Origin of the sequence: Arthrobacter sp. NicSoilB8, from assembly GCF_019977355.1 — a bacterium.
GTDB lineage: Bacteria > Actinomycetota > Actinomycetes > Actinomycetales > Micrococcaceae > Arthrobacter.
This window is the reverse complement of the sequence record NZ_AP024655.1, coordinates 968,621-1,026,291: the sequence shown is the minus strand read 5'-3', so window position 1 is coordinate 1,026,291 and position 57,671 is coordinate 968,621. Positions and strand designations below refer to the sequence as shown.

Annotated in this window: 45 protein-coding genes (2 of these 45 running past the window's edge); 17 read left to right on the top strand and 28 right to left on the bottom strand. The window is 67.3% G+C overall.

Annotated features, from left to right (window positions below; translation table 11 throughout):
* Nucleotides 1-258 carry the end of an aldo/keto reductase gene (locus LDO15_RS04620; protein ID WP_223984478.1) on the top strand. Its footprint begins 717 nt before the window's first position, so the window shows 258 of its 975 coding nt (coding positions 718-975); the start codon falls outside the window, past its left edge; the stop codon is at nt 256-258.
* Nucleotides 259-348: 90 nt separating this feature from the next.
* Here LDO15_RS04620 and LDO15_RS04615 read toward each other — a convergent pair whose 3' ends face one another.
* On the bottom strand, nt 349-1,485 hold the full coding sequence (locus tag LDO15_RS04615; RefSeq protein ID WP_223984476.1) for an adenosine deaminase: 1,137 nt from the start codon (nt 1,483-1,485) through the stop codon (nt 349-351).
* A gap of 48 nt (nt 1,486-1,533) precedes the next feature.
* Here LDO15_RS04615 and LDO15_RS04610 point away from each other — a divergent pair, with 48 nt between their 5' ends.
* Both LDO15_RS04610 and LDO15_RS04605 read left to right on the top strand, forming a co-directional pair.
* A complete protein-coding gene (locus LDO15_RS04610) occupies nt 1,534-4,170 on the top strand; it encodes an excinuclease ABC subunit UvrA (RefSeq protein ID WP_223984472.1) in 2,637 nt (878 codons plus the stop codon).
* 315 nt (nt 4,171-4,485) lie between these two features.
* Entirely contained in the window at nt 4,486-5,136 is a 651-nt protein-coding gene (locus tag LDO15_RS04605; protein ID WP_223984468.1) for a transglycosylase family protein, read from the top strand.
* Between the two features lie 145 nt (nt 5,137-5,281).
* Here LDO15_RS04605 and LDO15_RS04600 read toward each other — a convergent pair whose 3' ends face one another.
* Nucleotides 5,282-5,854, bottom strand: a complete 573-nt coding sequence (locus LDO15_RS04600) for a hypothetical protein (protein WP_223984466.1) — start codon at nt 5,852-5,854, stop codon at nt 5,282-5,284.
* A 145-nt stretch (nt 5,855-5,999) separates the two neighbouring features.
* Here LDO15_RS04600 and LDO15_RS04595 point away from each other — a divergent pair, with 145 nt between their 5' ends.
* The 9 genes from LDO15_RS04595 to LDO15_RS04555 all read left to right on the top strand — a co-directional run bounded on the left by LDO15_RS04595 (nt 6,000) and on the right by LDO15_RS04555 (nt 16,685).
* On the top strand, nt 6,000-6,893 hold the full coding sequence (locus LDO15_RS04595) for an MSMEG_6728 family protein (RefSeq protein WP_223984464.1): 894 nt from the start codon (nt 6,000-6,002) through the stop codon (nt 6,891-6,893).
* Nucleotides 6,894-7,077: 184 nt separating this feature from the next.
* The gene (locus LDO15_RS04590; RefSeq protein WP_223984462.1) at nt 7,078-8,061 is read left to right on the top strand and encodes an NAD-dependent epimerase/dehydratase family protein; all 984 of its coding nucleotides are present in this window, start codon (nt 7,078-7,080) and stop codon (nt 8,059-8,061) included.
* Nucleotides 8,062-8,130: 69 nt separating this feature from the next.
* Nucleotides 8,131-8,517 (top strand): DUF1622 domain-containing protein, encoded by a 387-nt coding sequence (locus LDO15_RS04585; protein ID WP_223984460.1) that lies wholly within the window; start codon nt 8,131-8,133, stop codon nt 8,515-8,517.
* Between the two features lie 40 nt (nt 8,518-8,557).
* Nucleotides 8,558-9,346 carry an isocitrate lyase/phosphoenolpyruvate mutase family protein gene (locus tag LDO15_RS04580; RefSeq protein ID WP_223984458.1) on the top strand — a complete coding sequence of 263 codons (789 nt, stop codon included), beginning with the start codon at nt 8,558-8,560 and terminating at the stop codon, nt 9,344-9,346.
* Between the two features lie 287 nt (nt 9,347-9,633).
* Nucleotides 9,634-10,386, top strand: a complete 753-nt coding sequence (locus LDO15_RS04575) for a DUF2071 domain-containing protein (protein WP_223984457.1) — start codon at nt 9,634-9,636, stop codon at nt 10,384-10,386.
* A 120-nt stretch (nt 10,387-10,506) separates the two neighbouring features.
* Nucleotides 10,507-12,789, top strand: a complete 2,283-nt coding sequence (locus tag LDO15_RS04570) for an HNH endonuclease signature motif containing protein (RefSeq protein ID WP_223984455.1) — start codon at nt 10,507-10,509, stop codon at nt 12,787-12,789.
* A 510-nt stretch (nt 12,790-13,299) separates the two neighbouring features.
* The gene (locus LDO15_RS04565) at nt 13,300-13,842 is read left to right on the top strand and encodes a PadR family transcriptional regulator (protein ID WP_223987089.1); all 543 of its coding nucleotides are present in this window, start codon (nt 13,300-13,302) and stop codon (nt 13,840-13,842) included.
* A 5-nt stretch (nt 13,843-13,847) separates the two neighbouring features.
* The gene (locus LDO15_RS04560; RefSeq protein WP_223984453.1) at nt 13,848-15,560 is read left to right on the top strand and encodes an AarF/UbiB family protein; all 1,713 of its coding nucleotides are present in this window, start codon (nt 13,848-13,850) and stop codon (nt 15,558-15,560) included.
* Nucleotides 15,561-15,632: 72 nt separating this feature from the next.
* Nucleotides 15,633-16,685: an alpha/beta hydrolase gene (locus LDO15_RS04555; RefSeq protein ID WP_223984451.1), complete on the top strand. Its 1,053-nt coding sequence runs from the start codon at nt 15,633-15,635 to the stop codon at nt 16,683-16,685.
* Nucleotides 16,686-16,729: 44 nt separating this feature from the next.
* Here the strand turns inward: LDO15_RS04555 and LDO15_RS04550 are convergent, their stop codons facing one another.
* From LDO15_RS04550 to LDO15_RS04535, 5 genes are all read right to left on the bottom strand, one after another.
* On the bottom strand, nt 16,730-18,484 hold the full coding sequence (locus tag LDO15_RS04550) for a gamma-glutamyltransferase (RefSeq protein WP_223987087.1): 1,755 nt from the start codon (nt 18,482-18,484) through the stop codon (nt 16,730-16,732).
* A gap of 106 nt (nt 18,485-18,590) precedes the next feature.
* Nucleotides 18,591-18,719, bottom strand: a complete 129-nt coding sequence (locus LDO15_RS23355) for a hypothetical protein (protein ID WP_263428345.1) — start codon at nt 18,717-18,719, stop codon at nt 18,591-18,593.
* A 1-nt stretch (nt 18,720) separates the two neighbouring features.
* A complete protein-coding gene (locus LDO15_RS04545) occupies nt 18,721-20,115 on the bottom strand; it encodes an OFA family MFS transporter (RefSeq protein WP_223984449.1) in 1,395 nt (464 codons plus the stop codon).
* Between the two features lie 187 nt (nt 20,116-20,302).
* A complete protein-coding gene (locus LDO15_RS04540; RefSeq protein ID WP_223984447.1) occupies nt 20,303-22,750 on the bottom strand; it encodes a Tex family protein in 2,448 nt (815 codons plus the stop codon).
* A gap of 147 nt (nt 22,751-22,897) precedes the next feature.
* Entirely contained in the window at nt 22,898-23,512 is a 615-nt protein-coding gene (locus LDO15_RS04535; protein WP_223984444.1) for a heme-binding protein, read from the bottom strand.
* Between the two features lie 232 nt (nt 23,513-23,744).
* Between LDO15_RS04535 and LDO15_RS04530 the strand changes: the two genes are divergently transcribed.
* Entirely contained in the window at nt 23,745-27,362 is a 3,618-nt protein-coding gene (locus LDO15_RS04530; RefSeq protein WP_223984441.1) for a bifunctional RecB family nuclease/DEAD/DEAH box helicase, read from the top strand.
* Nucleotides 27,363-27,821: 459 nt separating this feature from the next.
* Here the strand turns inward: LDO15_RS04530 and LDO15_RS04525 are convergent, their stop codons facing one another.
* The 11 genes from LDO15_RS04525 to LDO15_RS04475 form a co-directional block, all read right to left on the bottom strand.
* Nucleotides 27,822-28,670, bottom strand: a complete 849-nt coding sequence (locus LDO15_RS04525; protein WP_223984438.1) for a triose-phosphate isomerase family protein — start codon at nt 28,668-28,670, stop codon at nt 27,822-27,824.
* Between the two features lie 63 nt (nt 28,671-28,733).
* A complete protein-coding gene (locus tag LDO15_RS04520) occupies nt 28,734-30,083 on the bottom strand; it encodes an MFS transporter (protein WP_223984435.1) in 1,350 nt (449 codons plus the stop codon).
* Nucleotides 30,084-30,325: 242 nt separating this feature from the next.
* Complete coding sequence (locus tag LDO15_RS04515) at nt 30,326-31,093, bottom strand: SDR family oxidoreductase (protein WP_223984432.1); 768 nt, start codon at nt 31,091-31,093, stop codon at nt 30,326-30,328.
* A 51-nt stretch (nt 31,094-31,144) separates the two neighbouring features.
* Nucleotides 31,145-32,059, bottom strand: coding sequence for a 3-hydroxyacyl-CoA dehydrogenase family protein (locus LDO15_RS04510; protein ID WP_263428373.1), 915 nt, complete (start codon nt 32,057-32,059; stop codon nt 31,145-31,147).
* A 134-nt stretch (nt 32,060-32,193) separates the two neighbouring features.
* Complete coding sequence (locus LDO15_RS04505) at nt 32,194-32,676, bottom strand: ribose-5-phosphate isomerase (protein WP_223984424.1); 483 nt, start codon at nt 32,674-32,676, stop codon at nt 32,194-32,196.
* Nucleotides 32,673-34,475, bottom strand: a complete 1,803-nt coding sequence (gene dhaL, locus LDO15_RS04500) for a dihydroxyacetone kinase subunit DhaL (RefSeq protein WP_223984421.1) — start codon at nt 34,473-34,475, stop codon at nt 32,673-32,675. The genes LDO15_RS04505 and dhaL overlap by 4 nt, the downstream gene beginning before the upstream one ends.
* 117 nt (nt 34,476-34,592) lie before the next feature.
* Nucleotides 34,593-35,597 (bottom strand): sugar phosphate isomerase/epimerase family protein, encoded by a 1,005-nt coding sequence (locus LDO15_RS04495; protein ID WP_223984418.1) that lies wholly within the window; start codon nt 35,595-35,597, stop codon nt 34,593-34,595.
* A gap of 159 nt (nt 35,598-35,756) precedes the next feature.
* A complete protein-coding gene (locus tag LDO15_RS04490) occupies nt 35,757-36,467 on the bottom strand; it encodes a GntR family transcriptional regulator (RefSeq protein ID WP_223984415.1) in 711 nt (236 codons plus the stop codon).
* Nucleotides 36,468-37,150: 683 nt separating this feature from the next.
* On the bottom strand, nt 37,151-38,221 hold the full coding sequence (locus LDO15_RS04485) for an alkene reductase (RefSeq protein WP_223984411.1): 1,071 nt from the start codon (nt 38,219-38,221) through the stop codon (nt 37,151-37,153).
* Between the two features lie 78 nt (nt 38,222-38,299).
* The gene (locus LDO15_RS04480) at nt 38,300-39,355 is read right to left on the bottom strand and encodes a 2,3-butanediol dehydrogenase (RefSeq protein ID WP_223984408.1); all 1,056 of its coding nucleotides are present in this window, start codon (nt 39,353-39,355) and stop codon (nt 38,300-38,302) included.
* Between the two features lie 158 nt (nt 39,356-39,513).
* Nucleotides 39,514-41,304 (bottom strand): NAD(P)/FAD-dependent oxidoreductase, encoded by a 1,791-nt coding sequence (locus tag LDO15_RS04475; RefSeq protein ID WP_223984406.1) that lies wholly within the window; start codon nt 41,302-41,304, stop codon nt 39,514-39,516.
* A gap of 205 nt (nt 41,305-41,509) precedes the next feature.
* Between LDO15_RS04475 and LDO15_RS04470 the strand changes: the two genes are divergently transcribed.
* Complete coding sequence (locus LDO15_RS04470) at nt 41,510-42,847, top strand: helix-turn-helix domain-containing protein (protein WP_223987085.1); 1,338 nt, start codon at nt 41,510-41,512, stop codon at nt 42,845-42,847.
* Nucleotides 42,848-42,866: 19 nt separating this feature from the next.
* Here the strand turns inward: LDO15_RS04470 and LDO15_RS04465 are convergent, their stop codons facing one another.
* Both LDO15_RS04465 and LDO15_RS04460 read right to left on the bottom strand, forming a co-directional pair.
* The gene (locus tag LDO15_RS04465; protein WP_223984403.1) at nt 42,867-43,388 is read right to left on the bottom strand and encodes a hypothetical protein; all 522 of its coding nucleotides are present in this window, start codon (nt 43,386-43,388) and stop codon (nt 42,867-42,869) included.
* A gap of 404 nt (nt 43,389-43,792) precedes the next feature.
* Nucleotides 43,793-44,401, bottom strand: a complete 609-nt coding sequence (locus LDO15_RS04460; protein WP_223984400.1) for a DUF6318 family protein — start codon at nt 44,399-44,401, stop codon at nt 43,793-43,795.
* Nucleotides 44,402-44,841: 440 nt separating this feature from the next.
* Between LDO15_RS04460 and LDO15_RS04455 the strand changes: the two genes are divergently transcribed.
* The 3 genes from LDO15_RS04455 to LDO15_RS04445 all read left to right on the top strand — a co-directional run bounded on the left by LDO15_RS04455 (nt 44,842) and on the right by LDO15_RS04445 (nt 46,322).
* A complete protein-coding gene (locus tag LDO15_RS04455; protein ID WP_223984399.1) occupies nt 44,842-45,276 on the top strand; it encodes a pyridoxamine 5'-phosphate oxidase family protein in 435 nt (144 codons plus the stop codon).
* 87 nt (nt 45,277-45,363) lie between these two features.
* Nucleotides 45,364-45,798: a very short patch repair endonuclease gene (locus LDO15_RS04450; protein WP_223984397.1), complete on the top strand. Its 435-nt coding sequence runs from the start codon at nt 45,364-45,366 to the stop codon at nt 45,796-45,798.
* A gap of 281 nt (nt 45,799-46,079) precedes the next feature.
* The gene (locus LDO15_RS04445; protein ID WP_223984394.1) at nt 46,080-46,322 is read left to right on the top strand and encodes a hypothetical protein; all 243 of its coding nucleotides are present in this window, start codon (nt 46,080-46,082) and stop codon (nt 46,320-46,322) included.
* Between the two features lie 29 nt (nt 46,323-46,351).
* Here LDO15_RS04445 and LDO15_RS04440 read toward each other — a convergent pair whose 3' ends face one another.
* The 8 genes from LDO15_RS04440 to LDO15_RS04405 form a co-directional block, all read right to left on the bottom strand.
* Nucleotides 46,352-47,602 carry an McrC family protein gene (locus LDO15_RS04440; protein WP_223987083.1) on the bottom strand — a complete coding sequence of 417 codons (1,251 nt, stop codon included), beginning with the start codon at nt 47,600-47,602 and terminating at the stop codon, nt 46,352-46,354.
* 160 nt (nt 47,603-47,762) lie between these two features.
* Nucleotides 47,763-49,991 carry an AAA family ATPase gene (locus LDO15_RS04435; protein WP_223984392.1) on the bottom strand — a complete coding sequence of 743 codons (2,229 nt, stop codon included), beginning with the start codon at nt 49,989-49,991 and terminating at the stop codon, nt 47,763-47,765.
* 84 nt (nt 49,992-50,075) lie between these two features.
* On the bottom strand, nt 50,076-50,354 hold the full coding sequence (locus LDO15_RS04430) for a hypothetical protein (RefSeq protein WP_223987080.1): 279 nt from the start codon (nt 50,352-50,354) through the stop codon (nt 50,076-50,078).
* Between the two features lie 74 nt (nt 50,355-50,428).
* Entirely contained in the window at nt 50,429-50,860 is a 432-nt protein-coding gene (locus LDO15_RS04425; RefSeq protein WP_223984391.1) for a thioesterase family protein, read from the bottom strand.
* A gap of 104 nt (nt 50,861-50,964) precedes the next feature.
* Nucleotides 50,965-53,040 (bottom strand): ABC transporter ATP-binding protein, encoded by a 2,076-nt coding sequence (locus LDO15_RS04420; protein ID WP_276572942.1) that lies wholly within the window; start codon nt 53,038-53,040, stop codon nt 50,965-50,967.
* Nucleotides 53,037-54,770: an ABC transporter ATP-binding protein gene (locus LDO15_RS04415; protein WP_223984388.1), complete on the bottom strand. Its 1,734-nt coding sequence runs from the start codon at nt 54,768-54,770 to the stop codon at nt 53,037-53,039. The genes LDO15_RS04420 and LDO15_RS04415 overlap by 4 nt, the downstream gene beginning before the upstream one ends.
* A gap of 363 nt (nt 54,771-55,133) precedes the next feature.
* Nucleotides 55,134-57,251, bottom strand: coding sequence for an MFS transporter (locus tag LDO15_RS04410; protein ID WP_223987073.1), 2,118 nt, complete (start codon nt 57,249-57,251; stop codon nt 55,134-55,136).
* 118 nt (nt 57,252-57,369) lie between these two features.
* Nucleotides 57,370-57,671: the 3' portion of a MarR family transcriptional regulator gene (locus LDO15_RS04405; protein ID WP_223984385.1), read on the bottom strand. Its footprint extends 184 nt past the window's final position; only the last 302 of its 486 coding nucleotides appear in the window; its start codon lies beyond the right edge, outside the window; it ends in the stop codon at nt 57,370-57,372.

Sequence of the window (57,671 nt, the reverse complement as noted above, 5' to 3'; positions counted from 1 at the left end):
CAACTCGTGGACCGGGTCAAGGAACTCGCAGACGCGAAGGGCTGTACCCCGGGGCAACTGGCGCTGGCGTGGCTGCTGGCCCAGGGCGAGCACATCGTTCCCATCCCGGGAACCAAGAAGGTCAACCGGCTGCGGGAGAACCTGGGCGCCGTCGACGTCGAACTCTCCGCCGAGGACCTGACCCGTCTGGACGAACTGGCTCCGGCCGGCGTGGCCGCCGGGGCACGGTACCCGCACATGGACTCGATCGACGTCTAAGCCCGCCCTTCGACACCCAACGCGGGGTCACTTACGGCCCATCCGGCGCCTCGGGATGGGCCGTAAGTGACCCCGCGCTGCCTGGAGGGGTTAGTGGCCTGACGCCGCAAGTTCGGCCAGCAGTTCGGCCTTGCGTTCCTCGCTCGCAAAGGAGGAACGGATCGAGTTCGCGGCCATCCGCACGCAGTCGAACTCGGACAGGCCGATCACGGATTTCAGCTGCGCGAAGTTGTCGTCCACGTAGCCACCGAAATACGCGGGATCGTCCGAGTTCACGCTGACGTTCAGGCCCGCCGCGAGCATCGCCGGCAGCGGGTGCTCGGCCAAAGTGTCGACGGCCCGGAGCCGGACGTTGGACAGCGGGCAGACGGTCAGCGGCATGAGCTCGTCCACGAGCCGTTCTACGAGCTCCGGGTCTTCCATGCACCGGATGCCGTGGTCGATTCGTTCCACCCCGAGGATGTCCAGCGCGTCGGTGATGTACGACGGCGGGCCCTCCTCGCCGGCGTGCGCGATCCGGTGCAACCCGGCGTCCTTGGCCCGGGCGAAAAGCCGCTCGAACTTGGCCGGCGGGTTGCCCACTTCCGCGGAATCGAGCCCGATGCCGGCGATCGGGGCGTCCATGGCGAGCAGTTTCTCCAGCACGTCAAGGGCGGATTCCTCGGTGAGGTCGCGCAGGAAGGCGGCGATCAGGAGGGTGGAGATGCCGAACTCGTCGTGCGAGGTGGCCAGCACCGAGGCCACACCGTTGACACACGTCTCCAGCGAGACCCCGCGGGACAGGTGCGCCTGCGGGTCCAGCATGATCTCGGCATGTTTGACCCCGGCGAGCGCCGCCCGGCCCAGGTAGGCCCGGGTCATGTCCGCGAAGTCCTGTTCGGTCTGCAGCACCGCCATGTTGGCGTAGTAGAGGTCCAGGAAGGACTGCAGGTCCGTGAACTCATACCGCGAGCGGAGCTCGTCCAGGTCCGCATAGGGCAGCCGGATCCCATTGCGTTCGGCCAGCGCGAAGATCAGTTCGGGTTCGAGGGTTCCCTCGATGTGCAGGTGCAGTTCGGCGACCGGGAGCGAGAGCACTCCCTCGGGAACCTCGGCGAATTCCGGGGCCGCGCCCGTGTCGACGCCAGGGGCCGCGCCAGTGGCAGCGCCAGTGTCAGGGCCGGTCGCGTCAGGGCCGGCTTCGGTGCGCGTGCCGGTTTCCGCGCCGCCGCCGTCGTAAGTTTTCATTCGGTAAGGATATGCCCGGCACTCCCCCGAGCGGATAGAGTCGAATCAATGCAAAGTAAACAGCTTGCTTCCGATCTGCCGCGCCCGACCGATCCGGCTCTCATTCAAGATCCAACTCCGGGCAATCCGGCCGACGGTTTTGTCCGGGTTCGCGGCGCACGGGAGAACAATCTGCGCAACGTGGATGTGGACGTGCCCCGCGACGCGATTGTGGCCTTCACGGGCGTCTCCGGCTCGGGCAAGTCATCCCTGGCGTTCGGCACCATCTATGCCGAGGCGCAGCGCCGCTACTTCGAATCCGTAGCCCCCTACGCCCGGCGTCTCATCCAACAGGGGCACAACCCCAAGGTGGAAATGATCACCGGGCTGCCTCCCGCCGTCGCGCTCCAACAGCGCCGCGGGACGCCGAGTTCGCGCTCCACGGTGGGCACCCTCACCACGCTGTCCAACTCGCTGCGCATGCTCTTCTCCCGCGCCGGCAGTTATCCGGCCGGCGCGAGCCCGCTGGATTCCGACGCGTTTTCACCGAACACGGCTGCCGGCGCCTGCCCGGAGTGCCACGGCCTCGGGATCGCGCACACCGTCACGGAATCCTCTCTGGTCCCGGACACCTCGCTCAGCATCCGCGACGGCGCGATCGCCGCGTGGCCCGGGGCGTGGCAGGGCAAGAACCTGCGCGACATCCTCACCCACCTGGGCCACGACGTCGACACCCCCTGGCGCAGGCTGCCGAAAAAGGACCGCGACTGGATCCTGTTCACCGAGGAACAGCCCGTGGTCGAAGTGACGCCCCAGCGCGACCGCGTCGCCAAGCCGTACAAGGGCCGGTTCTGGAGTGCGAAAAGCTACGTGCTGCATACCCTCGCCGATTCCAAGAGCACCACCATGCGCGACCGAGTGCTGCGCTTCATGGAAACCGGCCCGTGCCCGGTCTGCGGCGGCAGCGGCCTGACGCCGGCCGCCCTTGCCGTGAGCTTCGCCGGCCGGACCATCGCCGAACTCAACGCCGTCCCCATGTCCGAACTGGCGGACATCCTCCGCCCCACCACCGAGCTCACCGAGGCCGGGACCGCCTCGCGAAAGCAGTCCTCCGGCGAGGGCAACGAGGTGGCCGTCGCCATTACCCGCGACCTCCTGCAGCGCGTCACCGTGCTGCTGGACCTGGGGCTGGGCTACCTCGCCTTGGGCCGGTCCACCCCCACGCTCTCCCCCGGCGAAATGCAGCGGCTGCGGATCGCCACCCAGCTCCGCTCCGGACTGTTCGGCGTGATCTACGTGCTGGACGAGCCCTCCGCCGGCCTGCATCCCGCCGACGCCGAGCCCCTCCTGGCAGTCCTGGACCAGCTCAAGTCCTCGGGAAACTCGGTGTTCGTGGTGGAGCACAACATGGACATCGTCCGCCGCGCCGACTGGCTGGTGGATGTGGGCCCGCGCGCCGGTGAAGGCGGCGGCGAAGTGCTCTATAGCGGCCCCGTGGCCGGCCTGGCCGACGTGGTTGAGTCCGTCACCCGGCCGTTCCTGTTCCCGGACGAGCCGGCTGACGGCCCGGCTAATGGCCCGGGCAAAACGGACGACGACGGCGTCGCTCACCGCCGCGGCAGTTCTTCCGCGGCCGGCGGCCGCCGGGAGGCCGCGGGCTGGCTGGAACTTCGCGACATCAGCCGCCACAACCTGCGCGAACTCGACGCCGACTTCCCGCTCGGCGTGTTGACCGCGGTCACAGGAGTCTCGGGCTCCGGCAAGTCGACCCTGGTCAGCCAGGTTCTCGCCGAGGTTGTGGGCGCGCGGCTCCATCCGGAAGCCGGCGCCGGGGCGACAACCACCGCTGAGGACCTGGAACCCCAAGCGGGTGAGTCCACCGAGCCGCTGAGCGTTGGCCCCGTGTCCGGGCTGGACCAGCTAGACAGGCTGGTCAAGGTGGACCAGAAGCCGATCGGCCGCACCCCGCGCTCCAACCTGGCCACCTACACCGGGCTGTTCGACGCGGTCCGCAAGGAATTCGCGGCCACGGACGAGGCCAAGGCCCGGGGCTTCGGCGCCGGACGCTTCTCCTTCAATGTTGCCGGCGGCCGCTGCGAGACGTGCCAGGGTGAGGGCTTCGTGGCCGTGGAGCTGCTGTTCCTGCCCGGCAGCTACGGCCCGTGCCCCGAGTGCCGCGGCTCGCGCTACAACCCGGAAACCCTCGAGGTCTGCTACCGCGGCAAGAACGTGGCCGAGGTCCTGGGCATGACGGTCAATGCCGCCGCTGAGTTCCTCGAAGCGGTGCCGGCGGCAGCGCGGAGCCTTCAGACGCTGCGCGAGGTGGGCCTGGGCTATCTGCGCCTCGGCCAGCCCGCCACGGAACTCTCCGGCGGGGAGGCCCAGCGCATCAAGCTCGCCACCGAATTGCAGCGCGCCCAGCGAGGCCACTCCCTCTACCTGCTGGACGAGCCCACCACCGGGCTGCACCCCGCCGACGTCCAGCTCCTGATGGCGCAGCTGCACCGGCTCGTGGACGCGGGCAACACCGTCATTGTGGTGGAGCATGACATGGATGTGGTGGCCGCCGCGGACTGGGTGATCGATCTGGGCCCGGCCGGCGGTGATGCCGGCGGCGAGATCGTGGCGCTCGGGACGCCCGCCGACGTCGCGCGTTCCACGGCGAGCCGGACGGCGCCGTATCTGGCCACGATGCTCGCGGGCTGATTTACCCGCACACGTTCGCCCGCACACGTTCGCCGGCATCTGCGGCAAGGCGGACTGCGGCGAGCGGCCACTGCGGGGGATCGCGCCGAGATGATAACGGCAGAAATGGCAAAAATAACGTCTTGATAACGGACGGGGCCTGCCTTAATCTGGTTGCATGCCCGGCAACCGGGCACTGCATGCCCGGTGCTACCACCACCAGATACTGCCCGACCGGTAGACACCGCATATGACCTCTATTGTCAGGGGCGGGCAGTGGCGCGACAACGTCCGGGGACGGACCGAGCGCTGGTGGCCCTCAGGAGCATCTGAACCATGAAGAAATCCACCTATGGCACTGCCGCGCGCCGCGGCGCCACGCTGGCCGCTGTTTCGATGGCAGCCGTCGCACTGTCCACAGCCTCCGCAAACGCCGCCCCGGCACAGTCCCCAACGTCCGTCTGGGATTCGCTTGCCCAGTGCGAAAGCAGCGGCAATTGGGCCACCAATACTGGAAACGGCTACACGGGCGGCCTGCAATTTAGCCAAAGCACGTGGGCAGCCTATGGCGGCACGGGGTCCGCGGCGAACGCCAGCCGTGAGCAGCAGATCGCCGTCGCCGAGAAAGTGCAGGCCAGCCAGGGCTGGGGCGCGTGGCCAGCCTGCGCCGCGAAGCTGGGCCTGAGCGGGGGTGCTGTGGCTCCGCAGAGCGCAGCCAGAGCACGACAGCCCGCCGCGGTCTCCACCCAGGCCCAGGTCCCCGCCCGGACTGGAGCGCCCAAGGCGGCTGTCCCGGCACCCCGCCACGCTGCACCGGTATCAGTCAGTGGCCAGACCTACACCATCCGGAGCGGCGACACCCTGAGCACAATCGCCGAGAAGCTCAACATTGCCGGAGGCTGGCGCTCGCTGGCCGACGCGAACACGGCGACCATCAGCAACCCCCACGCGGTGTTCCCGGGCCAGGTGCTGCAGCTTCCCGGATAGGGCTCCCCGCTAACGCACCCCGCCGTTGCGGCACGGCGCCGTTACAGGTCACCGTTACAGCACGACGCCGGAGCGATCCCGCAAGGGGACGCTCCGGCGTCGTGGTACGTGAGTGAGCCGTGCTTCTCGGGTGAGCCGTGCCGGCTTAGGCGGCCTGCGGGATTTCGCGGACGATCTGGAGCTTCCAGGCGGAGTCGTCGCTCGTGTCCAGCAGGGCCACGGTGCCCATGGCCAGGTGCAGGGCCACGCGCTTCGCGGCGAGGAGTTCAAGGTAGAGGTTCTCATTCATCCGCGCCGGGGCGTCGATGACGTACTTCACGGCGTCGCGAACCTTGCGGTAGTTGGCGCTCCGCTCCCGGTGCAGGTGCAGTTCCAGCATGCGGCGCTGGCGGATGCGCGGCTCGTGCCGGTTCAGCCACGACACCGCGGCGTGGACCCCGACAACCAGCGCCAGTGAGACCGCGTAAATCCACCACCCCGTGTTCAGCAGGAAGAGGGGCAAGTTGGCGATCGCCACCACGGCGATGCAGAGGCGCAGCGCCAGTATCCGCCGCATGGTCAGCGCCACCGACGCCATCGCGGCGCGGAACCCGTGCTGCTCCTTGCGGGCTGCCACCGGGTCAAGGATGACCTCCTCCAGCACCACAATGCCGTTCGCTTCCGGGCCGAGCAGTTGTCCGTATTTGGGCACAAACGGCATAACAGGGGCTGGATTCATGGCGTGTCCTCCGGGCGGCATTGATGGGGTCCTGCTATATTACGCCCCGCCGTAACGAACTGTCTGCTTCATTCCAAAATGTGAACATCCACACGCGCGGACCTGCGCAATTGGTGGTTTCGCTGTGTGGCCTCAAACTGGAAAGATGCAGACTTTCCTCCCCTTCCCCGATTTCCAGCAGAGCGCCGCGGTTTTGGACCGCGCGCGGCTCGGCAAGCAGCGCGTTGAAGCGTTGCAGATCCTGCGTGCGCTGGTGATCCCGGAGTACGGCTGGCAGTCGCACCCGGCTATCCGGATGTGGATGGGGTACGTTCCCGCGCTGACTATGTACGGCCTCGCCATGGTGGATGAGTGGACGGCGCGCGGCGGCGAGGACACCACCCGCGAGAAGATCATGGAGTTCGCCCCGCAGGCGGCCCACCCCGGCTACGCCGCCAAGATCCCGATGCCGCCGTGGCTGGGCAATGAGGATCTCCACCTCAGCCACCGGTCCAGGCTCATCGCCAAGGACCCGCGGTTCTACTCCAAGGTCTTCCCGGGCACCGATCCCGACCTGGAGTACGTCTGGCCCGAGCCCAAGCACGAGCTTCTGCCGGAGGATCCCGCCGGCGAGCGCATGTGGGTCCTCCGCCTGCCGCTCGGCGATACCGAGCCCGAACAGCTGAAGACCGTCAGCCTGCCGCCCGTGGGACGCGCCAAGCCTGCGTCCGACGACGACTACCAGTTCGTCTACGCCGATTCCGGCTCCCGCCGCCCGAAGGTACGCAAACTGCCCCCGAAGCAGCTCGTCAAGAAGCCCACCCGCAAGCGCCAGCAGCAGGAAGAGGCGTTCACCACCCTTCCCGGCAACTCCGTGGTGGCTGTCCCGGTCAACGGCGGCACGTCCTTCGCGATCGGCAAGGTCCTGGGCCGTCCGATCACCGTGGACGGCCAGTTCGCCCGCAACTTCCAGGTCGACGAGATCGTGGACCGCTCGGCATTCGACTACCCTGCCCTGCTTCAGGACCCGCGGGCCTTCTTCCCGATCCCGGCAAGATAGCCGAACGCCGGTAGTCCAACGCCCCCGCCACGCTTCCCGCGACTCGGCGCGGGTTCCGGCGGCGTTCCGACGGCGGCCGCCGGTCCGCCGTCGTCCGTCCAAGTCTTCAACGGGTGACGAGATCTCTTGAAGATTTGCTCACGCCTGTGCGCAACGCTTCCCTGAAGGCTGGCAGACTGGCCTCATGACTGTACTTTTGGCCGGTTGCGGCGATCTGGGCACCGAGGCCGGGCTGCGTTTCGCGGCGGCAGGCCATCGTGTGGTGGGGTGGCGTCGTTCGCCTGAGAAACTGCCGGCCGCCATCGAGGGGGTCGCCGCGGACCTGAGCTCGGGCGAACTGCCGCCCATCCCGCCGGACACTACCGCCGTCGTCGTCGCGATTGCGGCGGATGCGCCCACGGAAGATGCCTACCGGGCCGCCTACGTGAACGGTCTCGCCCATGTGCTGGACGCGGTCCTGGCGTCCGGGGCCGACGTCCGCCGGATCCTCTTTGTCTCCTCGACCGCCGTTTACGGCGATGCCGGCGGGGGCTGGATTGATGAAGGCACGACGCCGGAACCCGGCGGATTCTCGGGCCGCACCATCCGCGAAGCAGAGGAACTCCTCTACAGCCGCCTGCGCGGCACCGGCATCGCCCCGGTGGTGCTGCGGCTTGGCGGGATCTACGGTCCCGGCCGGACGCGCCTGATCGACCAGGTTCGCGGAGGATCCGCGGTGATTCCGTCCGCATCGCGCTTCACCAACCGCATCCACCGTGACGACGCCGCCGCCGCGATCGTCCACCTGTGCACCATGGACGCGGTTCCGGGGCCCGTATATCTGGGCGTCGACAACGAACCGGCAGAGCTCGGCGAGGTCCTTGGTTTCCTGGCGGCCGAGCTGGGACTCCCCCAGCCGGCGTCGGAATCCGCTAGTCCCTCCGGGGACGGCGGCGCCGGCGCGCAAGACGGCGGCGCCGGCGCGCAAGACGGCGGTGCCGGCACATCGACGTCGGGCGGCGGTACGGCGGGTGCCGGTGCGTCGACGTCGGGCGGCGAACCCTCAAGGGGAGGCAACAAGCGCTGCAGCAACGGGCTGCTCCGCAGCACCGGTTTCGAGTTTCACTACCCGAGTTTCCGCGAAGGCTACCGGGCGATTCTTGCCGGCGCCGGAGTCCGGCACCCCTGAGTCCTGCCATGAACGTCACCGACTACTTTTCTGACCGCTTTCCTGACCGCGCATTTCCGAGGGGGAACCATGGATCTTCAGCACATCATTGAGACAGTCGGCAGCTTCATGGATTTCGCCGGCGTGGCGGTCATGGTGATCGGTGCGATCGTCTCCATCCCCCTGGCGCTGAGGGGATTCCAGCCAGAGCGTCTCCCGGCCGGGTCCGCGCCGCTGTCCGTTTACCGCTCCTACCGGCAACTGCTCGGGCGCTCAATCCTGCTCGGACTGGAACTGCTGGTCGCGGCCGACATCATCCGGTCGGTCGCCGTCACACCGACTTTCGAAGGTGTTGGGGTGCTGGGCATTATTGTTCTCATCCGTACCTTCCTGAGCTTCTCACTCGAGCTGGAGATCACCGGACGCTGGCCGTGGCAGAGTCAGCGGGGAGCGCCAGCAGACGCATCAGCGGGCTGAAACCGTTCCGGGCGGCTTGGTGCGGGGCTAGGCTCGGGGAATGACAGAAAACGAGCTTTCTCTTGCCCCCAAAGCCGCCGAACTGCTCAGGCTCCACCGGGCCCCGGAGATCCTCCAGGTCATCAATGTCTGGGACGCGATCACTGCGAAAGTGGTGGCCGATGTTCCGGGCACCAAGGCCTTGGCCACAGCCAGCCACTCCATCGCTGCGTCCCGCGGCTATGAAGACGGCGAGAACATCCCGGTAGATGAGATGATCGCCGCCGTCGGCCTGATTGCCTCCGCGACTTCGCTGCCCGTTAGCGCTGACCTCGAATCGGGTTACGGGGACCCCGGAGAGACAGTGCGCAAGGCGATTGGCGTCGGGAGCGTCGGAGCCAACATCGAAGACCAGATGCGCCCGCTCGCCGACGCCGTTTCGCAGATGGGTGCCGCAGTCCGCGCCGGCGAGGCTGAGGGCATCGACTTCGTCCTCAACGCCCGCACCGACGCCTTCCTCAAGGCCGGCGACCGCGATCCCGCCGCAGTTTTGGCCGATGCGATCGAGCGCGGCCGTGCGTTCCTCGAGGTCGGTGCGGCCACCGTGTTTGTGCCCGGCTTGCTGGATGAGGCTACCGTCACCGCTCTGGTGGAGGGTATTGGCTGGAACAAAGTGTCTGTCATCAACGTGCCCGGGTCGCTGGCTCCGGCCAAACTGCAGGAGCTCGGCGTGGCCCGCATTTCCTACGGCCCATGGACGCAACGCGTCGCGCTGACGGCACTGGTCGACGCGACGGCGGAGCTGCTGGCCGGCGGGGCGCTTCCGGAAGGCACCCGGCCGTTGAACTAGGCCGGTTCTGGACTGGGGCGGCATGGGGACTGGGCGGCGCAGCGCTGGCCGGGCTCGGGCCGGGCAGGCTCAGGCGAGCCGCGAGCCGCGAGCCGCGAGCCGCGAGCCGCGAGCCGCGGGCCGCGGGCCGCGTGCACGTGCACCTGCAGGTGCCGGTGCCGGTGCCGGTGCCGGTGCCGGTGCCGGTGCCGGTGCCGGTGCCGAACGATCCCATCAGCTAAGGAGGACATGATCGCATGGGTTTAGATCCTTGGCCGGAGGCCCCTGAACTCCCAACCCCAATCATCATGGATCAGCGCTGGACCGATGCCGTATTCCTGCACTGGCGCATCCCGGATCAGGTGGCCGCGCCGTTCATGCCTCCGGGCGTTGCTCCGGACAGCTTTGACGGATCTGCCTGGGTGGGACTGATCGGCTTCCGGATGCGCGGCGCGGGCCTGGGCCGCGGACCCGGTGTCCCGTATTTCGGGAGCTTTGCCGAGATCAACGTGCGCCTCTATTCCCGGGAACCCGACGGTACCCGGGGCGTCGTCTTCCTCAGCCTGGATGCATCGCGGTTGGCTGTGGTGCTCGCTGCAAGGGCTGCAGGGATTCCGTACGTGTGGTCGCGCACGAGGTATCTGGGCCGGGACGCCGCGCAGCCCGCAGGCTCGGCAGATGGGGCCGATAGGGCGGGCGGGGGTGCCGCCGTCGGCGCCGGCTCGTCGGGCGGGGCCGCCGGTTACTCGGTGCGGCGGTTCCGGGGCGGCGCCCGGAGCGATTTCGCCGTCGTGCCCGAGCTCGACGTCGAAGCGGCCGACCCGCTCTCGGTACACCTGACGGCCCGGTTCGGTCTGCATTCCCGCTTCAGGGGCAGGACCCTTTACATTCCAAACACGCATTCGGCGTGGCCGCTGTACCCGGCGCGACTGACCCGCCTTGAGGATCAACTGCTGCCCGCGGCGGGAATCGAAGTCACGGGGCCACCCGAATCTGTCCTCTTCTCCCCCGGTGTCCGCACGCAGTTTGGCCGGCCACGGGCCCTTAACCGCGCGATGTGAAAACCGTCTGAATGCTCGCCGACCCCGAATCACCAGGGCACGGCAGCCGGATTCCTGCACTGCGCACGGGTCATCACCGCAAGCCCCGATTATGTCGTACCTCCCGCCTAGGCTTGAGTCATGGAAGCCGCCAGGGATTTCATTCCTTTCGAGGGCGAGGGGCAGGGCACGGACAGGTGCACCGGCCTCGTTGCAGGCTGCGGTACAAACCCCGGCTCAAGCTTAGGCCCGGTTCCCGCCGAGGTCCCGGCCCTGGCGTCCGGGTTGGACGACGCTTTGACAGCGCTCCGAAACGTGAGCGCGACGGCGGCGGAGGACGCGGCGTCCTGGGGGTTGAAGGCGGCGTCGGATTTCGCCGGGCGCGTGGAGGAGCTCTCCCGCACGGTGGAGTATCTGCAGGTTGTCGCGGCCGGCGCGGTGGACCGGAGCAGGAAGCAGTCTGCGGCGGACCGCGGGAAGACCGGCACGTCGTGGACCACTGGCTGGCGCGAGGACGCGCCAGGGGCCGCGGCAGCGTTCACCGCCGCGGCCGGCGGGACCGGCGACGGCGGGACCGGCGACGGCGGGGCCAGCGACGGCGGGGTCAGCGGCTCGGCGGGCACGCCACCCGAGGCAGTGGATAACGCTTCTGGGTCCGGGTCGCCCGCGGCGGCGGAGGTTCCGGTGGATGACGGATACCGGAACACGGTGGAGTTCCTGCGGGCGCGGCTGTTGATCGGCGCGGCGGAGGCACGGCGCCGGCTTTCCCTGGCCGAGCGCCTGCTGCCCAGGCACGGGCTGGCCGGGCAGCCGGTGCCTGCTGTACACGGGGAACTCGGGGCCGCGGTCGCCGCGGGCGAGGTCGCGTCCCGGGCCGCGGCGGTTATCACCGCCGCGCTGGGCCGGATCCGGCCTTTGTGCGACGCGGAGGCCTTGGCCCGGATGGAGCATGCCCTGACGCGTACGGCCGCGGAGAACGACGCCGACTTCCTCATCCGGGTCGCCCGCGGCTGGACCGATGCGATGGACCAGGACGGCGCGGAACCCGGCGAGGAGCTGTTGCGCCAGCTTCAGGGCACCTTCATCCGCCGCCGGCGCCACGGCCTGAATCATCTCGAGATCTTCGCGACGGACGAACAGTACGAACACCTCCTCACGGTGATGAACACCGGCACCAACCCCCGCACCGGCGCCCTGCCCACGGCCACGGCCTCAGCCCCATCCCCATCCCCATCCCCATCCCCGGCCATGGGTGCCGCCGAGGCTCCCGAAGCCGATTCCGTCCCTCACGAGGACTTCGTTGCCGGTGAAGATCCGGCCGCCGGCTGGGGTTCTGCCCCGGGCGAGGAGGCCGCCGTCGAGTCTTCCACCAGCTGGGGCTCCGCCGCCGGAGACCGTACGGCCACAGGCTGGGGCTCTGCCGCCGACTGGGGTTCCACCGCCGGACCCGCCACCGGCTGGGGCTCCGCGGCCGAAGACAATGCGGCCACAGGCCGGGGTTCTGCCGCCGGCACGGCCGCGGGCTGGACTTCCGCTGCCGGCGGTGTCTCGGCCTGCGATTCCCGGCCCGCCGTTTCGACGGCTGCGGGCATCCCGGCAGATCCGGCTTCCGAGGCTCATCCCGCTTCGGATCGCCAGATTTCTTCGGGGGCTCCTGCGGCGCCGGAGGAGGATCCCGGGACCGGCTGCCTGGACTTGCGCACCCGGCCGCAGCGGCTGCTCGACGGCCTCGTCGGCGCCTGCAAACTCGCCCTCGCGTCGGGCCGGCTCCCCGCCTCGGGCGGCCTGCGCCCCCAGGTCATGGTCACCATCGACTACCGCGACCTGCTCACCCGGCTCGGCACGAACCCTGCCGTCACCGCTGGCACGGCAGGCACCGCGGACGCTGGAACGGCCGGCCCGGAGGACGCCGCACCCCGGACGCTGCCGGGCACCGGGATGCTGCCGGGCACTGGGATGCTGCAGCGGACGGGGCTGTTGGAGCAGACAGGCTCGCTGCTGTTCACCGGGCCCGTCACCGCCTCGACCGTGCGAAAGATCGCCTGCGATGCCGACATCATCCCCGTCCTGCTCGGCAGCCAAGGCCGGATACTGGACATCGGCCGGGCCTCCAGACTCTTCCCGCCCCACCTCCGCAAAGCCCTCATCGCCCGCGACCAGGGCTGCGCGTTCCCCGGCTGCCCTATGCCCGCCCCCTGGTGCGAGGCCCACCACATCACCTACTGGTCCAGCGGCGGAACCTCCGGGACAGAGAACGGCACCCTGCTCTGCTCCCATCACCACCACGTGATCCACAAGGAACACTGGAGCATCCAAGTCCGGACCGGGATCCCCTGGTTCATCCCGCCGCCCCACCTCGACCCGCACCAACAGCCCCGCCGCAACCACTACTTCAAACCCGCAAACCTCAGCACGGCCGCATAGCCACGGCGGCCGCGACCCCGCCGGGCCTCGCAGTTCGCACGTCCAGGTCAAGGTCAGGGCCAAAGTCCAGGTCAAGGTCAGGGCCAAAGTCCGGGCCGGGCGGGGGCAACCCGTGCGACGCCGGCAGCCGCGCAAGATTTCGCATCAACCAGCAGGCGCAAACGGCAGCCGCCTAATCCAAAGAGAAGCCCAGCGGCGGTGAACAGGTCCTTTCGTGGCCTGGTGGTGTCGCCGGGCTCGGGGAGGCGTGGACGGCACCGGGCTGGCGCGCAGCCCGCCCCACCGACCAGACCGACCCCTGGGCCGTCATCGGCGCCTCAGTCATCCCCGGCCCCAGCCCGGGGAGTTCCGCGGCCGGCGCTCACCACCCCAAAAACCGCCATGGCTAGCTGTGAGGGGCCAGCTTTTTGGCCCCTTGAGCGGGCCGCCGGCGCTCTTGGTTTCGCAAATTTTCGGATGTATCGTTGACTATCGTTGTATATCGTTCGCGGTCTTCCCGAGGAGAGCATGATGCGCAATTTACACCCGGCAGGCGGATTTCGAGGCAACAATGTCGACAGCATGTGGCAGGCCGTCGAGGAGCTGCGTTCGAGGTTTGAGAAGCGCTCGGGATCCCGGGCGGGGCGCGGCGAGGTGCGCTCGGCTGTTCTGGCACTGCTCGCCGAGCGGCCGATGCACGGGTATCAGATCATTCGTGAAATCGAGGAACGCAGCGGCGGGACCTGGAAGCCCAGCGCTGGCTCCGTCTATCCAACCCTTCAGCTGCTGGCCGACGAGGGAATTATCCGCGCTGAGGAGTCCAACGGCCGCAAGATCTATTCCCTGACGGAGGCGGGCCGCGAGGAGGTAGCGGGCGCCGGCATGTCAGCGCCCTGGGAGTCGGCAGGTCCAGCATCGGGCGCGGGGTTCGCGGCGCTGCCCAAGGCGGGCGTCGAGCTCGCACAAGCCGCCTCCCAGGTGGGACGCACCGGGACGCCGGAGCAGGTACAAGAAGCCGTGGCGGTGCTCGATGACGCACGCCGCCGGCTGTACGCGATCCTCGCCCAGGGCTGACAGGGGTGACGTCGGTTCGCCGGGACCGGGCAGCCACGGTCCCCGGCGCCGGGAACCACCGGACCCGTTACCGCCGCATCCTGCGTTTCGCCGCGTGGCATCTCGCGGTGACCTGGTGGTTTGAGCTGCTCCTCCCCCGCATCGGGCTGGTGAGGATTGCCGAGCGCACCAGGGCGAAGAGGATGCGGCGCTTCGCGCAGCGCTTCCATGCGCTGGCGGTGGACCTCGGCGGCCTCATGATCAAAGTCGGACAGTTCCTGTCGTCCCGGCTCGACGTGCTGCCGCCCGAGATCACCAAGGAACTCGAGGGGCTGCAGGACGAGGTGCCTCCGGTTTCGTTCTCCGCGATCCGAGCCCTCGCCGAAGCTGAGCTGGGCGCGCCGCTGGAGCGGTTGTTCGCCTCGGTCGAGGAGACACCGATCGCGGCGGCGTCCCTCGGGCAGGCGCACCGGGCCAGGCTTCGCCCGGACGACGCCGCCGACACCGGTCTCGACCGCGTGGTTCTGAAGGTACAGCGGCCGGGCATCAACGCCATTGTCGACGTCGACCTGGCGGCACTGCGCAAAGTGGGCGGCTGGCTCAGCCACGTGCGCCTGGTGTCCGATCGTGCTGACATGCCCGCCCTGGTCGAGGAGTTTGCGCAGACCAGCCTTGAGGAAATCGACTACCTGAATGAGGGGGCGAATGCGGAGCGGTTCGGGGTCGATTTTGCCGATGACGCCCGGGTGGAGGTGCCCGGCGTCGTCTGGGAGCGAAGCACCCGCCGCGTGCTTACCCTCGAAGACGTGACAGCGATCAAAATCACGGACTCGGTGGCGCTGCTGGCTGCCGGTATCGACCCGGCGCAGGTAGCCCCGGTTTTTGCCTCCGTGATGTTCGACCAGATGTTCACCACCGGGTTCTTCCACGCCGATCCGCACCCGGGCAACATCTTTGTCACGCCGGCTACGGATCCATCCGCAGCGCACCCCTGGAAACTGACCTTCATCGACTTCGGCATGATGGGCGAGATCCCGCCGAGCACACGCAGCGGTCTGCGGAAGCTGCTCATCGCGGCCGCTTCGCGTGACGGCAAGGGTCTGGTGGCCGCCATCCGGAACGTCGGTGTGCTGGTGCCCTCGGCGGACACAGTGGAGCTTGAGCGGGCAATGACGCACCTCTTCGCCCGCTTTGGCGGGTTGGGCTTCGCCGAGCTGCGCGAAGTGGACCCCCGAGAGTTCCGGGAGTTCGCGGTGGAGTTCGGTGACACTGTCCGGTCCTTGCCCTTCCAGTTCCCGGAAAACTTCCTGCTCATCATCCGGGCCATGTCTCTGACCTCTGGGGTGTGCAGCTCACTGGACGCCCGGTTCAATCTGTGGGACTCGGTCGAACCCTATGCGGCGCAGCTGCTGCGCGACGAGCGCGGCAACATCGTGCAGGACGTTGCCCAGCAGGCGCTCGATGCCGCCGGGATGGTGCTGGGTCTGCCGAAACGGCTGGATGGGCTGCTCACCCGGCTCGAGGACGGTTCACTGTCGATGGCCAATCCGCGCCTCGAGCGGCAGCTGGGACGGCTTGACCGCACGGTGCAGCGATCGGCAGCGGCGCTGATCTTCGGCGCCCTGCTGATTTCCGGCTCCGTGGTCCGCGCGGATGACATGGTGCTTGGCAATGTCCTGATGATCGCGTCGGCGCTTCCGCTGCTGCATGGGCTGTGGGTGGGGCGCAGCGGCCCCTGATCGGGCCGGTGACGGGGGTTTCTCGCGCCCGGCCACCGTCGGGTTCCGCCGCCATGGAGATATCATCAAGCAGTGAAGGAAGGCCAGCCTTTTCGTCCTGCGAACCCCACCGAAACCCCCGTTCCCGTCCCCACAAGGCCCAACCCCACCTTTTGGAAGTCCTCGATCCTGAACTGGAGCGGCGCTCTCGCGGCGGCCGCCCTGATAGTGGTCCCGCTCTGGATGCTGCTCGGCAACCCTGCCGTCCCCGGCGGCCATCCCGCCCTGCCGACTCTCCTGGCGGCCGCCGTCGCATTGGGGATTTTTTGGGCGCTGATGCTGGCCAGAGGCTGGGTGTTCGGCGCCAATAAGCAGCGAAGCGGTGATATTTCCACGTGGCAGTTGGTCCGCGGGATCGCAGGCAGGCTCACGATCCTCGGTTTCGTGGCGGCGCTGATGTGGCTCAGCCCGTTCCCCCACCAACCCGACCGTGAGACGACGGTCCCGGCCAATGGACCCGCCGCGACCGCGCCAGCCGGGTCAAGCGCTACAGAAGACGCCACGTCGATCACCCTTGCCCCTGCGGGCACAGCCACTACGGGCCTCGTCTTCTACCCCGGCGCCAGGGTGGACGCGCACGCCTATCAGGACCTGCTGCAGCCGCTCGCGGCCGCGGGTCACCTTGTTGTCATCCTGAAAGAACCCCTTGGCGTCTCCTTGCTGGACACCAACCAGGCCCGCGTGGCCATGGACCGGCATCCTGAGATCGTTTCCTGGGCCGTCGGTGGTCATTCGCTGGGTGGCGTGAGCGCGTCATCTTTTGCGGCGTCGAATCACGACGTCGCCGGGCTGCTGCTCTTTGCTTCGTACCCCGCAGAGAGCATGGCCGACGCGCAGGGCCTCTCGGTGCTTTCCATCTCCGGCTCAAACGATGGCCTGAGCACCCCGGACAAAATCGCGGCGTCCAGGTCCCTGCTCCCGCCAACCACAACCTACACAACGGTCGTGGGCGGCGTGCACGCGTTCTTCGGTGACTACGGTGAGCAGCCCGGAGACGGCGAGCCGGGCATCAGCCGCAACGAGGCGCAGCAGCAGATCGTTGCCGAGTCGCTCCGCTTCATGGACGGGCTCAAGGCTTCCGGCTAGGAAGCGGGCATTCCTCAGCCCAGCGCTACGCACTCCCGCCCCCGTTACCGGCCCGCGGCGTACCCCTGCGCACCCCGCGGATTCGCCGCGGCCTGCAGGACCCCCGTTTCGGGATCCCGCACGACGGCGGACAGCCGCCCCAGCGTCCAGTCACCGGCCCGGGTGACAAGGTGCCCACGGCGCTCCAGCCCTTCGATGACGTCCTCACCCAGCCGGTCCTCGACGACGGCGCCGCCGGGCTCCCAGGTGCGGGGCCAGAACGACGCGGGCATCGACGTCGTATGGAACGTTGGAGCGTCGATGGCCTGCTGCGGCGAGTACCCGCCCACGATCGTCCGCAGCAGGTACGGCAGCTGCCATTGATCCTGCTGGTCGCCGCCGGGCGAACCCAGCGCGGCCACGGCGTGACCGTCCCGCAGCACGAGAGTGGGCGTCAGGGTGGTGCGCGGGCGTTTGCCGGGCGTCAGTGTGGACGGCGTCCCGGGCTCCAGCCAGGTCATCTGCAGCCGGGTACCCAGGCAGAAGCCCAGCTCCGGAATCGCAGGGGAGGACTGCAGCCAACCGCCGGACGGAGTGGCCGACACCATGTTGCCCCAGCGGTCCACGACGTCGATATGGCAGGTATCTCCCCGGGTCTCCCCCGCGGATGTCACGGTGGGCTCGCCGACGCCGAGTCCGGCCGTGGAGGCATGCCCCGCGAGCGCCGGCGGCGTGTAGTCGGTGCGCAGCGGCGGTAGATACGGTTCCCGTCCGGGCACGATGCCGGGCCGGAAGCCGTGGGACGCCCGGTCCGTGATCAGATCGCGGCGGCCGGCGCAGTATTCCGCCGACAGCAGGTAGTCCAGCGGCACATCCGTGTCGCCGTAGTACGCTTCCCGGTCCGCGAGGGCGAGCTTCTGCGCTTCCAGGATGGTGTGCGCCCCCAATTCGGTGGACGGATCAAGGAAGCGGTCTTCGAACCCGGAGAGGATGGCCAGGGTCTGCAGCAGCGCCGGCCCCTGGCCCCACGGCCCGGTCTTGGCGATCGTGTGGCCGCGGAATTCCATGGTGACGGCCGCCTCATACCCGGCCTCGAAGCCCGCCAGATCCGCCAGGGCCAGCACCCCGCAGTGATCCGTGCCCGAGGAATGCCGGTGCGGGGCCTGCACCGAATCCACCATGGCGCGGGCCACGAAACCCTCCCGCCACTCGCGCCGGGCCGCATCAATTCCGGCCTCGCGGGTGGGTTCTTTGACTCCGGCCTCCACGAGCCGTTCCAGCGTGCGGGCATAGGCCGGGTTCCACACCAGCTCACCCTCGGCCGGGATTCGCCCACCGGGCATCCACAGCTCGGCCGAGGTGGGCCAATGCGTCCGGAACATTGCGGACACCGCCGCGATGGTGGATCCAACCCGGCCGAGCATCGGGTGGCCGTCCCGCGCGTAGCCGATCGCGAAGTCCAGCACGGCGTCCAGCTCCCACGTCCCGTGGTCACGCAGCAGCAGGAGCCAGGCGTCGACGGCGGCAGGCACCGCGGCGGCCAGGGCACCCGAGCCCGGAACGAGGTCCAGGCCTTCGGCGGCGTAGTGCTCCACGGTGGCCCCGGCCGGCGCCGGCCCCTGGCCCATCAGGACGATCGGTTTGTCCGGATCTTCCGCGGTGACGAAGATCCCGGTCATGTCGCCGCCGGGCCCGTTGAGGTGCGGTTCCACGACGTGGAGCACGAACGCTCCCGCCACCGCGGCGTCGAAGGCGTTGCCGCCGCGCTCCAGCACTGCCTGGGCAGCCGCCGTCGAAAGCCAGTGTGTGGAGGCGCTCATCCCGAAGGTGCCCTGGAGCGTGGGGCGGGTGGTGAACGCCGCCGGGGGCGTGAACGGCACCCGAGCCGCGGGCGGGCGGTCACGGACGGCTTCTGTGACCCCGGTGTCAGCCAAACAGGGCCGCCACGCGGGTAAGCGTCTCGTAAACGCCATAGGCGAGCGGCACGCCGACCAGCGCCCACGCTATGACCAATTTTCCGGTGGACGGTGTCACCGGTGTCTGTGAAGTGCTCATCTCAGGCCTCCATGGCGGGTTCTTCGGACCGGACGCGGCCGGGATGGGGCTCGTGGAAGCGCGCGTCAACCGGCGAGACCAGCAGGTTCGCCACGAAGCCGATCACCAGCAGCCCCACCATGGTCAGCAAGGCCGGCTGGTAGGACGCGGCGTTGAGCGCTCCGGGCTTGCCCTGGGCGTCCAGGAACGCGTTGACGATCAGCGGCCCCGCGACGCCTGCGGCGGACCAGGCCGTCAGGAGGCGGCCGTGGATGGCGCCGACCTGGAACGTGCCGAAGAGGTCCCGCAGGTAGGCGGGGGCGGTCGCGAACCCGCCGCCGTAGAAGGAGATGATGACGAACGCGAGCGCGACGTAGAGGACGGTGGAGGTCGAGCCGGCCAGCGCCAGCACGGTGTAGAGCAGCGCGCCGACGCCGAGGTACACCATGTAGATGCGCTTGCGGCCGGTGACGTCCGACGTGGCGGACCAGGCGAAGCGCCCGGACATGTTGCCGATGGACAGCAGCCCCACGAAACCCGCGGCCACGGCGGCGCTGGCCAGCGAGGTGCCGTCGGGCTGGCGGAAGAAGTCCTGGATCATCGGTGCGGCCTGCTCCAGGAGGCCGATGCCTGCCGTGACGTTGCAGAACAGGGCTACCCAGACAAGCCAGAACTGCCTGGTTTTGACCGCATTCCGGGCGGAGACGTTCTCCGTGGTGACCAGCGCGGCGGTCCCGACCTTGGCGGGGTCGAAGCCTGCCGGCGTCCAGCCCTCGGCCGGGACCTTGATGGTGAAGGCGCCGAACATCATGTAGGCCAGATAGACGACGGCGAGGGTCAGGAAGAGTTTGCCCACCGACTCGCCGCTGGCCACCCAGCCTTTGGCACCGGAGTTGGGATCGTACAGCTTGAGCAGCGCCGTGGAGACGGGGCTGGCGATCAGGGCGCCGCCGCCGAAGCCCATGATGGCCATGCCGGTGGCGAGTCCGGGCCGGTCGGGGAACCATTTGATCAGGGTGGACACCGGCGAGATGTAGCCGATCCCCAGTCCGATGCCGCCGACCACCCCGTAGCCGAGGTACACCAGCCAGAGCTGCCCGCTGAAGATGCCCAGGGACCCGATCAGGAAGCCGCTGGCCCAGAACACGGCGGAGGTGAACATTGCCTTGCGCGGCCCGTTCTTGTCCACCCAGGTGCCCATGACGGCGGCCGAGAGGCCCAGCATCACGATCGCGATGGAGAAGATCACGCCGATCTCGGTCAGGCCGGCGCCGAAGTGCTTCACCAGCGCCGTCTTGTAAACGCTCGTCGCGTACGCCTGGCCGATGCACAGGTGCACGGCGAGCGCTGCAGGCGGCACAAGCCACCGGTTGAATCCCGGCGGTGCGATGGTTCGTTCGCGGTCCAGCCAACCCATAAATGCTCCCCTGCTCGTCAACGACCTCGGTGTCCGGCATCTGGGGCAAGAGACCCCCGACGGGGACCGTTGCCTCCGGCAATCATGGTGCAGATGATAAGCAAGCGTCGTATTTTTGCGCCAAGCGGTAGCAGGAGCGCGATGAACGGTAAGGCAGGCGGGAGGGTGGCGGGAAGAGTGGAGAAGGCTACTTGCCGAGGCCTGCTTTCCTGAGCGCCTCGGCCATCGCGGTGTTGACGGGCGCCGGCGCAGGCCTTGCCTGGGACGCTGACCGTTGCGGCTGGGACTGCCGCCCTGCCTCGCCTGGGCCCTGGGGCTGCGCTTTCCTCTGGGCCTGCGGCTGCGCCTGACGCGAGGCGTCAGGCCTGGACCCGCCGGGCCGGCCGGCGGACTGCCGCGGCTGTTGCTGCCTGGAGGACGGTGCGCCGCCCCCGGAAGCTGCCGGTTCGTCGTCGAGCCTTAGCGTCAGCGAGATGCGCTTCCGTTCCGGATCCGCCTCCAGAACCTTGACCCTGACCACCTGCCCGGACTTCACCACCTCGCGCGGATCGGAGACGAACCGGTTGGCGAGCGCGGACACGTGCACCAGCCCGTCCTGGTGCACCCCGATGTCCACGAACGCGCCGAAGGCCGCCACGTTGGTCACGGTGCCCTCCAGCACCATGCCCGGTTTGAGGTCGGAGATCTTCTCGATCCCTTCCGAGAACGCTGCGGCCGCGAAGGCCGGACGGGGGTCGCGGCCGGGCTTTTCAAGTTCGGCGATGATGTCCTGCACGGTGGGCAGGCCGAAGGAGCCGTCCACGAAGTCCTGCGGGTTCAGCGCCGCATAGCTTCCCGCGGCCGGCGCCTTCCCGGCGGCCGCCTTGATCTTCCGCGCCACGGGATAGGCCTCCGGGTGCACGCTGGAGGCATCCAGCGGCTCCGCTCCCCCGGTGATCCGCAGGAAGCCCGCGCACTGCTCGAACGCTTTGGCGCCCAGCCGTGGGACCTTCTTCAGCTCGCTCCGCTTGGTGAACGGGCCGTGCTCGTTCCGGTAGGCCACGATGTTCTCGCTCAGCAGCGGCCCGACGCCGGCCACCCGGCTCAGCAGGGCCGGCGATGCTGTGTTGACGTCGACGCCCACGGCATTCACGCAGTCCTCGACCACCGCATCCAGGCTGCGGTCCAGCTTCGCGGCCGTGACGTCGTGCTGGTACTGCCCGACGCCGATCGACTTCGGCTCGATCTTCACGAGCTCGGCGAGCGGGTCCTGCAGCCTCCGGGCGATCGAGACGGCGCCGCGCAGGGATACATCCATGCCCGGCAGCTCGGCCGCGGCGAGCGCCGAGGCCGAATAAACCGACGCCCCGGCCTCGGACACCACGATCTTCTGCGGTTTGCTGTCTGAGCCGGATGAGAGTTGCTTGAGCAGTTCCCCGGCGAGCTTGTCCGTCTCCCGCGACGCCGTGCCGTTGCCGATCGCGACGAGTTCCACGCCGTGTTTCTTCGCCAGACCCACGAGGGTCCGCAGCGCCTCGTCCCATTTGCGGGCCGGGGCGTGCGGATAGACGGTGTCCGTCGCGACCACCTTGCCGGTGCCGTCGACCACCGCGACTTTCACCCCGGTGCGCAGTCCGGGGTCCAGGCCCAAGGTGGCGCGGTTCCCTGCCGGCGCGGCGAGCAGCACGTCGCGCAGATTGGCGGCGAACACGCGCACGGCCTCATCCTCGGCGGCCGCGAACATCCGGCTCCGCAGATCCGCCGTCAGCCGTGCCAGGACCCGCGAGCGCCACGCCGTCTGGGCCGTCTGCAGGAGCCAGGCATCGGCGGGCCGGCCGCGGTCGGCAACCCCGAGGAACCTGGCCACGGCCGCCTCGTAACGGCCGCGCGCGGCGGTGAGGGCGGCGTCGTCGTTGGGTTCAGCCTCGGCGAGGTCCAGCTCCAGCACCCCGTCTTTTTCTCCTCGCAGGAGCGCCAGGACGCGGTGCGACGGCATTCCGGACGGCTGCTGGGAGAACTCGAAGTAGTCCTTGAACTTCTGCCCTTCGGCGTCCTTGCCCTTCCTGACGCGCGAGACCATCCGGCCCTGCGTCCAGAGCCGCTCCCGCAGCGTTTCGGCCAGGTCCGGGTCCTGGGCGACGCGCTCCACCAGGATGGACCGGGCACCGGCGAGGGCCGCGGCGGCGTCCCCGATTGCGTGGTCGGCGTTGAGGTACTTGGCAGCCTCGCGGTCCGGGTCCAGCTCCGGGCGCTTCAGCAGCGCATCGGCGAGCGGTTCCAGCCCGGCCTCGCGGGCGATCTGCGCCTTGGTCCGCCGCTTGGTTTTGAACGGGAGGTAGATGTCCTCGAGCCGCGACTTCGTGTCGGCCCCGACGACGGCGGCCTGCAGTTCCGGGGTCAGTGCGCCCTGCGCGGCGATCGCCTCAAGGATGGTCCGGCGCCGGTCCTCGAGTTCGCGGAGGTACCGCAGCCGCTCCTCCAGGTCGCGCAGCTGGGTGTCATCCAGCGTCCCGGTGGCTTCCTTGCGGTACCGGGCGATGAACGGCACGGTGGATCCGGCGTCGAGCAGGTCCACCGCGGCCTTGACCTGCCAGGCCTGCACGCCGAGCTCGCCGGCGATCTGGGCGGCGATGCCCGATTCCTGGGTCTGCGGCAATGTGGCCTGGGGCGACGCTGCCTTTGGCGGCGCTGCCTTTGGCGACGCTGCCTTTGCACGCGTGGCCGGCTGGGGCGGTGCGGAAGTGGCTGCGGGAGCTGCTGGGGAAGGGCGCTGCGGGAGTTGAGTCACCCTGTCTATTTTGCCTTACCCATGTCCTGCCCCGGCAGTGCCGGATCCGGACTCGGGCGGCTCGACATCCTGGACGACCTCGTTCCGGCGGAGGAACCATGGCTTGAAGGGCGGATCGAAGCGGGCAAACCGCGGCGGCCCCACCGCCGTCAGCCCGGCCAGCACGAGTGCCGCCTGGAGGCCGGTATTGTGCCGTTCAAAGGCAGCTTCCGACCCGCTGCCCGAGAACCGCTGCACAGCCGCCAGGGACCCGGGGATGGTCCGGACCTTGACGTCGGAGTTCGCTGGGACCGGTGCCGTCTCCGCCGTCAGGCCGGCGGGGAGCACAAAGGCAACGACAAAATCAGCGGACTCGTCGCTTCCGGGCAGCGGACCGCTCTGGAGCACCGGGGCGGTCATCGCCAGTTTCTGCGAAGAACCCCGTTCCTGAACCACCGGGGCCGTCATCGCCAGCTTCTGGCGGGCGGTGTTGCCGCCGCTGATGTAGTTGAACAGGTGCCGGAAGGCAGCATTCCCGGCCCGGTCAAACGTCGCGTTGACCTGTATTTCGGCCACGACGTACTCGGGATAGCGGCGCAGCTCGAAGTGCGCGAACCGCTGGACGAGCTCAAAGGGCTGCTGTTCGGTCATGAACTCAGACCCTACGCCTAGCTTCCGACAGGAACCAGCGGTACCTCGCCTCTTTACAGGTTCTTGGTTCTTGGTTCTTGGTTCCTGGCTCCTGGTTCCTGGCTCCTGGCTCCTGGCTCCTGGCTCCTGGCTAGTGCTTGATTGTCAGAGGGCTTTGATAGCTTGAACAACGGAGGGCCGGACCCGGCTCCTCAGCGGTCAACTAACAGAGCGCAGCAACGACGGGGGCACCGTGTTTTTTCTTGAACCTCAGGTGCCAGGCTCATCACCGGACCTGGTCTATTCAGCGAGCGATCTTGTGGTGGCCGCGAGCTGCGAGTACCAGCTGCTCCGGAAGCTCGACGAGAAGCTGGGCCGCTCGCCTCAAGCGGTCTTCGATGACGACGAGATGCTGCAGCATGCCGCCGTGTTGGGGGACCTCCACGAGCACAGGGTCCTCGACAGGTTCGTCGCGGAGTTCGGTCACTGGGATCGGGTCACCGGACACGGGGTTTACGACGTCGCCCCGGCTGAAGCCATGGACCGCGCCACGTTGGCGGCCAAGCACGCCGAGTCCATCGAGGCGCTGCGGGCGGGCGCCGACGTCGTCTTCCAAGCGGCTTTCTTCGATGGCCAGTTCCATGGCCGCTCCGACTTCCTGGTGCGGCAGCCGGACGGTAGCTACGCCGTGTTCGACACCAAGCTGGCCCGCCATGCCAAGGTGACGGCGCTGCTGCAGCTGGCGGCCTACGGCGACCAGCTCCTGAAGGCCGGAATCACGCCCGATCAGACCGTGACCTTGGTGCTTGGCGCTACTGTCCCGCTCCCGGGCGGAGGCTTCGACTACGTCCGCAGCCACCACAGACTTTCGGAGATCCTGCCGGTCTTCCGCGAACGGCGCGAGCGATTCCTCGCGCTGACCGCCGCGCACATCGCACAACCGGGAACGGTGAGCTGGGGTGCGCCCGGGCTCACCGCCTGCGGGCGCTGCGACTACTGCCAGGAGCAGGTCAAAGCCACCGATGACCTGCTGCTCGTGGCGCGGATGAATTCGGCGCAGCGCAAGAAACTCCGCGCCGATGGCCTTCGCACGGTCCGTGAGCTCGCGGAAGCCACCCTGGTGAAACCCAATGCCTCGCAGCTGCGTCTGCAGGATCAGGCCCGGATGCAAAGCGGAACCGGCCGTGCAGACGGTGCAGTGCGGTTCCTCAAGGACGGCGAGGATCACACCATGCGCTTTGCGGTCATGCCGGAAAACACGCTGGCCGAGCTGCCCCCGCCCAGCGAAGGGGACATCTTCTTTGACTTCGAGGGCGATCCGTTGTGGCAGGAAGGCGCCACTGGAGTGTGGGGTTTGGAGTACCTGTTCGGCGTCATCGAGGCACCGACGGGCCCCGGCGTCCCGGGGGTTTTCAGGCCGTTCTGGGCCCACGACCGGGAGGCGGAGAAGCAGGCGTTTCTCGACTTCCTCGACTATGTGCAGAAGCGCCGACAGGACTACCCGGACATGCACGTCTACCACTATGCGGCGTATGAAAAGACGGCACTCCGGAAGCTCTCGGTGATGCACGTTGCCGGAGAGGACACCGTCGACTCGTGGCTGCGCGAGGGGCTTTTGGTGGACCTCTACCAGACCGTCCGGAACAGCATCCGGATCTCCGAGAATTCCTACAGCATCAAGAAACTCGAGCCGCTCTATATGGGGACGAATCTGCGTTCCGGGGATGTGAAAGACGCCGGCGCCTCGGTGGTTGCCTACGCCCATTACTGCGATGCGCGCGACGACGGCCGGACCGAGGAAGCGGCGGCCATCCTCGCCGGGATCTCCGATTACAACGAATACGACTGCCTCTCCACACTGGAGCTGCGGAACTGGTTGCTCGGGCTGGCGAAGGAGCGCGGGATCAAGCCGGGCGGCGGCGACGGGGCGCACGCTGCAGCCGCGTCCGGGGCCGGTGGCACCGGTGCTGATTCCGGACCGGTTTCGGCCGAACTGGACCCAATTGAAGCGGCACTGGCCGAACTGGCGGGTCCCGGCGTCGGCCTGTCTGAGGATGACCGGAAGGCCGTTGCGATGCTGGCCGCGGCGGTCAGCTACCACCGCAGGGAGCGGAAGGCATTCTGGTGGGCGCACTTCGACCGGTGCGAGAACGGCCCGGACACCCATCACCAGCAGGACCGCAACGTCTTCCTGGTTGAGGATGCCGAGGTGCTCGAGGACTGGTGGAAGGACGGTGCCAAGCTGCCGGAACGGCGGGTGAAGCTGATCGGCACGGTCAGCCCGGGCTCGGACCTCCGTGAGGGAAGCACATGGTTCCGCATGTACGAGCCGCCGCTTCCAGCCGGGCTCGAGGGAACGGGGATCAACGGGACCGGGCGCAACGGCTGGTTCGGTACCGAAGTCCTGGACCTGGGGCACGAGGACGGCACGGACACCGTCATCATCCGGGACAAGCTCCGCAAGGGCATCGAACCGTACACCCAGGTCCCCGTCGCGCTGACCGAAGACCAGCCCATCCAGACCAAGAGCCTCGAGGACGCGTTGGCCGCCCTGGCCTCCGCCGTCACCGCGGCATTGCAGCGCACACCGCCCGCTTTCCCGCGTCATCCGGCCTTGGATCTGGTCCGCCGGGTTCCGCCGCGGCTGACTTCCGGGGCGCTGCTGCCAACACCAGGTGAGGGCCCGGACCGGTTCATTGACGCGATCACGGCGGCCGTCGAAGCGTTGGACCGCTCCTACGTGGCGGTGCAGGGCCCGCCCGGCACCGGCAAGACCTATGTGGGATCGCACGTCATCGCCCGGCTGGTTGCCCGGGGATGGAAAGTCGGCGTCGTGGGCCAGTCCCACGCGGTGGTGGAAAACCTGCTCAAGACCGCTGTGGACAAGGCCGGCGTTGATCCCTCCGTCGTCGCCAAGGAGGTCAAACACGCGGAGCCCCTTCCTTGGGGGCAGCGCTCGGCGAAGGATGTGGCGCGCCTGCTCGGCTCGCCCGGCGGCGCCCTCATCGGCGGCACGGCATGGACCATGACCGGGGCAAATGTCCCTGCCGGGTCCCTGGACCTGCTGGTCATCGACGAGGCCGGACAGTTCTCCTTGGCTAATACGTTGGCCGTGGCCCAGGCCAGCAGCCGGCTGCTCCTGCTCGGAGATCCCCAGCAACTGCCGCAGGTCAGCCAGGGCGCACACCCCGAGCCTGTGGACGAGTCCGCCCTGGGCTGGGTTTCCGCCGGCCATGCCACGCTTCCGCCGGAACTTGGCTATTTCCTGGCCGATTCGTGGCGGATGACCTCGGAGCTGTGCCGGGCCGTCTCCGACCTCTCCTATGAGGGCAAGCTTCGCTCAGCCCCCGCCGCTGACTTCCGGCGGCTCGATGGGGTTCCGGCCGGGATCGAAACCGTCATGGTGGAGCACAGCGGCAACATCACCTCGTCCGACGAGGAAGCCGCCGAGGTCGTCCGCCAGGTGCGGCGACACCTGAATCTGACCTGGCATTCCGAACAAGGAATCCGGCCGCTCAACGCCGCCGACATCCTCGTGGTGGCGGCTTACAACGCCCAGGTGAACGTCATCCGCGATGCCTTGGACGCCGCGAATCTCTCCGGGGTCCGGGTAGGGACCGTGGATAAGTTCCAGGGTCAGGAGGCCCCGGTGGTGATCGTGTCCATGGCGTGCTCCGCGGTGGCCGAAGCTCCGCGCGGCATGGAATTCCTGCTCTCGCGTAACCGGATCAACGTGGCCGTGTCCCGCGGCCAGTGGCGCGCCGTCGTGGTCCGGGCACCCGAACTGACAAATTACCTCCCCGCCCACCCCGAGGGCCTGGAACAGCTGGGCGGGTTCATCGGCCTGTGCCAAAGGTCGGTGGCTTCCTAGGCTTCGCCCGCCACCCGGTCAGCCCGCGGGACATGCTCATTCTTGGCTTCCACCAGGGGACACTGCGGCATTATGTCCATTGCGCGCAGCCAGGGCTGGACATATCCGCTCTTTGCCAAGCCACCCCGCGGGACATGCTCATTCCTCGGCGACGGCTGCGAGGGACATGCTCATTCTTGGCTTCCACCAGGGGACACTGCGGCATTATGTCCATTGCGCGCAGCCAGGGCTGGACATATCCGCTCTTTGCCAAGCCACCCCGCGGGACATGCTCATTCTTGGCTTCGACCAGGGGACACTGCGGCATTATGTCCATTGCGCGCAGTCAGGGCTGGACATGTCCGCTCTTTGCCAAGCCACCCCGCGGGACATGCTCATTCCTCGGCGGCGGCTGCGAGGGACATGCTCATTCTTGGCGTCGGCCACGGGACACTGCGGCATTATGTCCATTGCGCGCAGTCAGGGCTGGACATGTCCCGCGGGGCCCCGGACGGCTCCAGCCATCAACACTCCCTCGCTTAGACCCGGCTCCGCCAGCAGCAGTGCCTCGTCAAGCACGCGCCCGAAGTTCACGGGGTCGTGCGCGAACCGGCCCAGGAACAGGCCGGAGACGCCCTCGAGCATGGGCAGCAGCCCCGGCTTGGCCGAACCGCCGTAGATGACCGGCAGCCCCGGCACCCCTGCCTCGGCGAGCCGACCGCGGAGCCTGCGGACGACGTCGGACACGTAAGCAGCGGCTGCCGGCTCGGCCGCGCCAATGGCCCAGACGGGCTCGTAGGCCACCACCAGACGGGCGGCACGATCCCACTCGCCGTCGACGGCCGATTCGATCTGGCGGTACACATGGTCGGCCGCGGCGCCCGCCTCCCCGCGCTCGGTCTCCCCCACACACAGCAAGGGCGTGAGTCCGGCGTCGTCGGCCGCCCGGGTCTTGAGGGCCACCATGGGGGCATCCTCGCCGAGGTGCCGGCGGCGCTCGGCATGGCCGATTTCCACCAGGCTGACGCCGAGTTCAGCGAGCATGGACGGGGCCACCTCCCCGGTCCAGGGACCGTCGGCCCAGCCGCAGTTCTGGGCCCCCAGCAGCAGCGGTGACCCCGCCACGATGCGGGCCGCGGCCGGCAGGACGGGAAAGGACGGAATCACAAACGGGACAACCCGCCCGGCCGCGAGGGCCGGACGGGCGTCCACTTCATGGCGCAGCCGCTCCAGCCAGTCCAGGCTGTCCCGGTAGCCCAGGTACATCTTGGTGCTGACACCCACCAGGATGCTGGGGCGGGTGGCCGGACTGTTGGGGGTGTGCTGCATTGCGGGTGCTTTCTGCTTGGTCCAGGCCGCTGAGAGCCTACGTGAGCTGATCCGGAGGAACTGCTAGTGCTCCAGCAGGTCGTCGGCCTTGTTCTTGAACCGCTTGGTGGCGAACATCATCGCCGCGGCCAGGAACGGGAGCACACCGAGGGCGTAGACACCCATGGTTCCGGTGTCGGACGCGGTCATCTGGTTGACGGAGGTCCGCAGGATCGGAGCGACGAAGCCGCCCAGGTTGCCGAGCGAGTTGATCAGGCCGATGCCTGCGGCTGCCGCCGTACCGGTGAGGAACGCCGTCGGGTAGGACCAGGCGATGGGGCCGATGGACAGGAAGCTGCAGACCGCGAGGCTGATGAAGATGATGCCGAGTGCCGGAATGTGGTTGGCCCCGGCCCAGGCCGAGCCGAAGATGCACAGGCCGGTGGAGATGAAGAGCCCGGTGCCCCAGACCCGTCGGCGGACCACCGTGTTGGCCGCCCTGCCAATGAAGTAGCAGGCGAAGATGCCGAAGAACCACGGGATGGCCGCCATGAGCCCGACGGCGAGGCCCACCTTCTGCCCGGTCAGCTGCGCGACCTGCTGCGGCAGGTAGAACGTGACGCCGTAGACGGCGATTTGCAGGCAGAAATAGATGACCGTGAAGTACCAGACCTTCCCGTTCTTCATGGCGGCGAGCACGCCCCGGGGGCCGGTTTCTTCCTTGACGGTGTCCTCGAGCGCCATGACGTCCAGGAGCGCCTTCTTCTCGTCCTTGGCCAGGAACTTGGCGTCCTGCGGGCTGTTGATCAGGAAGAAGTACGCGGCGATGCCAGCCAGGACCGCCAGCATGCCCTCGACGAAGAACATGACCTGCCAGCCCTGGACGCCGGGGACCTGGTCGCCGATGTTGATGAGCCAGCCGGACAGCGGTGCGCCCATCATCTGGGAGAAGGGTTGGGCCAGGTAGAAGATCGCGAACATCTTGACCCGGACCTTGTTGGGGAACCACGCAGCCAGGAACATGATGACGCCAGGGAAAAGCCCGGCCTCGGTCACGCCCAGCAGGAAGCGCAGGATGATGAAGGACGTCTCGCCCTGCACGAACGCGAAGCAGGCGGAGACGATGCCCCATGTGATGGCGATGCGGGCCAGCCACACCTTGGCGCCGAATTTCGTCAGGAGCAGGTTACTGGGGATCTCGAACAGGGCGTAGCCGATGAAGAAAATCCCGGCGCCGAGGGCGAAGGCGCCGGCACTAATGCCCTTGTCCACGCCCAGCGCCGCCTCGGAAAAGCCCACGTTGGTGCGGTCCAGGAAGGCCACCACGTACAGGATGACGAGCATCGGCATGAGCCGCCGGGAGGCCTTGGAAATGGCCGATTTCAGGACCGGCGTCTCCAGGAGCTCCCTGGTGGATGGGGTTGCTACGGACATCAAAACTCCTCATTGAGTGAATCAGTTTGAGTAGATCAGGAAGGTAGAACAGCTGAACGAGCGGATGAAGCAGGTGCGTGGAACCGCGGTGGAACGCCTGCTAGCGTGAAAAAGCCATCATGAGGACCCCGGCCAGGCAGGCCAGGACCCCGACGGCGAGATAGATCTTCCGCCCTTTGCTCCAGGTTGCGAATCCGCCGGTGGCGGGGGGTTGGCTGTGTTGTGCCACGGAGACTTCTTCCTTAGTGCATGTAGAGTCCGCCATCCACATTCAGCGTCTGGCCGGAGATGTATCCGGCGTCCTCGCTGATGAGGAAGGCGATGGCTGCTGCGATGTCCCGGGTGGAGCCAACGCGGTTGACCACGAGGTCTTGGGTGAGTTCGTCCTTGCGTTCCTGGCTGAGCGTTCCGCCCATGATGTCGGTGTCGATGGGGCCCGGCGAGATAGCGTTGACCGTGATGTCGTAGGGGCCCAGTTCCCGGGCGGTGGACCGGGTCAGGCCGATCACGCCCGCCTTGGCCACCGAGTACGGCGTCTTGGAGTAAGTGCCGCCGCCGCGCTGGGCGGAAACGGAGGAGATGTTGACGATCCTCCCGATGCCGTTCTTGACCATGGACTCGGCCACGCGGCGGGTGGCGTAATGGACGCCGTTGAGGTTAATGCCGAGCACCCGGTCCCATTCGGCGGCGTCGAGGTCCAGGTACGGGACCGGGGAGCTGACGCCGGCCACGTTGGCGAGGGCCACAACCTGCGGCAGTTCGGCCTCGATCTCGTCAATGGCCGCGCGGACCGATGCCTCGTCGCCGATATTGGCGCCCGCGCCGTAGGCCTTGACGCCGTGCTCGGCGGCCACTTCCTTGGCGGTTGCCTTGCAGCGGGCGTCGTCGAGGTCGATGATGCCAATGTTCCAGCCCTGCGCCGCCAGGTAGTTGGCGGTGGCGCGGCCGATGCCGCGCTCGGACACGGCGCCGGTGATGATCGCCGTGCGTTCTGCGGGGAAAGTGCTCATGGGTGCTCCTTGATAAAGCGAAAAGTGCCGTGAAGACGAAGGCCGGATGGATCAGTTGATGGGGGCCGGACCGAGGTCCTCCAGCAGCTGCTGCATGGCGACATACGCCTTGTTCCGGTACGCGATCAGTTCCGGCGTGCGCTCGGCCGGGACGTTGAGGAACCCGGCGCCGGACTTGGTGCCCAGCTTGCCGGCCTCCACGAGGTCGGTGAGGATTTTCGGCGTCGCAAAGCGTTCCGGGAAGTCGGTCTGGAGCGATTTGTAGCAGAAGTTGTAGACGTCCAGCCCGGCCATGTCGGCGATGGCGAAGGGTCCGAAGAACGGCAGCCGGAAGCCGAAGGTGGTGCGGACCAGCGTGTCGATGTCCTCCGCGGTCGCGATCTCCTGCTCAACCAGCTGCGCTGCCTCGTGGAACAGCGCGTACTGGAGTCGGTTGAGCACGAATCCGGTGACGTCCTTGACGACGGCGGTCTGCTTGCCCGCGGCGTGCACCAGCTCGCGGACGGTGCCGACCGTGGCCGCCGACGTGCCGGCGTGCGGGATGATTTCGACGCCGGGAATGAACGGTGAGGGGTTCGAGAAGTGCACGCCCAGGAACCGTTCCGGGTGGCTGACGGGCTCGGACAGCTCAGCGATCGAAATGGTGGAGGTGTTGGACCCAATGATGGCATCCGGGCGGGCGGCGGCGCTGATCCGGGCCAGGGTCTGGTGCTTGATCGCGATGACTTCGGGAACGGCTTCCTCGATGAAGTCGGCGTCGGCCACGGCTTCCTCGATGTCCTTGGCGGCCCACAGGTTTTCCTTGAGCACCTCCGTTGAGCCTTGCGGGAACAGCCCGGCGGCAACGAATTCGTCCGATTCCGCCAGCAGCCGCTCGAAGTTCTTCTGCGCCACTTCGGCGGACACATCGGCCAGTGCGACGCGTGCGCCGCCGAGGGCCAGGACCTGCGCGATCCCGCCGCCCATGTAGCCGGAGCCGACGACGGCGATCCTGCGGGCGGCGTTGACGGCGCCGGCGCCGTTCGTTCCTGTATTCGCTGCTGTGTTCGTTGCTGTGTTCGCTTCAAAAGCTGCGGCGGGGTTTGTTGATTCGGTCATGGTCAGACTGCCTTCGTGTAGTCGGGCTCGTAGGAGCAGATGGCGTCCACCTTGGCGGCGGAGGAGGAGTTTTCGTCGAAGCGGTGGCCCAGCCATTCACTCACGAGCTTCTTGGCGAGTTCCAGGCCGATGACGCGCTGGCCGAGGGTGAGGACCTGGGCGTTGTTGCTCAGGACCGAGCGCTCCACGGAGTAGCTGTCGTGGGCGGTGACGGCGCGGATGCCGGGGACTTTGTTGGCTGCGATGGCCACGCCGAGGCCGGTGCCGCAGATCAGCAGCGCCCGGTCGGCGTCGCCCTCGGCGACTTTGCGGGCCGCATCGACGGCCACGTGCGGATAGGCGGTGGAGTCGTTGGCGCCGACTCCGATGTCCTGGACGGAAGCCACGCGGGGATCGGCTTCGAGCAGCGCCTTCAGCGCGTTCTTGTATTCGACGCCGGCCTCATCGTTGCCGATGACGACGCGCCAGCCTGTTGCTGTGCTCATGCTTGTGCTCCTTGTTCCGCCGGCTCGGAGTTGGCGAGCCGGGACGCTGTCGGCAAAGTGCCGGTGTCTGAAGTGTTGGTGTCTGGGGTGTCGGTGTGTGCAGAAATCCGGGTGGCGATGAGGGCGAAGGACACGGCCCCGGGGTCCGGGTGGCCAAGGCTCTTTTCGGCGAGCGGGCGCGCCCGGCCCTTGAGCGGACGCAACTCGGCGGTCCGGTCTGCGGCCGTTGTGGCGGCGGCTGCCGCCGCGGCGAGCGAGCCGGCCACCGTTGCGCCGCCGTCGAACGCGGTGAGGAAGGCATCCCGGAACGGCACGAGGGCGTCCACCATGGTCTTGTCCCCCAGATCGGCCTTGCCGAGCGCGGTGATCGCATCAACGAAGGCCGTGACCGCGGCGGCTGCGTCCTCGCCGCTGTAGCTGTCCTGGTTGCCCAGGGCCTGTCCGGCGGCGATGATCGCCGAGCCCCAGAGCGCGCCCGAGGTGCCGCCAGCGCGTTCGCTCCAGGCTTCCCCCGCGGCGGTCAGGACGCGCGCGGGTGACGCGCCGCCGTCGTTCGCCGCAGCCTGCTCAGCCGCCGCGACCGCCGCGTCCACGCCGCGGCGCATGCCGATCCCGTGGTCGCCGTCGCCGGCGATGGCATCCAGCCGGCCCAGTTCTTCCTCGTGCTCAACGATCACGTCCCGGGTCTGGCCAAGGAGGTCGGCCGCCAGCCGGCCGAGGGGTGCCGCCGCCGCGGTGGGGCGTTCGACGTCGGCCGCTTCCTCGGCTTCCGGCCCGGCGAGTTCGCGGCGGGAGCGGGGCGCCAGGTTTCCCTTGCGGAACGCGGGCGTGTCCGCCGGGGCGGCCCAGTACTGCTCGAGTTCCTCGTCCAGCCACAGCAGGGTCAGGGAGAGTCCGGACATGTCCAGGCTTGTGACGAGTTCGCCGCATTCGGGCTCCACGACGGTGAGCCCGGCCTTGGTGAGGAGTTTCTCGATCTTGCCGAACAGCAGGAAGAGCTCGTCGTACTTGACCGTGCCGAGGCCGTTGACGATCGCGACCACGCGGGTGCCGGCGTCGTCCGGCTTGTCGGCCAGGAGCCTGCTGACGAGAAGCTCGGCCAGTTCAGAGGCAGTGGGCATGGGGTGGTCTGAGATGCCCGGTTCACCGTGGATGCCCAGACCCAGGGACATGTGCCCGGCGGGGACGGAGAACAGCGGGGCTTCCGCGCCAGGCAGGGTGCAGCCGTCGAAGGCGACGCCGAGGGAGCGGGTGCGGTAGTTGGTCCGGATGGCCAGCCGTTCGACGTCGTCCAGGCTCAGTCCCACTTCCGCGGCGGCGCCGGCGATCTTGAAGACCGTCAGGTCCCCGGCGATGCCGCGGCGCTTCTCGATCTGGTCCAGCGGGGCGCTGGCGATGTCGTCGGTGACCAGGACCGTGCGGGTCTCGATGCCATCGGCGTTGAGGCGCAGCTGGGCCTGGCCGAAGTGCAGGACGTCGCCGGCGTAGTTGCCGTAGCTCAGCAGCACGCCGCCGCCGGCGTTGGCGGCCTTGGCCACCCGATAGACCTGGCCGGCCGCGGGCGACGCGAACATGTTGCCGCAGGCCGAGGCGGTGGCCAGCCCCGGCCCGACGAGGCCGGCGAAGGCCGGGTAGTGCCCGGAGCCGCCGCCGACCACGAGGGCCACCTGCCCGGCCGGGACCTCGGTGGAGCGGACGACGCCGCCGTCCACACGGGCCACATAGCCGCGGTTGGCTGCCACGAAGCCGTCCAGTGCCTCATCCGCGAAATCAGCGGGATTGTCGAAGATCTGGGTCATGGTTTCCTCATTGAATCCGTGTTGGAGAAGTGATGTTGGGGAATCTGCGGTGGTGCGGCCGCCCCCAAATAGCTTGACGGCCGCACCCTGCCGGGTCAGGCGCCCGGTCAGACCGGGTCAGACGCTGGCGAGTGCCGCGGCCGCCGGCAGCTGCCGGCCCTGGGCCACCTGGCTCTTACCGAGGGCGTAGCCGTCGGTTTTCGGCAGGACCTGGCGGCGGAGGTAGTCCTGGTTGCTGGCCGTGACGCTGAGGCCGTCGCCGCCGTAGTGCTCGGTGCACAGGATGCCCTGGAAGCCCACGGAGAGCGCGACCTTGAACGCCTCGCGGTAGTTGATGAGGCCGCTTTCCATCGGGGCGGGCATGGCGACGTAGGTGTCGCGGGCGACGTCCTCGTCGCGGATGTAGTTCTTCATGTGCCAGTAGTTGGAGTACGGCAGGGTCTTGGCGACCATCTCGCGCCAGTCCTCAATCGGGCGGTGGAGCCGGATGAGGTTGCCGAGGTCAGGGTTGAGGCCGACATTGGCCAGTCCGATGTCCTGCACCAGCTGGACGGAGGAATCCGCGGTGCCGAGGTACGTGTCCTCGTACATTTCGAGCGACAGCAGGACACCGACCTCGGCCGCGTGCCGGCCGAGTTCCCGCAGGCGGCTCACGGCCTTGCCCCAGGTTTCCTTGTCCCCCACCGGGTCCTTGTACCCCTCGATGGTCCAGAACCACAGCTGCTTCTGCTGTTCGGCGGTGATGGCCTGGTGCAGCCCGAACGAGACAACCTCGCAGCCAAGCTCGGCGGCAGCATCGATGGTGCGGTGGCTGTACGCCAGGTTGGCTTCCCAGTTACCGTCCTCGATGACGCTGCGGCGGATGGCCGAGATGACGGGGATGCCGACGCCCACGTTGTCCGCCGTCTGCTTGAACTCCGCAAGGCGGCCGGAGCTGAGGTCGCCGGGGCGGACCCAGCTGTCCGTGAGGTCCGCGTTGGCAAAGCCCGCGTCCTTGACCTCCTGCAGCACCTCCGCCCAGGCGGACGCCGGGCCGTCGTTGATGTGGGTGCCCTGGGCGTCGGTGCCCGGGAACTGCAGCAGTGCCGCGGTGATGGGCCAATTTTCGGCGGTGTAAGCCATGGGTCACTCCTTCGTGGAATCCTGTTTCCTATAGGATTTACTATCGAAAGGATGTTGTCAAGATCACACAGGGGCATATCGGCAACAATCGAAGATCCTATAGGGGATCGCTTCGGGTGTGAAGAGGGCTATGAAAATGCTTGGCGTCCGGTCTGCCGGTTAGTCTGCCGGGGCGTCGGCGATGGCCCGGCCGCGGACCTGGCGCACGTGGTCGGCCATGGCAGCTTCGGCCTTCTGCGGGTCCCCCGAGGCCAAAGCATCCAGGACAGCTTGGTGCTCGGCGATCGCGTGATCGGCGTCGGTGATGCCCACTCCCCCGAACAGGCGGAAGCGCTGAATCTGTCCCCCGAGGGCGGCATAGGCGGCCACCATGAACTGGTTGCCCGTCTGCTCCGCGATCAGCCGGTGGAACCGTTCGTCGGCTTCAAGGTAGCTGCGGAATTCGGAAAAGGAGGGCCCGCGCGGCGCATTCTTGAGATCGGAGACCGCCTGCTCCAGCTCCTTCAGGTGGCCCGGAGTGAGGCGGGAACATGCCAGCCGCGCATTCACCGGCTCGATTGCGAGCCGGGCCTCCATGAGTTCGGCGAAGTCCTCCCGGGTGAACACCGGGGCAACCCGGTAGCCCTTGAGCGCGACGCGGCGAACCATGCCGGTGTGCTCGAGCCTGGCCAGCGCTTCCCGGACGGGCGTGGGCGAAACATCGAGCTCGCGGGCCGTCCCATCGATGCTCACCGCGGCCCCGGGCTCCAGCCGGCCATCCATCAGGGACGCCAGCAGTTCTTCATAGACGTGATCCGCCAGGACCTGCCGGCTGACGGGGCGGCCCGCGGGGCGCCCCTCAGAGCCGCGGCCGGTGGAAGCTAGTTGCATGTTCAGATCCTATAGGACCTGGCGCGGCGCGACCCCCTCGGGGACATGCTCGTTCGCGCCCCTTGCCAAGGGACATGCCCTTCTCTTGGGTTGGACCGGGCCTCGGCGCAGGCTCTGCCACGGGTCCGGCCAGGGGACATGTCCAGTGCCGCAGGATACGCAGCGAAGGACATGCTCATTCTTAAACACGATCAGTGGGCAGAATGGCATTCCGCCCACTGCTCGTGGCTGCGAGGGACAAGCCCGGCCACACATGTAGTCGCGGGACATGTCCAATCGTGGGCCTAGCCTCGTGGGCCCAGCCCGCGAAGGACATGCTCATTCATAAACGCGATCAGTGGGCAGAATGGCATTCCGCCCACTGATTGTGACTGCGGCTGGACATGTCCAAGGGTGAAGACTGGCTGCGAGGGACAAGCCCGGCCGCACATGTCATCACGGGACATGTCCAATCGTGGGACATGTCACCGCGGGACATGTCCAATCGTGGGCCCAGCCCGCGAAGGACATGCTCATTCATAAACGCGATCAGTGGGCAGAATGGCATTCCGCCCACTGCTCGTGGCTGCGACTGGACATGTCCAGTGGTCAAGACTGGCTGCGAGGGACAAGCCCGGCCGCACATGTCATCGCGGGACGTGTCCAGCCGCGGGTGTGCCGCGATGCGAGCCCGGCGGCCGGCCTTAGTTCTGGTAAGCCGGGTAGTCCGTGTAGCCCGCGGCGCCGTCGGCATAGAACGTGGAGGCGTCGGGCTCGTTGACGGGCAGGCCTTCGCGCCAGCGGCGGGCGAGGTCCGGGTTCGCGATGGCCGGGCGTCCGACCACCACGGCGTCGGCGTGACCGTCGGCGACGAGCGCCACGGCCTCGTCGCGGGTCGTGATGACGCCAAAGCCGGTGTTGACGAGGAAGGTTCCGCCGAAGCGCGCACGGAGGTCCTGCACGAGTGCGCTCGTGGGTTCCTTGTGAAGGATGCTGAGGTAGGCCAGGTTCAGGGCAGCCAGGCCGTCGACCAGCAGGCCGTACGTCTCCTGGACATCGGCCGCATCCAACTCGAGAGCGCCCTGGACGTTGTGCTCGGGCGAAATGCGGATCCCCACCCGGTCTGCGCCGAGGGCTGCGACGACCGCCTCGGCCACTTCCATCACGAAGCGGACGCGGTTCTCGGGTGAGCCGCCGTAGATGTCATCGCGCTGGTTGGCGGCGGGGGTCAGGAATTCGTGGAGCAGGTAACCGTTGGCGGAGTGCAGCTCCACGCCGTCGAACCCTGCCTCGACCGCCTTGCGGGACGCCGTCACAAACTCCTCGACGATGCCCGGCAGTTCCTCGGTGGTGAGGGCGCGCGGGACGGGGAACGGCTTCTTGCCCGCGTAGGTGCGGGTTTCGCCGTCGATCGCGATGGCGCTGGGCGCAACAACCTCGTGGCCGCCAGTGGTGTCGGCGTGCGTGACGCGGCCGGCGTGCATTACCTGGGCGAAGATCCGGCCGCCTTCGGCGTGAACAGCGGAAGTGACGTTGGCCCAGCCCTGGAGCTGCTCGGGCGTCACCAGACCGGGCTGGCCAGGAAAGCCCCGGCCTGCCGGGCTCGGGTACGTGCCTTCACTGACGATCAGGCCGAGCGAGGCCCGCTGGCGGTAATGCTCAACAACCAGCGGGCCCGGGACTCCCTCCTGGCCGGAGCGAAGACGGGTCAGAGGCGCCATCACGAGTCGGTTGGGCAGTTCAAGCTCGCCAAGGGTCATCGGGGAAAACAGCATGCGCAGTTCCTTTCGCAGTGAATGGGTTCACTAGCGGCAACTGCGAGGCGTCTGCAACTATTCCGGGTGAGACTCGGATCACGGGTGGACGATGATCTTTACCGCGGTGTCGTTGTGGTTGATCAGCGTGTCAAACCCCTTGTCCACGAGGTCGTCCAGGGCGATCCTGCCGGTGATGAAGGGTTTCAGGTCCACTTTTCCTTCCTGGACCAGCTTGATGGCGGCTTCATGATCGCCGCAGTAGGCGATGGTCCCGCGCAGGTCGATTTCCTTCAGCACGACTTTCTGCATGTCCACCGTGGCCGGGTGTCCCCAGATCGAGACGTTGACGACGACACCGGCCGGCTTCACGACGTCGAGCATCGTGTCCAGGACAGCATTCACGCCTGCACATTCAAACGCCGCATCGGCCCCCGCGCCTTGGGTCAGGTCCAGCACGCGCGCCTTGACGTCGTCCGAACTGGGATCGAGCACGTGATCCGCAACCCCGGACGAGGCCGCCTTGTCCTTGCGGGCAGCCGAGAGTTCGGTCACGATCGTGGTGATGCCGATGCCTTTGAGGACCGCCGCGGTGAGCAGACCGATGGGTCCGGCACCCCCGACGACGGCGACGTCCCCGGCTTTTAGGCCGCTCCGGCCGACGGCGTGATACGCCACCGCAAGGGGTTCGATGAGGGCGGCCTCGTCAAGGGGGATGTCGCCGACGGGGTGCACCCAGCGGGTGTCGACAACGATTTTCTCGCTCAGGCCGCCACCGCCGCCCGCCAGGCCGATGAAGCCCAGCTTGGTGCACAGGTTGTAGTGGCCGCTGAGGCAGGGACCGCATTCGTTGCAGACGTAGTACGGCTCCACGACAACGTGGTCTCCGACGGCCAGGCCGCTGACGCCCTCCCCGAGTTCCTCGACGGTGCCGGAGAATTCGTGGCCGAGGGTGACCGGGGCGGCCTCGTGGGTCAGCCCGTGGGGATGGCCGGGCGGCGGGGTGAAGATGGGCCCTTCGAGGAATTCATGGAGGTCGGTACCGCAGATACCGCACCAGGCCACGGCAATCTTCACCGTTCCCGGACGCAGCTCCGGCTCTTGGATGTCTTCGATCCGGAGATCCTCGCGGGCGTGGAATCGTGCTGCTTTCATGGTGTTTCACCTTCGCATTCCAGGCCGTGGATGCGCCCGGTCAGGCGCATCCACGGAATGTCGTTGGAGTTTCACAGTGGGGCCGTAGCCCCAGTCTGGTGGCCGTGCCTGCGTTTGTCACGACGTTTGTCACGGCCCGCGCGAGTCAGCGGGTGCGGTCAGCGCGTGTGGTGCGTGGGCTGGAGCTCGTAGACCGGCGTCGGGAGCCCTTCCATCCTTGCCTTGAGCTGCAGGGCCAGATAGTTGGAGTAGTGCCGGCTCTGGTGCAGATTGCCGCCATGGATCCAAAGGTTCTCCACGTTGGTGGGTTTCCACATATTGCGCAGTTCCCCCTCCCACGGCCCCGGGTCTTTGGGCGTATCCGATCCGAACCCCCAGCACTTCCCGACGGCGTCGGCCACCTCGGGCGAGACCAAATCAGCCAGCCAACCGTTCATCGACCCATAGCCGGTGGCGTAAATGATGACGTCGGCTTCCAGTTCCGTTCCGTTGGCCATCACGACGGAGTTGCCGGTGATCTTGCTGACCTCGCCGCTGGCCAGCTTGACCCGGCCGTCGATGATCAGCTGCGAGGCACCGACGTCGATGTAGTAGCCGGAGCCGCGCCTGAGGTATTTCAGGAACAACCCGGAGCCGTCGACGCCGAAGTCCAGGTCAAAGCCGGCCGCCTCGAGCTGGGAGTAAAATTCCGCGTCCCGCCGGGCCATCTCCGCATAAACCGGGATCTGGGCTTCGGGCAGGATCCGGTACGGCAACGAGGCAAACAGCAGGTCGGCCTTCTCCGTGGTGACGCCGTTGGCCAGTGCCTTTTCGGAGTACAGATCGCCCAGAGCCAGGTCCATGAGGGATTCGCTGCGGGCAATGTGCGTCGAGGACCGCTGGACCATGGTGACATCCGCGCCGTGTTCCCAGAGGTCGGCACAGATATCGTGGGCTGAATTGTTGGAGCCGATGACCACTGCCTTCTTGCCGGTCCAGTCCCCGCCGCCCGGGTGCTTGGACGAATGGTACTGCTCCCCCAGGAAGGACTCGGCGCCGTCGAACGTGGGGACGCTCGGGTACCCCGAAACTCCCAGCGCGAAGACGAGCTGCTTCGGGCGGAGGGTGACCGGTTCGCCGTCGCGCATCACCTCCACCACCCACTCCTGGGTGGTTTCGTCGAAGCGGGCGCTGGTGCACTCGGTCTTGGACCAGTAGTTCAGTTCCATGATCCGTGTGTAGTTTTCCAGCCAGTCGCCGATCTTGTCCTTGGCCGCGAAAACCGGCCAGTCATCGGGGAACTTCATGTAGGGCAGGTGGTCGTACCAGACCGGATCGTGCAGGTGGAGGGACTTGTAACGGTTGCGCCATGAGTCACCGGCCCGCTCGTTCTTCTCGATGATGATGGTGGGCACTCCGAGCCTGCGCAGCCGGGCGCCCAGCCCGATCCCGCCCTGGCCGCCGCCGATGATGACGGTGTAAGGCTGGTCTTCATAGCCGAGCCGCGCTTCCTGCTCCTCCTTCAGCTCCAGCCAGGATTTGCGGCCCTGGGTGATCTCGTGGGCCACTCCTTTGTCCCGGTTGGGGCCCTTCTTTTCCTCAAAGCCCTTGAGCTCCTGCATGGTGGTGAGCAGGGTCCAGCATTTGCCGTTCCGGAGGCGCAGATGGGCATGGCCCCGGGCCTGGGCGGTCTCGAAGTTCACCCAGGCCTCGGCGTTGGCGGCGTCGCCGGTCGCGTCCTCGGCGAGCGTCCAGTTGCTTGGCTGCACGTCGTCCAGGGTGGCGTCCAGCATGCGCCGGATATCCTCCTTGCCCTCCAGAGTCTTGAGGTTCCAGGTGAAGGAGACGAAGTCGCGCCAGTACGAATCGTCGTCGAAAAGTTCCAGTGCGGCGTCCGTGTTGTGGCTGCGCAGCGCCTCATCGAACTGCGCCAGCCACGCCCCGACCACGCCGTTTGGTGTCTCAGGCATGATTCCTCTTTCCATTGCTGACAGTGGGCCGCTCCCGTCGCGTGACGTCTAGACCACGCAGTGACCCGCATCACAAGTAAAGTTCGCAGGGGGTTACAATCGGGTTACACGGAGCTCTCACGCTGCCGGTCGGCGCGCACGGGACCCGACGGCGGCAGGGAACCAGCCGGGTGCGACGATTCGAGGGCGAGTTGGGAGAATGAGCATGCGGCAGGGCAATGGCGCCACCACGCATCCCTCGGACCTGAGGTTTTCCGCGCCGGCGGAGTATGCCCGGATACTCCGGGCGGCGCACGAGACCACCATTTCCGGCACACCGGATCCGCACCTTTCTCCCTCACTCATCAAGTCCTGGCAGCGTTCCCTTGCGCTGGGCATCAATCCGGACCAGCACCGGCCGCTCCACCGGCATGAAGTCTCCGAGGCACGTTCCCTCAGCGCCGGCCATCGGCTGGCTGCAGTCATGCCCGCGTTATCGCAGCTGCTGGCCGATGAGACCGTGACCGGACGCCACTTGCTGATCGTGACTGATCATGAGGGCGAGGTGCTGTGGCGTGTTGGCAGCAAACAGGCGTTGCGGCTCGCGGACTCCCTGGAGTTCGTGGAGGGCGCCGACTGGTCCGAAGCAGGTGTCGGCACCAACGCCATCAGCGAAGCCTTAGTGACGGGCGCCCCGGCACAGCTCTTCTCGGCCGAGCACCTCGTGCGGACCCACCACGACTGGGCCTGCACCGCCTCCCCCATTCGCGACCCCCTGACCGGCGAAATCGTCGGCGTCCTGGATGTTTCCGGCCCGTTCGAATCGGTTACGCCGGACAGCCTGCGGCTGGTGCGTTGCGGCGTGCGGCTCGCAGAGGAGCTGCTGAAATCGGCCGCGGTGACCGACGGCGGGGCAGGACGCTCGGGGCAGCTGACACAGCGTCACGAGCGGACCATGCGCGACGGCGGCGCCCGGTCACAGCTCACGCTGCGGCTTTTGGGGGACGCGCCGTCCGCGGCGGTCGACGGCGGCCCCAGCCGCCCGCTGACGGTACGCCGTGCCGAAATCCTGGCCCTGCTGGCCTCCCGTGATCAGGGCTGGAGTGCCGATGAACTGGCCTACGAGATCCATGGCGACGCGGGCACCGGCGCCGCGATCCGGACCGAGATGCACCGGATACGCCATATCCTGGGCGATGTCCTGGAAGCGAATCCCTACCGGTTCTCTCCAACCGTCAACGTCGTGACGGATGCCTCAGTTGTGGCAGGCCACCTCCGGGACGGCCGGGTTGCCGAGGCGTTCGCCGCGTACCCGGCAAGACTGCTCACCCGTTCGGTCAATCTGGCGATCGGGTTCATGCGCGACGAGCTCAACACGGCCGTGGGGGCGTCCGTGCGATCAACTGGTGATGCCCGGCTGATGCTGGAGTGGTGCACGAGCGATATGGGGTCCTCCGATACGGCGGCCGCGGCTGCCGCCACGGCGCTGATGGGACCGGACGATCCGCGTTGCCAGCTCGTGAATGCGCGAATGGAACGGGTTGACCGGGAACTGCGAGCCTAACCAGGCCGTGGGTGACGGCTCAGGGAGGCGTCGGGGCGACGCCGGGGCAGCCCTGGCCCTGCGGGTTCTGCAGGCAGGTGTCGGCGTAATTCCTCGTGATCGACCGCCAGACGCTGACGGTCTGCGACGGCGAGCTGAACTGGCCTTGGCCGGGGATGGGCAGCGGCGGTCCGCCGTTCACCGAGTAGGTGCCTTGGAAATGGGTGGTCAGAACCACCGGGAAGTCGCCGGTCTGGGCGTAGACGTGGCTGGTCAGGGTCTTCTCACCCCAGCGGTCCTGCGGAAGCGGTCCGCCGGCCGCCGTCTGCGGGCCGAGTGACGTGCCGTCGCCGTAGCTCCACGCGTACTGCACGGGCTTGGCAATAATGGAGACATCTTGCCCCAGCATGTCGACGGCAAATGTTTGCTCCGCCGCTTCCGCATAGAAATTCGTCTCGGCACCCCTGAGCGTGTGCGGACTCGGCTGCATGACGCTGCTACCGGCGTTGATGGGAAGTTGCTGAAATTTGGTCTGGATCTGGGCGGCAATTTGGCCCAGCACGTCCACAGGCTGTTCGAGATAAACACATCGATCTGGACGAATCGTTGACCATATGGGAGGGTCGAATACTCGCAGGGAGGTGTACCAACGCACGGGTCGCCCATCTGTCCCCTGATCACATCGAACCGCTCCTGCCAGACAATCCACGTCAAAGTTATTCTTTGTAGCGTCCAGACAGAGATACTCGAATTTGTAAACGTTGGGATCCTCCGCTACAGCCCCGGGTGCATCTACCCATACCCCGGCTCCTGAATCGTAGCGCCATGCAGACACTGTGACGCCGGCCTGGTTCCAGCCCCCTTTCACGGGAGCGTCCGAAGAGTCAGCTTTTGCGTCTAATGTCGGTAATCCGGAAATAAGAATGAGTAGGGCAATGACTGAAAGAGCTCTGCTGGCGGAGGAAATCATCGGCTCTTGGCCAAGTGCTCAACAGTCACGGCCCTCCAAGCTCCGCTTTCATACGATGCGATCATAATGTCGCCAGTTGAGGGGCTTCGCTCGGTCTTTTCGTCAAGTGTTTTGTCCCCTCGATAGTAGGACAGAGCATCCTGATACACCTGAATCAGGACTTGGTACTCAGCCGATGTTGTCTCAATGAAATTGGTCTGCACACCTTCCACAACCATTTTTCCGCCGGACAGCCACCTACCCCCGGAATTCCATCCCTGGACAACTTCCTTTACCCGACCGCAAGAAACGCATGTCGGACTCGACACCAACTCCAACGGTTCGATATCTCCGGTCTCGTATGCGTAGGAGAGCGTTGAGTACCAGTACCGGGCAAACGCCTCAAGACCTTCCTTCGTCTCGGCCTTCGCCGCCTCGGGCAGCTCGGGAACCGGGACGTTCTGTGCCTTGCCGGTCGCGTCTGCCGGTTTGTAGCTGGGCGTCGGCGTGGGGGTAGCGCTCGGCGGGGACGAAGTGGACGGACTTTGAGACTCCGACGACGGAGTGTCGGGAGGCGGCGCCCCTCCCGCGCTGCAGGCTGCGACCGACATCAGGGAGATTGCCACGAAGGCTGCCGCACAGGCACGCCGCGGACCGGAAAGCGAAGTGCGAGATGTCATGGTCAGCTACTCCCCCGATAGAAAATCAAGACGCGCGAGTCCAAGCAATGCTTAAGGGTAACTGACGTCACATTTTGACTGCAGAAGTTATCCACAGGCACTGCTTGACGAGGTTTCCGCACCTCCCGTGGTGCCGCCTCACGAAGGACTGGTGTGGGCGATGGGAAGTCCTGCGTTCGACGCCGAGGCGCGCCGGGGCCGCACGGGGCCGCACGGGCCGCACGCGCGCCGGGGCCACGGGCCGCACGGGCTGCACCGGCCGCCTGGCCGCCTGGCCGCCTGGCCTAATCCTGGCAGCGCTTATGCAGCCCTTTGAACGCCGTGACCCGCCTGCTTTGAGCCCTTTTGCCCTAGCAATCGGCTGCCTGGTTCAGCACAATGAACCCATGATGTTCGAACACGAAGACGGCAATCCCATCCTCAAGTTGGACGACGAGCAGTCCTGGAAGCTGATTGACAGCACAAAACACGGCAGGCTCGTGGTGACTGTGGCCGGAGAGCCGGACATCTTCCCGGTGAACTACGCGGCCAGCGACCGAAAACTATTCCTCCGCACCGCCCCGGGAAACAAACTGGCTGAGCTCACCATCAACTCGAAGGTGCTCTTCGAAACCGACGGGATCCTGTCCGAGGAAGCGTGGTCCGTGGTCCTGCGCGGCACGGCGCGCGTGCTTGATCAATCGGCGGATATCGCCGAGGCCGAGGCCCTCGGCCTCAAGCCCTGGGTTCCCACGCTGAAAGACTTCTACGTGGAAATTACGCCGACGTCAGTCAGCGGACGCCACTTCCAGTTCGGCGAACACCCGGAGCGGGAGATCTAACGCCCGACGTCGCGTCCCGGCCACCGCCGCCGATGTCCACCGCCGCCGACGCCGGCCACCTGCCCGGCAGCCGCCTAGACTTAAATGATGGCGGACAAGCTGACCCCGGAGCGGCGCAGCTGGAACATGTCCCGCATCCGCGGCAAGAACACCAAGCCAGAACTGCTGGTCCGTAAGCTGTTGCACGCGAAGGGTTACCGCTACCGCCTGCATGGCAGCGCTGGCGGCGGCAAACTCCCGGGCAATCCCGATCTCGTCTTCGCGGGCCGCCACAAGGTCATCTTCGTCAACGGCTGTTTCTGGCATTTCCACGATTGCCGGGCCGGTCAGCACGCACCCCAAGCCAACGCTGAATTCTGGGAAACCAAGCGCACACGAACCCGGAACCGCGACGCCGCCCAGCGGCTCCAGCTCGAACGTGACGGCTGGCAGGTGCTGACTGTGTGGGAGTGCGAGCTCAAGGATCCATCCGCGGTGGAGCTCCGGCTCGATGCCTTCCTCCAGAGCCAGCCTCCGGCGTGAGCCAGCTGCCGCAGTCGCTAAGAGCCAGAAATCCGTCCCGGCATGCGCCACAGCACCACAGCACCACAAGACGTCCTGCGTGTCGCGCGGCCCCGCCGGGGCAGGCCGAATCGTCTCCGCTAGTATTCGACTCCGGGGGATTTAGCGAGAATTCGGTCAGTACCAACGCGTACTGCTAACACGGGAGAGCGCACATGCCGCACTTGCTGACGTCTAACAACGAGCCCGACCCGGCTGCTGCGCCAGCAGATTCCAGTCCTGCAGTTCTGCCGCTCCGTCCCTTGAGCCACTCCACGCACCGTGCCGTCCTGCCCCGCAGGCTCCGCGGAGCGGATCCGGATCTCGAACCCTTGCGTCGGCAGTCGACCTCGATCATTAATGAGGTTCTCGCATCCACCAACCCGGAGGATGCTGAAGCGCAGGACAGACTTCGGTGGCACGTCGCCAACAACCCCGGACAGCCGGAAAAGGCGCTTCTGGATCACTTGCTGACAGTCGGCGTCCGGCAGGACGAATCCGCCTAGCTCGCTGACCGGTTTACCGGCGGATCGGCTTAACCCGCCGAACGGTCGATACTGGCTTGCCGGAGCACTTCGCCCCAGGACTGCTGGGCAAGATCTGCCACCGCGGCCAGGATCTCCGACGGCGGCAGGGACAGATCCAGCGGGAACTCGACAATATCGATGTCGGTGTTGAGAATCCGGCGCAGCTTGATTTCCCCTGCGCCCGGGTAAATGATCCACGCCGTCGGCACCCGCAGGGATGTGCAGTAGGCCAGCATCCGATAATGGTCGCCCGAGAGTGATGCGCCGACGTCGGCCGCGGCCTTGTACTTGGCGTCGTACACCATGACGGGCTGGCCGCCGAGGAAGTGGACGGCCCCGGGCTGGACCACAATCCGGTCGGAGTCGCGCACCGCCTCGTTCAGCAGGGCGTTGTAGCGCAGCCGCATTTCTCCGGGGTAGGCGGCCATGGCTTCGCGCAGTGCCGTTCCGACGAAGTCCTCGAACACCTTGGCCATGTCCACCACGAACGACGCCGACTGCTGCTTGCCGTCGCCGGCCTCCGCAGAGGCGTTCCGCAGGATCAGCTCGGCGAGCCGGAGAGCCGCGTGGTAGCGGGTGTTCATCCGGCTGGGGCGCCACTGCGGCAGCGGCGCGCCGGACTGAAGGCGCGTCACGGCGTCGAGCTTTCCCTTCAGCTGGCGCAGCCGGCTGAGAACCTCGGGCCGGACCCGCGGCACCTGGGACATCCGTTCCAGCGCGGCGCGTAGAATCCGGTTCTCCGCGATGTCCTCGGTGAATTCGTCGTAGGAGACTTCCAAGGGGACTAGCATCCCCGGCCGGCGGGAGATCTGGTCCGAGATCCGGATGCGGCCCTTGACGGTCCGGAGGGATTCCTCCACCATGAGGTACCCCTGCAGCACGCCGCGGCTCAGTGCCCGGTCGGAAAGCTGCGCCAGGGATTCGGCCAGCGCGCTCCAAAGGTCCGTGTGTTCTACCGCGGCGACGGCTTCGTCCCGGAATCCCTGGTCCCCCGCGTAGCCGAGCAGGAACAGGAGCCTGCTCAGCCCGAGCCGTCCCTTCGGCCGGACCTCCAGCTGCACCGTGGGAGTGCGGACCGAGCCCACAGTCCCCACGGGTTCGATCCGGTACAGGCCCATGCCCATTGGCGAGGCCTTCGCCAGGCCGCTGGCGTTGACATAGGCTGCGGTGTCGGGATCCAGCCGCTCCACGACGCCGGCGGAGAGCTCATCGAGGACAACGTGCCGGCAGGACGCCGCTGCACCGCCCCGCAAGGGCATGACCCGCCCCGGCGTGCCCAGCCCGGACTGACCCCGGCCCGGCGTCGCCGGTCCCGGTGTGTCCCGCTCAACGCCGCTGTCCGGCCCGGTGCCCGGCCCGGACGGGCTCCGGTCCGGGCGGGCGGCGCCGAGCCCCGGGGCGGCCCCGGCCGGCGCGAGCCTAAGCATGCGCCAGGCGGCCGAGGAGTTGTTCCAGTCCGAACCGCTCCTCGAGCTGGGCGCGGTTGAGCTGTCCGTGATAATGCTCTTCCAGCAGCGGCATGAGCTCGTACTTCCAGATCCGGCGGAGGCCCTTGGGCGTCTGCGCGGACTTCTTCATGAAATAGGAGGGCCCGATCATGAGGTCCCGGTCCCATTCGTCGATCGCGTCGTTCAGGGCGTCCAGCAGCAGGGCCGGCGTCGTGTCCAGGTCACGGGCCTGGAGGAAACGCAGCAGCGAGCCCTTCACGGGTTCCGTCTTCGGATGGAGCTCGATGAAGGAGAAGCGCCGCCGGATGGCCGCATCCATCATCGCGATGGAACGGTCCGCGGTGTTCATGGTGCCGATGATGTAGAGGTTGTCCGGCAGGGTGAACGGCTCGTTGGGGCTGTACTGGAGGTAGATCCGGTCATCACGGTATTCGAGCAGGAAGTACAGCTCGCCGAACACCTTGGCCAGGTTCGCCCGGTTCATCTCATCGATGATCAGGAAGTACGGCTTGCTTTCATTGCCGGGCTTGGCGGCCTCCTCGGCCAGGCGGCGCAGCGGACCGGCCACCAGCTTGAAGGACACCTGGCCCTCGTCCGTCTTGTCCGGACGGAAGCCCTCGAAGAAGTCTTCGTAAGCGTACGACGGATGGAACTGGACCAGTTTGACCCGCTCGTCCGTCGTGTCGCCGGCGAGCTCGGCGGCGAGGTGTTTGGCAAGGTACGTCTTTCCCGTTCCCGGCGGGCCGTAGAGCACCACCTGCCGGTTCTCTTCGAGGAGCTCGGCGATTTCCTGCAGCGGATCCAGGTCCATGTGCAGGGACGCGGCGAACTCCGGTGTCAGCGGCCGGAACCCGTCTTGGACCGGTTCGACGGCGGCCTCCGGCTCCTCGGCGTCTCCGGCGTCTTCCGCTTCTGCCGGCAGGAGGGCCTCGAGCGCCTGGATCACGCGGGTAATGTCCACGATGTTCCCCGACGTGGTCAGCTGGCGCTGCACGTGCCGGGGCAGACCGGCAGCTTCGTGTTCCTCATCGAACCACCGGACCTTGCGGCGGAGCTGGCGGTTGTCCTTTCCATGCTCCGGCTCGCCCAGGACCACGCCGATCCGGACCTTGCCCGAGCTCTGGTGCAGCGCAAGGTCGCCGGGCTTCATCACGGTCAGGAAGGCGAAGACGGCGGTCTTGGTATCCTCGCGCTCCACGTAGCCGAGGTGCTTGTAGTCCTCGTCAACGGCGTTCTGGACGAGCCCGGCAGTAACGCCCGGGTCCAGCAGGCGGAGATGTTCGACGTCGAGCGTCACCGCTTCCCCGTCCCGCCACTCCCTCAGCAGCTCGGCGTTGTCGTGGTGGGTGCGCAGCAGCCAGGCGCGGCGGCCGGGGTCGCCGACCTTCCGCCACTGGCTCACTAGCTGGCGGGAGTACCAGTCGATCCGCTGCCCGGCCTGCTGATCCAGGTGCAGCCGGATGCGGTGGATGTCCGCCGAAATGTCCTCGTCGCTGTCCCCCTTGGCCCCGCCGACCAGGGAAGCGAAGGCGTCGCGGATCTCCTGCCGTTCGACGTCGGCCACGACGGGTTCGAAGTAGCTGGGCCACACCAGGAACTCAATGCTGCGGCGGATGGCAGGCTGGTCATCCGGCGTCCCGGCGACCAGCCGGTGGAAAGCCAGCGGATCCTTGACCGCGGCTTGGACCACGCCGGCCGGCCTTGTGGCGACGTGCTGCACGAAACGGCACAGCCATTTCAGGTGGTCCCAGATGGTCCAGTTAAATTCCGCCGTCCGGTCCCGGATGACGCCGTGGTCCGTCATGCCCGCGAAGAGCTCGTCGGGGAGCTCCAGTGGCGGTTCCAGCCAAGATGCGGCCTCGGCGACACGGGCACGCTTGACCTTGAGCGACTTGACCTCGTGGGCCAGCGGCAGGGACTGGAGGAAGAGCAGTTCCACCGCCAGTTGCTTGGCACCGCGCGTGGCATCTTCCAGGTTCTGGCGCAGGTTGGTCATCATCGGCGCTTTGGGGTCGGGAACCCCGCGTTCGAGGCGTTCCAGCAACTCCGCGGCCGCCTGGACGGACCACGTCTTGGTCCGGCCGTCCAGGGCGGACGGCTTGCCGAGCAACCCCGGGCCGAGCACGAACCACGCCGCGTCTTCAATCTCCTTGGAGATACCGAGGGCACGGTGCAGGGCAGGCTTTTTGGATGGGGTCATACGTTCAATTTACAGGCTTAAACTGAACGCGCGCATTTAACGCCCGCCCCTAAGCTACCGACCAGTAGTGGCAGGGTGCCCGATCTACGAAACCGGCTTCGCGGCCGGACCGCGCTTCACGCCGAAGGTAAAGTAGCATCCCGGACCTATGAAATTCACCAGGGTGGCGGCCCGCCACAGCGCCTTGCTGCCGCGGATTTCCACGGCGGGCCGACGTGAAATATCGCGTTGGGCCGCGACGAGCAACGCCAGCTGAACAAGCGCGCCGGCGATCGTGCCGAACTTCGCCCTCGGCGAGAGCTCTTGCCAGGTCTTCTTTCGAGAGTGCCTCATGTGCATTTTCTTATGCATGTTCTTGCCCATGTTCACAGCGACCACTGCTCCTTATGCGTCCGGATTGTTCATTGTAGGAGCTACGCCAAAGCCGAGGGTAGGGGCTATTGGACCGGGTGCGGCCGGGTGAACGGGGCCAGCCGCTCCTTCTGCTCCGGCGTCAGACGCAGCACCCGGCCGGTGGCCTCATCAACAAAGGCAAGATGGCTCGTGGCCCGGACGCAGTCCTCCCGGGTGACGGGGTCCTGCACCAGATAGTGGATGTCGAAGCTGGCGCCCTTTACCGCCCCGACCCACAGCTGCACGACCGCGGGCACGTTCCGGTATTCCAGCGTCCTGACGTAACGGATCTTGTGCTCCACCACGAGGGCGAGCGTCCCCTCCGGGACGTCGTTGAAGAGCGACACCGGGGGTTCGGTCCCGGGCAGCCCGGGGCCGCGGGGCGGTCCGAACGCGGCGATCCGTGCCTCCTCCAGGATCCGGACTATCTGGACGTTGTTGATGTGCCCGTAGGCGTCCATGTCGCCCCAGCGCATCGGCACCTCGACCTCGAGCCGCTTGGGCTCGCTGCCCGTGCCCTCCGTATCCTTCTCCCTGGCTGCGTTCGCCCCGGCGGTCCCGGGCGCGGACCCGGCGGCGCTCAGCTGTGCACCGCCGTCGCGTCCTCGACCGAATCTGCCAGGGCCGCGTCCGCGTCCTCTCCGGCGAACTGGGACATGTACAGCCGGTGGTACGCGCCCTGCAGTTCCAGCAGCTGGGCGTGCCGGCCCTGCTCGACGATCCGCCCGGCTTCCATGACAAGGATGGTGTCCGCGTCCCGGATGGTAGAAAGGCGGTGGGCGATCACGAAGCTGGTGCGCTCGGTGCGCAGCGCGGCCATGGCCTTCTGCACCAGGGCTTCGGTGCGGGTATCCACGGAGCTCGTGGCCTCGTCCAGGATCAGCAGCGACGGGTTCGCCACGAAGGCCCGGGCGATGGTGATCAGCTGCTTTTCGCCGGCACTGACGTTGTTGCCTTCTTCGTCAATGACCGTGTTGTAGCCGTCCGGCAGCGCGCGGACGAAACGGTCCACGAAGGTGGCCTTGGCCGCCGCCATGATCTGCTCTTCCGTGGCGTCCAGCTTGCCGTAACGGATGTTCTCGTAGATGGTTCCGCCGAACAGCCACGCGTCCTGCAGCACCATGCCGACCTTGGCGCGCAGCTCCGAGCGGCTCAGCCGGGTGATGTCCACGCCGTCCAGGGTGATGCTGCCGGCGTTCAGTTCGTAGAAGCGCATCACCAGGTTGACGAGCGTGGTTTTGCCCGCCCCGGTCGGTCCGACGATTGCCACGGTGTGTCCGGGCTCGGCGGTGAAGGACAGGTCCTCGATCAGCGGCTTGTCCGGCGAGTAGCTGAAGGTGACGTGCCTGAACTCGACGTGCCCGTCCGTCTTGGCCGGGAGGTGCTCGGTGGCGGTTTCGGCTTCCTGTTCGTCGGCGTCGAGGAATTCGAAGACCCGCTCGGCCGAGGCGACGCCGGACTGCAGCATGTTGGCCATCCCGGCCATCTGCCCCAGCGGCTGGGTGAACTCGCGCGAGTACTGGATGAAAGCAGTGGCGTCGCCCAGGCTCATGCCCCCCGAGGCCACGCGCAGGCCGCCGACGACGGCGATCCCCACGTAGCTGAGGTAGGAGACGAACTGCATGACCGGCATGATCATGCCGGACACGAACTGGGCGCCGAAGCTGGCCTTGTAGAGCTCCTCGTTGCGCTCGTCGAAGCGGGCCAGCATGTCGGCGTCGCGGCCGAAGACACGGACGAGGTCGTGGCCGGAGAAGGATTCCTCGATCTGGCCGTTGAGCTCCCCGGTGTTCTTCCACTGGGCGGCGAAAAGTTTCTGGCTGCGGGCGCCGATGATGCCTGCGGCCACCCCGGAGAGCGGGAGCGCGACGAGGGCGATCAGGGCCAGCTGCCAGGACACGATGAACATCATGATCACGATGCCGAGGACCGTCAGGGCCGAGTTCACGAGCTGCGCGAAGGCCTGCTGGAGCGCCTGCTGGATGTTGTCGACGTCGTTCGTGACACGGGAGAGGATGTCGCCGCGCTGGCGGGTATCGAAGTAGCCTAGCGGCAGCTGGTTGAGCTTCTTCTCGGTATCATCGCGGAGCTTGCGGACCACGCGCATGACCAGCACGTTCAGGACGTAGCCCTGCAGCCACAAGAAGATGTTGGCGACGAAGTACATCACCAGGACCACGCTGATGAGGAACGCGAGCTTCTGGAAATCGATGCCCGCGCCCGGCACCACGTCCATCTTGGCCAGCATGTCGGCAAAGTTGTCCTGGCCTTGGAAGCGCAGTCCGGCGATGAATTCTTCCTTGGTGGCCCCGGCCGGCAACTGCTTGCCGACCACGCCGGCGAAGATCACGTCCATCGCCTGGCCCAGGATCCGGGGGGCGATGACATTGAGGACGACGGCGACCGTCACCATCGCGAGCACCACGATGATGCCGGCACGCTCGGGTTTCAGGAGTCCCATGAGCCGTTTGGCCGAGGGCCAGAAGTGCTGGGCCTTCTTGGCCGGCACGGCGCCGAACATGCCGCCGTCGGCTTCGCCGGGCGTGTACTCCTCCTCGAGGAAATCTTCGTCTGTCACGTCCGCTGCGGTGGCCCCGGCAGTCACGGTGTCCGTTGCCCGGGCCGGCGCGGCGGAGACTTTCTCGTTGGTGCTCATGCCACTGCCTCCGCGCTCAACTGGGATTCGACGATTTCCTGGTAGGTGCTGGAGCTTTCCAACAGTTCCTCATGTGTTCCGCGGTCCACGATCCTGCCGTTCTCCAGCACGAGGATCTGGTCCGCATCGGCGATGGTGGACACCCGCTGGCCGACGATGATCACGGTGGCGTCGGCCGTCTTGGCCTTGAGCGCCCGGCGGAGCCTGGCGTCCGTGGCGACGTCAAGGGCGGAGAACGAGTCGTCAAACAGGAAGACCTTGGGTTCAGTGACCAGGGCGCGGGCAATGCACAGCCGCTGCCGCTGGCCGCCGGAGACGTTGGTGCCGCCCTGGGCGATCCGCGAGTCGAGGCCGCCCTTCTTATCGCTCACGAAGTCCGCGGCCTGGGCAACGGTCAGCGCCTCCCACAGGTCCTCGTCAGTAGCCTCGGGCTTGCCGAAGCGCAGGTTGTGCTCAATGGTTCCGGAGAACAGATAAGGCCGCTGCGGCACCATGGCGACCCGTTGCGTGATCTCGGCCCGGTCCAGTTGGGTGACGGGGACGCCGTCGAGCAAGACCTCCCCCGATTCGGCGTCGTAGAGCCGCGGCAGCAGGGCCAGCAGGCTCGACTTGCCGGCGCCGGTGGAGCCGATGATCGCGACCGTCTGGCCGGGTTCGGCCGTGAAACTGATGTTGCTCAGCACGGGCGCCTCGGCGCCGGGGTAGGCGAAGGTGACGTTCCGGAACTCCACCCGGCCGGCCTTTGCTGCGGGCGCCACCGGGGTGAGCGGAGCGTGGAGGGAGGGTTCGACGTCGAGCACTTCCCCGATGCGGTCGGCGCAGACCGAGGCGCGGGGAATCATCATGGCCATGAACGTGCCCATCATGACGGCCATGAGGATCTGCAGGAGGTACTGCAGGAAGGCTGTCAGCGAGCCCACCTGCATCTCGCCGGCATCGACGCGCTGGCCGCCGAACCACAGCACGGCGGCGGTGGAGATGTGCAGGATCATGCCGATGGCGGGGAACATCAGGACGAACAGGGAGCCGATCTTCAGCGAGACGTCGGTGAGGTCCTTGTTGGCTGCGCCGAAGCGCCCGGCCTCGTGGGGCTCGCGGACGAAAGCCCGGACCACGCGGATGCCGATGATCTGCTCGCGGAGGACACCGTTGAGCCGGTCGATCTTCTGCTGCATGGAACGGAAGAGCGGCATGAGGCGGACCACGAGGTAGCCCACCACGACCACGAGCAGGGGCACCGAAACCCAGACGAGCCAGGACAGGTTGAGGTCCTCGCGCAGGGCCATGAAGATGCCGCCGATGCACATGATGGGGGTAGCCACCATGAAGTTCAGGGCCATCAGCATGAGCATCTGGACCTGCTGGACATCGTTGGTGCCGCGCGTGATCAGGGTGGGGGCGCCGAAGACGTTGACGTCGCGCGCCGAGAAGCTGCTGACCTTGCGGAAGACGCCGCGGCGCAGGTCCCGGCCGAATGCCATGGCGGCCTTCGAGCCGAAGTAGACGCCGGCGATCGCGGTGGCCACCTGGACCAGGGCGACGCCGAGCATCACACCGCCGGTGCGCCAGATGTAGTCCGTGTCGCCGCGCGAGACGCCCTCATCGATGATCTGGGCATTGAGGCTGGGGAGATACAACGCCGCGATGGTCGACGCCAGCTGGAAGATGACCACAGCCGCGATGTATGGCAGATACGGCTTGGAATAGCGCCGCATGAGGGTGACAAGCATGCCCACGAGTCCTTAGGAAGGCCTAATTCTAGGAAGACCGAAAGTATGGAAAAACCGAATAGTGAAGTGTGTTGGAGAGCTACTTGGAGAGACTAGCCCACAGGTCCGACAGCAATAGCGATCCAACTCTACGAAATCCCCCGCCCGGGTGGAACACGGGACACTGAATATCATCCAAACGGTGTACATTTACGCGCCCGTCGACGCGTCCCGCGGCACTGCTCCGGCCGCGGCAAGGCCCCGCGGCAGCCCAAGGGGCAGCCGCGGGGCCATTGGAAACCGGGGTTTCAAGAACCGGGGCCGCTGGAAACCGGGGACCGGCGATTCGGCCTGTTCGGTCCTGCCCGGGAACCAGTCCGGACGCTATTCGGTCCGGTGCCGGCCGTGCGTGGCGATGTAGTCCGCCGCCGCGCGCTGCATCTTGCGCTGTTTGGCAAGGTGCCGGCGCACGGCTGTGAGCTCCCTGGCCACACGGGCCTGTTCCTCCGCAATCGCACGCTGCTCGGCAGCCTGTTCGTACACGGCGCGCAGGGCGTCGGCCAGCTGGAGCTGCTGTTCGGCCAGCATCTGCTGGGTCTGCAGCAACACGGGGACCACGTCGGCGGCCTCGGGCCGGTCACCGGCTACGAGGGTCCGGGCCCGCTGGCGGGCGCCCTCCCTCTCGTCGGCACGCTCCGCGCCGGACTCCCCCGGGCGGGAAGCAGGATCGGAAACCAACCCGGCCTCCCGTCGCGCGGCGTCGGGGAACCGGGATTCGGCACGCTCCCGGCTGAGGACCTCGATGAACTCCCGGTCCAAGTCCACCATGCCGGCGCCGCTGCCCGTTGCGGCCGAGGCCGAGGCCGAGGCCGAGGCGACTTTGGCGGCGTCGTCCGGGTTGTTCCGCAAAGTGTTTCCCACAGCAGTCGTGGAGACACCGGACAGTGCTGTTTGGGCTGCGGCGGCATCGGCTGCGGCGTCCCCTGCGTGCTCTGCAGGCTCCGGCCGGATGTCAACCGTGCGGCGCAGCGGGCGTTCCTTGATGAACAGGATGGCCACCAGCGCCACGAGGCCAATGATGGCCGAGATCAGGAAGACCTCGGCAATCGCGTCACCGTATGCGGCACGCATGATGTCGCGGATCGGTGCCGGCATGTCTTTGAGGTCCATGCTGGCCCCTGCCGATCCGGCCGGCACCTGGATACCGGAGGCAGCGAGCCCCTCCACGACGAGCTCCTTGACCCGGTTGCCCAGGACCGCGCCGAGGACCGAGACGCCGATTGCTCCGCCGACGGACCGGAAGAAGGCAACCGAGGCGCTGGCCGTGCCGATGTCCTTGGCCTGGACCGTGTTCTGGACGGCGAGGACGAGGTTCTGCATCAGCAGGCCCAGGCCGAGGCCGAGGATGGCCGTGTAGATACCGGTCATCCACAGGTCGGTGGTGTGGTCCATGCTGCCGGCCAGGCCGAGGCCGCCGATCAGCAGGACGGCGCCGGCGATCAGGTAGCGCTTCCACTTGCCGGTGCGGCTGATGAGCATGCCCGAGGCGACCGAGCCGATGAGGTTGCCCGCGATCATGGGCAGCGTGAGCAGGCCGGCCTCCGTGGGTGTGGCGCCGCGGGCCACCTGGAAGTACTGGCCCAGGAATGTCGAGGAGCCGAACATGCCCACGCCGACGGCTACCGAGGCGAGGATCGCCAGGGCTGTGGTCCGCTCCGAGATGATCTTGAGCGGGATGATGGGCTGGGCCACGCGGGATTCCACCAGCACCAGCAGGCCCAGGAGCAGGACGCCGCCGCCCACCATGGCCACTGACTGCCATGACCACCAGTCGTAGTAGTCGGGGTTGCCGGCGAAGGAGACCCAGATGAGCAGCAGGCTGACGCCGGAGGTCAACAGGATGGAGCCGAGCCAGTCAATCTTGGCGGGGCGCTTGACGTGCTCGATCTTCAACGTGATCTGCAGCAGGATGAGGGCGACGACGGCGAGCGGGACGCAGACGAAGAAGGTCCAGCGCCACCCGAGCGGGCTGTCGACGATGAAGCCGCCGAGCAGCGGGCCGCCGGCGGTGCCCACGGCCATGACGCCGCCCATGTAGCCGGAGTACTTTCCGCGGTCACGCGGCGGGATCATCGAGCCGATGATGGCCTGGGCCAGGGCGGTGAGGCCGCCCATGGCGATGCCCTGGATGACGCGGGCGGTCAGCAGCAGCGGGATGGTCTCGGACAGGCCTGCCATGACGGAGCCAGCCACGAAGATCACGATGCTCAGCTGGACGAGGACCTTCTTGTTAAAGAGGTCCGCCAGCTTGCCCCAGATCGGGGTGGTGGCCGCGTTGGCCAGGAGTGCTGCCGTGATCACCCAGGCGAAGTCGGTCTGGGTTCCCTTGAGCTCGGACATGATGGTGGGCAGCGCGTTGGCGACGATTGTGCTGCTCAGGATGGCGGTGAAGAACGCCGCCAGCAGGCCCGTGAGTGCTTCCATGATCTGGCGGTGGGTCATCGCAGCGGGTGGCGCGGCGGGCTGGGATGCGCGGGGCACCGCCGTTGGATTCTCCGACGGGGCCGTGTTCAACGGCGCAGTGTCCGACCCTGTGGCGGCAGCGTGGCTTGCCATGTATTTACTCCTCAACAATTTCGGTCGTATTCGTGGTTCCGGCCGTCGTTGCCCGGGCTGAGGTCCTGAGGGACTCAGCAAGTTTCTTGAGGGTGCGCGCCGTCAGTTCGACGTCGTCCTGGCTCCAGTCCTGCAGCAGGCCCTGGATGGTTGCCGTGCGCTGGTCCTCGATGATGCGCAGCTTCTCCGCGCCGGAGGCCGACAGGGCGATCAGCTGCGCGCGGCCGTCCTCGGGGTCCGGCCTGCGGACCACATAGCCCTGCTCTTCGAGTTCGGCGATGTGCCGGCTCAGGACCGGGGCGCTGA

Excerpts from the sequence above, each read along its gene's own strand:
- LDO15_RS04610 (WP_223984472.1), top strand. The coding sequence starts at position 1,534 with ATGCAAAGTAAACAGCTTGCTTCCGATCTGCCGCGCCCGACCGATCCG.
- LDO15_RS23355 (WP_263428345.1), bottom strand. The coding sequence starts at position 18,719 with ATGAGCACTTCACAGACACCGGTGACACCGTCCACCGGAAAATTGGTC.
- LDO15_RS04565 (WP_223987089.1), top strand. The coding sequence starts at position 13,300 with ATGCGCAATTTACACCCGGCAGGCGGATTTCGAGGCAACAATGTCGAC.
- LDO15_RS04590 (WP_223984462.1), top strand. The coding sequence starts at position 7,078 with ATGACTGTACTTTTGGCCGGTTGCGGCGATCTGGGCACCGAGGCCGGG.
- LDO15_RS04580 (WP_223984458.1), top strand. The coding sequence starts at position 8,558 with ATGACAGAAAACGAGCTTTCTCTTGCCCCCAAAGCCGCCGAACTGCTC.
- LDO15_RS04525 (WP_223984438.1), bottom strand. The coding sequence starts at position 28,670 with ATGCAGCACACCCCCAACAGTCCGGCCACCCGCCCCAGCATCCTGGTG.
- LDO15_RS04470 (WP_223987085.1), top strand. The coding sequence starts at position 41,510 with ATGCGGCAGGGCAATGGCGCCACCACGCATCCCTCGGACCTGAGGTTT.
- LDO15_RS04415 (WP_223984388.1), bottom strand. The coding sequence starts at position 54,770 with ATGCTTGTCACCCTCATGCGGCGCTATTCCAAGCCGTATCTGCCATAC.
- LDO15_RS04550 (WP_223987087.1), bottom strand. The coding sequence starts at position 18,484 with ATGAGCGCCTCCACACACTGGCTTTCGACGGCGGCTGCCCAGGCAGTG.
- LDO15_RS04425 (WP_223984391.1), bottom strand. The coding sequence starts at position 50,860 with ATGCGCTGGGGCGACATGGACGCCTACGGGCACATCAACAACGTCCAG.
- LDO15_RS04510 (WP_263428373.1), bottom strand. The coding sequence starts at position 32,059 with ATGGGCGGCGGGATCGCGCAGGTCCTGGCCCTCGGCGGCGCACGCGTC.
- LDO15_RS04545 (WP_223984449.1), bottom strand. The coding sequence starts at position 20,115 with ATGGGTTGGCTGGACCGCGAACGAACCATCGCACCGCCGGGATTCAAC.
- LDO15_RS04615 (WP_223984476.1), bottom strand. The coding sequence starts at position 1,485 with ATGAAAACTTACGACGGCGGCGGCGCGGAAACCGGCACGCGCACCGAA.
- LDO15_RS04515 (WP_223984432.1), bottom strand. The coding sequence starts at position 31,093 with ATGAGCACTTTCCCCGCAGAACGCACGGCGATCATCACCGGCGCCGTG.
- LDO15_RS04430 (WP_223987080.1), bottom strand. The coding sequence starts at position 50,354 with ATGGGCAAGAACATGCATAAGAAAATGCACATGAGGCACTCTCGAAAG.
- LDO15_RS04490 (WP_223984415.1), bottom strand. The coding sequence starts at position 36,467 with ATGCAACTAGCTTCCACCGGCCGCGGCTCTGAGGGGCGCCCCGCGGGC.
- LDO15_RS04450 (WP_223984397.1), top strand. The coding sequence starts at position 45,364 with ATGGCGGACAAGCTGACCCCGGAGCGGCGCAGCTGGAACATGTCCCGC.
- LDO15_RS04440 (WP_223987083.1), bottom strand. The coding sequence starts at position 47,602 with ATGCCCTTGCGGGGCGGTGCAGCGGCGTCCTGCCGGCACGTTGTCCTC.
- LDO15_RS04605 (WP_223984468.1), top strand. The coding sequence starts at position 4,486 with ATGAAGAAATCCACCTATGGCACTGCCGCGCGCCGCGGCGCCACGCTG.
- LDO15_RS04410 (WP_223987073.1), bottom strand. The coding sequence starts at position 57,251 with ATGACCCACCGCCAGATCATGGAAGCACTCACGGGCCTGCTGGCGGCG.
- LDO15_RS04480 (WP_223984408.1), bottom strand. The coding sequence starts at position 39,355 with ATGAAAGCAGCACGATTCCACGCCCGCGAGGATCTCCGGATCGAAGAC.
- LDO15_RS04495 (WP_223984418.1), bottom strand. The coding sequence starts at position 35,597 with ATGGCTTACACCGCCGAAAATTGGCCCATCACCGCGGCACTGCTGCAG.
- LDO15_RS04435 (WP_223984392.1), bottom strand. The coding sequence starts at position 49,991 with ATGACCCCATCCAAAAAGCCTGCCCTGCACCGTGCCCTCGGTATCTCC.
- dhaL (WP_223984421.1), bottom strand. The coding sequence starts at position 34,475 with ATGACCCAGATCTTCGACAATCCCGCTGATTTCGCGGATGAGGCACTG.
- LDO15_RS04520 (WP_223984435.1), bottom strand. The coding sequence starts at position 30,083 with ATGTCCGTAGCAACCCCATCCACCAGGGAGCTCCTGGAGACGCCGGTC.
- LDO15_RS04595 (WP_223984464.1), top strand. The coding sequence starts at position 6,000 with ATGCAGACTTTCCTCCCCTTCCCCGATTTCCAGCAGAGCGCCGCGGTT.
- LDO15_RS04505 (WP_223984424.1), bottom strand. The coding sequence starts at position 32,676 with ATGAGCACAGCAACAGGCTGGCGCGTCGTCATCGGCAACGATGAGGCC.
- LDO15_RS04585 (WP_223984460.1), top strand. The coding sequence starts at position 8,131 with ATGGATCTTCAGCACATCATTGAGACAGTCGGCAGCTTCATGGATTTC.
- LDO15_RS04570 (WP_223984455.1), top strand. The coding sequence starts at position 10,507 with ATGGAAGCCGCCAGGGATTTCATTCCTTTCGAGGGCGAGGGGCAGGGC.
- LDO15_RS04575 (WP_223984457.1), top strand. The coding sequence starts at position 9,634 with ATGGATCAGCGCTGGACCGATGCCGTATTCCTGCACTGGCGCATCCCG.
- LDO15_RS04420 (WP_276572942.1), bottom strand. The coding sequence starts at position 53,040 with ATGAGCACCAACGAGAAAGTCTCCGCCGCGCCGGCCCGGGCAACGGAC.
- LDO15_RS04600 (WP_223984466.1), bottom strand. The coding sequence starts at position 5,854 with ATGAATCCAGCCCCTGTTATGCCGTTTGTGCCCAAATACGGACAACTG.
- LDO15_RS04455 (WP_223984399.1), top strand. The coding sequence starts at position 44,842 with ATGATGTTCGAACACGAAGACGGCAATCCCATCCTCAAGTTGGACGAC.
- LDO15_RS04535 (WP_223984444.1), bottom strand. The coding sequence starts at position 23,512 with ATGACCGAACAGCAGCCCTTTGAGCTCGTCCAGCGGTTCGCGCACTTC.
- LDO15_RS04485 (WP_223984411.1), bottom strand. The coding sequence starts at position 38,221 with ATGCTGTTTTCCCCGATGACCCTTGGCGAGCTTGAACTGCCCAACCGA.
- LDO15_RS04475 (WP_223984406.1), bottom strand. The coding sequence starts at position 41,304 with ATGCCTGAGACACCAAACGGCGTGGTCGGGGCGTGGCTGGCGCAGTTC.